This is a genomic window from Spirosoma flavus, from assembly GCF_054778555.1.
In genome coordinates, this window is sequence record NZ_BAAGZL010000002.1 from 1,845,487 (window position 1) to 1,900,546 (window position 55,060).

The 55,060-nt window shown below is 48.3% G+C and carries 49 protein-coding genes and 1 pseudogene; 25 read left to right on the forward strand and 25 right to left on the reverse strand.

The features are described 5' to 3' along the window. Positions 1-418: 418 nt before the first annotated feature. The gene (locus tag ACYVF1_RS16360; protein WP_461080612.1) at positions 419-3,985 is read left to right on the forward strand and encodes a carboxypeptidase-like regulatory domain-containing protein; all 3,567 of its coding nucleotides are present in this window, start codon (positions 419-421) and stop codon (positions 3,983-3,985) included. 171 nt (positions 3,986-4,156) lie between these two features. Here ACYVF1_RS16360 and ACYVF1_RS16365 read toward each other — a convergent pair. Then, positions 4,157-4,309: pseudogene (locus tag ACYVF1_RS16365) on the reverse strand (helix-turn-helix domain-containing protein); the annotation flags it as partial. On the opposite strand from ACYVF1_RS16365, the gene ACYVF1_RS16370 reads away from it, so the two are divergent. The 7 genes from ACYVF1_RS16370 to ACYVF1_RS16400 all read left to right on the forward strand — a co-directional run bounded on the left by ACYVF1_RS16370 (position 4,302) and on the right by ACYVF1_RS16400 (position 14,967). Then, on the forward strand, positions 4,302-5,207 hold the full coding sequence (locus tag ACYVF1_RS16370; RefSeq protein WP_461080614.1) for an SDR family NAD(P)-dependent oxidoreductase: 906 nt from the start codon (positions 4,302-4,304) through the stop codon (positions 5,205-5,207). The pseudogene ACYVF1_RS16365 and the gene ACYVF1_RS16370 overlap by 8 nt on opposite strands. 187 nt (positions 5,208-5,394) lie before the next feature. Then, on the forward strand, positions 5,395-6,492 hold the full coding sequence (locus tag ACYVF1_RS16375) for a catalase family protein (RefSeq protein WP_461080616.1): 1,098 nt from the start codon (positions 5,395-5,397) through the stop codon (positions 6,490-6,492). A 62-nt stretch (positions 6,493-6,554) separates the two neighbouring features. Further along, the gene (locus tag ACYVF1_RS16380; protein WP_461080618.1) at positions 6,555-6,749 is read left to right on the forward strand and encodes a glycosyltransferase; all 195 of its coding nucleotides are present in this window, start codon (positions 6,555-6,557) and stop codon (positions 6,747-6,749) included. Positions 6,750-6,906: 157 nt separating this feature from the next. Continuing rightward, positions 6,907-7,293, forward strand: coding sequence for a hypothetical protein (locus ACYVF1_RS16385; RefSeq protein WP_461080620.1), 387 nt, complete (start codon positions 6,907-6,909; stop codon positions 7,291-7,293). A 186-nt stretch (positions 7,294-7,479) separates the two neighbouring features. Next, positions 7,480-11,850, forward strand: coding sequence for a CusA/CzcA family heavy metal efflux RND transporter (locus tag ACYVF1_RS16390; protein WP_461080622.1), 4,371 nt, complete (start codon positions 7,480-7,482; stop codon positions 11,848-11,850). 69 nt (positions 11,851-11,919) lie between these two features. Next, positions 11,920-12,351, forward strand: a complete 432-nt coding sequence (locus ACYVF1_RS16395) for a hypothetical protein (protein ID WP_461080624.1) — start codon at positions 11,920-11,922, stop codon at positions 12,349-12,351. Between the two features lie 279 nt (positions 12,352-12,630). Continuing rightward, positions 12,631-14,967: a mechanosensitive ion channel domain-containing protein gene (locus ACYVF1_RS16400; protein WP_461080626.1), complete on the forward strand. Its 2,337-nt coding sequence runs from the start codon at positions 12,631-12,633 to the stop codon at positions 14,965-14,967. A 71-nt stretch (positions 14,968-15,038) separates the two neighbouring features. Here ACYVF1_RS16400 and ACYVF1_RS16405 read toward each other — a convergent pair whose 3' ends face one another. The 3 genes from ACYVF1_RS16405 to ACYVF1_RS16415 all read right to left on the reverse strand — a co-directional run bounded on the left by ACYVF1_RS16405 (position 15,039) and on the right by ACYVF1_RS16415 (position 20,469). Further along, the gene (locus ACYVF1_RS16405) at positions 15,039-16,937 is read right to left on the reverse strand and encodes a glycoside hydrolase family 127 protein (RefSeq protein ID WP_461080772.1); all 1,899 of its coding nucleotides are present in this window, start codon (positions 16,935-16,937) and stop codon (positions 15,039-15,041) included. 206 nt (positions 16,938-17,143) lie between these two features. Continuing rightward, positions 17,144-19,180: a beta-L-arabinofuranosidase domain-containing protein gene (locus ACYVF1_RS16410; protein WP_461080628.1), complete on the reverse strand. Its 2,037-nt coding sequence runs from the start codon at positions 19,178-19,180 to the stop codon at positions 17,144-17,146. 68 nt (positions 19,181-19,248) lie between these two features. Continuing rightward, complete coding sequence (locus ACYVF1_RS16415) at positions 19,249-20,469, reverse strand: enolase C-terminal domain-like protein (protein ID WP_461080630.1); 1,221 nt, start codon at positions 20,467-20,469, stop codon at positions 19,249-19,251. Positions 20,470-20,666: 197 nt separating this feature from the next. Here ACYVF1_RS16415 and ACYVF1_RS16420 point away from each other — a divergent pair, with 197 nt between their 5' ends. Next, complete coding sequence (locus ACYVF1_RS16420) at positions 20,667-20,936, forward strand: hypothetical protein (protein WP_461080632.1); 270 nt, start codon at positions 20,667-20,669, stop codon at positions 20,934-20,936. Positions 20,937-20,965: 29 nt separating this feature from the next. On the opposite strand, the gene ACYVF1_RS16425 is transcribed toward ACYVF1_RS16420, so the two are convergent. From ACYVF1_RS16425 to radA, 3 genes are all read right to left on the reverse strand, one after another. Then, positions 20,966-21,379 (reverse strand): putative toxin-antitoxin system toxin component, PIN family, encoded by a 414-nt coding sequence (locus ACYVF1_RS16425; protein WP_461080634.1) that lies wholly within the window; start codon positions 21,377-21,379, stop codon positions 20,966-20,968. Next, a complete protein-coding gene (locus ACYVF1_RS16430) occupies positions 21,376-21,618 on the reverse strand; it encodes a hypothetical protein (protein ID WP_461080636.1) in 243 nt (80 codons plus the stop codon). The genes ACYVF1_RS16425 and ACYVF1_RS16430 overlap by 4 nt, the downstream gene beginning before the upstream one ends. Before the next feature lie 141 nt (positions 21,619-21,759). Next, entirely contained in the window at positions 21,760-23,145 is a 1,386-nt protein-coding gene (gene radA, locus ACYVF1_RS16435; protein WP_461080638.1) for a DNA repair protein RadA, read from the reverse strand. Positions 23,146-23,374: 229 nt separating this feature from the next. Here radA and ACYVF1_RS16440 point away from each other — a divergent pair, with 229 nt between their 5' ends. Continuing rightward, positions 23,375-24,043, forward strand: coding sequence for an outer membrane beta-barrel protein (locus ACYVF1_RS16440; protein ID WP_461080640.1), 669 nt, complete (start codon positions 23,375-23,377; stop codon positions 24,041-24,043). Positions 24,044-24,302: 259 nt separating this feature from the next. Here the strand turns inward: ACYVF1_RS16440 and ACYVF1_RS16445 are convergent, their stop codons facing one another. Then, positions 24,303-24,722, reverse strand: a complete 420-nt coding sequence (locus tag ACYVF1_RS16445) for a LytR/AlgR family response regulator transcription factor (RefSeq protein WP_461080642.1) — start codon at positions 24,720-24,722, stop codon at positions 24,303-24,305. A gap of 251 nt (positions 24,723-24,973) precedes the next feature. Continuing rightward, the gene (locus ACYVF1_RS16450; protein WP_461080644.1) at positions 24,974-25,402 is read right to left on the reverse strand and encodes a LytR/AlgR family response regulator transcription factor; all 429 of its coding nucleotides are present in this window, start codon (positions 25,400-25,402) and stop codon (positions 24,974-24,976) included. A 395-nt stretch (positions 25,403-25,797) separates the two neighbouring features. On the opposite strand from ACYVF1_RS16450, the gene pheS reads away from it, so the two are divergent. From pheS to clpB, 7 genes are all read left to right on the forward strand, one after another. Next, positions 25,798-26,850 carry a phenylalanine--tRNA ligase subunit alpha gene (pheS, locus tag ACYVF1_RS16455; protein WP_461080646.1) on the forward strand — a complete coding sequence of 351 codons (1,053 nt, stop codon included), beginning with the start codon at positions 25,798-25,800 and terminating at the stop codon, positions 26,848-26,850. 93 nt (positions 26,851-26,943) lie between these two features. Then, positions 26,944-28,146 (forward strand): exodeoxyribonuclease VII large subunit, encoded by a 1,203-nt coding sequence (locus tag ACYVF1_RS16460; protein WP_461080648.1) that lies wholly within the window; start codon positions 26,944-26,946, stop codon positions 28,144-28,146. Between the two features lie 104 nt (positions 28,147-28,250). Further along, complete coding sequence (xseB, locus tag ACYVF1_RS16465; RefSeq protein WP_461080650.1) at positions 28,251-28,439, forward strand: exodeoxyribonuclease VII small subunit; 189 nt, start codon at positions 28,251-28,253, stop codon at positions 28,437-28,439. A 184-nt stretch (positions 28,440-28,623) separates the two neighbouring features. Continuing rightward, positions 28,624-29,997 carry a DUF937 domain-containing protein gene (locus ACYVF1_RS16470; RefSeq protein ID WP_461080652.1) on the forward strand — a complete coding sequence of 458 codons (1,374 nt, stop codon included), beginning with the start codon at positions 28,624-28,626 and terminating at the stop codon, positions 29,995-29,997. A gap of 151 nt (positions 29,998-30,148) precedes the next feature. After that, positions 30,149-31,243, forward strand: coding sequence for an SDR family NAD(P)-dependent oxidoreductase (locus tag ACYVF1_RS16475; protein ID WP_461080654.1), 1,095 nt, complete (start codon positions 30,149-30,151; stop codon positions 31,241-31,243). A gap of 57 nt (positions 31,244-31,300) precedes the next feature. Then, positions 31,301-32,245, forward strand: a complete 945-nt coding sequence (locus tag ACYVF1_RS16480) for a tryptophan-rich sensory protein (protein ID WP_461080656.1) — start codon at positions 31,301-31,303, stop codon at positions 32,243-32,245. Positions 32,246-32,485: 240 nt separating this feature from the next. After that, positions 32,486-35,110, forward strand: a complete 2,625-nt coding sequence (clpB, locus tag ACYVF1_RS16485) for an ATP-dependent chaperone ClpB (RefSeq protein ID WP_461080658.1) — start codon at positions 32,486-32,488, stop codon at positions 35,108-35,110. Positions 35,111-35,377: 267 nt separating this feature from the next. On the opposite strand, the gene tnpA is transcribed toward clpB, so the two are convergent. The 9 genes from tnpA to ypfJ all read right to left on the reverse strand — a co-directional run bounded on the left by tnpA (position 35,378) and on the right by ypfJ (position 44,873). Then, positions 35,378-35,842 carry an IS200/IS605 family transposase gene (gene tnpA / locus ACYVF1_RS16490; protein WP_461080660.1) on the reverse strand — a complete coding sequence of 155 codons (465 nt, stop codon included), beginning with the start codon at positions 35,840-35,842 and terminating at the stop codon, positions 35,378-35,380. 41 nt (positions 35,843-35,883) lie between these two features. Next, on the reverse strand, positions 35,884-37,848 hold the full coding sequence (locus tag ACYVF1_RS16495) for a glycoside hydrolase family 65 protein (protein ID WP_461080662.1): 1,965 nt from the start codon (positions 37,846-37,848) through the stop codon (positions 35,884-35,886). Positions 37,849-38,042: 194 nt separating this feature from the next. After that, positions 38,043-39,149, reverse strand: coding sequence for an ABC transporter ATP-binding protein (locus ACYVF1_RS16500; RefSeq protein ID WP_461080664.1), 1,107 nt, complete (start codon positions 39,147-39,149; stop codon positions 38,043-38,045). Positions 39,150-39,196: 47 nt separating this feature from the next. Continuing rightward, positions 39,197-40,024, reverse strand: a complete 828-nt coding sequence (locus ACYVF1_RS16505) for a carbohydrate ABC transporter permease (protein WP_461080666.1) — start codon at positions 40,022-40,024, stop codon at positions 39,197-39,199. Positions 40,025-40,048: 24 nt separating this feature from the next. Continuing rightward, a complete protein-coding gene (locus tag ACYVF1_RS16510; protein WP_461080668.1) occupies positions 40,049-40,918 on the reverse strand; it encodes a carbohydrate ABC transporter permease in 870 nt (289 codons plus the stop codon). 8 nt (positions 40,919-40,926) lie between these two features. Further along, positions 40,927-42,165, reverse strand: a complete 1,239-nt coding sequence (locus tag ACYVF1_RS16515; RefSeq protein ID WP_461080670.1) for an ABC transporter substrate-binding protein — start codon at positions 42,163-42,165, stop codon at positions 40,927-40,929. Positions 42,166-42,238: 73 nt separating this feature from the next. Beyond that, positions 42,239-43,006 carry a M48 family metallopeptidase gene (locus ACYVF1_RS16520; RefSeq protein WP_461080672.1) on the reverse strand — a complete coding sequence of 256 codons (768 nt, stop codon included), beginning with the start codon at positions 43,004-43,006 and terminating at the stop codon, positions 42,239-42,241. 147 nt (positions 43,007-43,153) lie between these two features. After that, positions 43,154-43,870: a Bax inhibitor-1/YccA family protein gene (locus ACYVF1_RS16525; RefSeq protein ID WP_461080674.1), complete on the reverse strand. Its 717-nt coding sequence runs from the start codon at positions 43,868-43,870 to the stop codon at positions 43,154-43,156. 148 nt (positions 43,871-44,018) lie between these two features. Next, a complete protein-coding gene (gene ypfJ / locus ACYVF1_RS16530) occupies positions 44,019-44,873 on the reverse strand; it encodes a KPN_02809 family neutral zinc metallopeptidase (protein ID WP_461080676.1) in 855 nt (284 codons plus the stop codon). A 364-nt stretch (positions 44,874-45,237) separates the two neighbouring features. Here ypfJ and ACYVF1_RS16535 point away from each other — a divergent pair, with 364 nt between their 5' ends. Both ACYVF1_RS16535 and ACYVF1_RS16540 read left to right on the forward strand, forming a co-directional pair. After that, positions 45,238-45,492 carry a DUF6582 domain-containing protein gene (locus ACYVF1_RS16535; protein WP_461080678.1) on the forward strand — a complete coding sequence of 85 codons (255 nt, stop codon included), beginning with the start codon at positions 45,238-45,240 and terminating at the stop codon, positions 45,490-45,492. A 330-nt stretch (positions 45,493-45,822) separates the two neighbouring features. Then, complete coding sequence (locus ACYVF1_RS16540; protein ID WP_461080680.1) at positions 45,823-46,386, forward strand: RNA polymerase sigma factor; 564 nt, start codon at positions 45,823-45,825, stop codon at positions 46,384-46,386. 133 nt (positions 46,387-46,519) lie between these two features. On the opposite strand, the gene ACYVF1_RS16545 is transcribed toward ACYVF1_RS16540, so the two are convergent. After that, positions 46,520-47,404, reverse strand: a complete 885-nt coding sequence (locus tag ACYVF1_RS16545; protein WP_461080682.1) for a porin family protein — start codon at positions 47,402-47,404, stop codon at positions 46,520-46,522. A 246-nt stretch (positions 47,405-47,650) separates the two neighbouring features. Between ACYVF1_RS16545 and ACYVF1_RS16550 the strand changes: the two genes are divergently transcribed. Together ACYVF1_RS16550 and ACYVF1_RS16555 are read left to right on the forward strand one after the other, a co-directional pair. Then, positions 47,651-48,229, forward strand: coding sequence for a hypothetical protein (locus ACYVF1_RS16550; protein WP_461080684.1), 579 nt, complete (start codon positions 47,651-47,653; stop codon positions 48,227-48,229). Between the two features lie 99 nt (positions 48,230-48,328). Further along, entirely contained in the window at positions 48,329-48,649 is a 321-nt protein-coding gene (locus tag ACYVF1_RS16555; RefSeq protein ID WP_461080686.1) for a hypothetical protein, read from the forward strand. Positions 48,650-48,654: 5 nt separating this feature from the next. Here the strand turns inward: ACYVF1_RS16555 and ACYVF1_RS16560 are convergent, their stop codons facing one another. Beyond that, positions 48,655-49,248, reverse strand: coding sequence for a Crp/Fnr family transcriptional regulator (locus tag ACYVF1_RS16560; protein ID WP_461080688.1), 594 nt, complete (start codon positions 49,246-49,248; stop codon positions 48,655-48,657). Between the two features lie 132 nt (positions 49,249-49,380). Here ACYVF1_RS16560 and ACYVF1_RS16565 point away from each other — a divergent pair, with 132 nt between their 5' ends. Further along, complete coding sequence (locus ACYVF1_RS16565; RefSeq protein WP_461080690.1) at positions 49,381-49,797, forward strand: OsmC family protein; 417 nt, start codon at positions 49,381-49,383, stop codon at positions 49,795-49,797. 58 nt (positions 49,798-49,855) lie between these two features. Here ACYVF1_RS16565 and ACYVF1_RS16570 read toward each other — a convergent pair whose 3' ends face one another. After that, positions 49,856-49,981, reverse strand: coding sequence for a hypothetical protein (locus tag ACYVF1_RS16570; protein ID WP_461080692.1), 126 nt, complete (start codon positions 49,979-49,981; stop codon positions 49,856-49,858). 230 nt (positions 49,982-50,211) lie between these two features. On the opposite strand from ACYVF1_RS16570, the gene ACYVF1_RS16575 reads away from it, so the two are divergent. After that, positions 50,212-50,982 (forward strand): MerR family transcriptional regulator, encoded by a 771-nt coding sequence (locus tag ACYVF1_RS16575; RefSeq protein WP_461080694.1) that lies wholly within the window; start codon positions 50,212-50,214, stop codon positions 50,980-50,982. Between the two features lie 9 nt (positions 50,983-50,991). Here ACYVF1_RS16575 and ACYVF1_RS16580 read toward each other — a convergent pair whose 3' ends face one another. Continuing rightward, entirely contained in the window at positions 50,992-51,777 is a 786-nt protein-coding gene (locus ACYVF1_RS16580) for a DUF2490 domain-containing protein (RefSeq protein WP_461080696.1), read from the reverse strand. Positions 51,778-51,987: 210 nt separating this feature from the next. On the opposite strand from ACYVF1_RS16580, the gene ACYVF1_RS16585 reads away from it, so the two are divergent. Next, complete coding sequence (locus tag ACYVF1_RS16585) at positions 51,988-52,917, forward strand: SMP-30/gluconolactonase/LRE family protein (RefSeq protein WP_461080698.1); 930 nt, start codon at positions 51,988-51,990, stop codon at positions 52,915-52,917. Positions 52,918-52,959: 42 nt separating this feature from the next. Here ACYVF1_RS16585 and ACYVF1_RS16590 read toward each other — a convergent pair whose 3' ends face one another. The 3 genes from ACYVF1_RS16590 to ACYVF1_RS16600 all read right to left on the reverse strand — a co-directional run bounded on the left by ACYVF1_RS16590 (position 52,960) and on the right by ACYVF1_RS16600 (position 54,482). Beyond that, entirely contained in the window at positions 52,960-53,325 is a 366-nt protein-coding gene (locus ACYVF1_RS16590; protein ID WP_461080700.1) for a DoxX family protein, read from the reverse strand. Between the two features lie 71 nt (positions 53,326-53,396). Next, positions 53,397-53,966, reverse strand: a complete 570-nt coding sequence (locus ACYVF1_RS16595; RefSeq protein ID WP_461080702.1) for a Crp/Fnr family transcriptional regulator — start codon at positions 53,964-53,966, stop codon at positions 53,397-53,399. Between the two features lie 60 nt (positions 53,967-54,026). Then, positions 54,027-54,482 (reverse strand): RidA family protein, encoded by a 456-nt coding sequence (locus tag ACYVF1_RS16600; RefSeq protein WP_461080704.1) that lies wholly within the window; start codon positions 54,480-54,482, stop codon positions 54,027-54,029. A gap of 119 nt (positions 54,483-54,601) precedes the next feature. On the opposite strand from ACYVF1_RS16600, the gene ACYVF1_RS16605 reads away from it, so the two are divergent. Beyond that, positions 54,602-54,979, forward strand: coding sequence for a response regulator (locus ACYVF1_RS16605; RefSeq protein ID WP_190888972.1), 378 nt, complete (start codon positions 54,602-54,604; stop codon positions 54,977-54,979). Positions 54,980-55,060: the final 81 nt, after the last annotated feature.

Sequence of the window (55,060 nt, forward strand, 5' to 3'; positions counted from 1 at the left end):
CAACAATGTTGCATTTATGTGAGATTGTTTTTTTCGTATAGTTAATCGGTAGTAATTAATCTCCCATTTATCAGGGACTCACCGGTTTTGCAAAGGGGAATACTCTGTAAAACTGTGAAGATCAGAAGTTGAATACTTTAGGCCAAAGCTTCATCGGGTTCCTTTCCCCTACCAGATCTCACTAAGGATTCTTTTATATTCCAGTAAAGAAGCTGATCGAGACAAGTATCTTTCTCCTTTTGAAAAGTATTGATGCGAGACTAAATGGTTTATCGATAATCAGGCCGTATTCCTGCATTGTCACTGTTATGAGGCCAAGCAATTGAGCAACTAGATCCCTTTAATGACGAGCCATTGCCTACTACAACCATAGGTATAACTACGTAACGGCTATCTTTTTTAAGAATATCTACTAGCTATGCGCTGTTCATTCTTTATTGGCTGGATAACGGTCGTTCTACTGTTGAGGTCGCCCCTGCTGCTTTTCGGACAATCAACAGCCGTACTGACCGGCGACGTAGTAGATGCCACGACGGGAAAACCCATGCCGTTTGCCAATGTATACGTCAATGGCAGTACACGAGGGGCTGTCACCGATGAAAAAGGGACGTTTACTCTTGCTGGGATTCCACTCGGCACGGTTGAGGTTGTTGCTTCATTTGTTGGTTATCAGCCTGATAAACACACATACAGATTTGATAATCCGTCTCCCCAAAAAGCCAATTTTCGACTGAAAGCAAGTGAGCAAACGCTGGACGCTGTAACCGTAAAGGGCAATCCGAAGAGTTGGGAACGCCATTTACGCCAGTTTAAAAAGCTTCTCCTGGGTGAACCGTTTGGCGGACAGTGTCAGCTTGTAAACAGTGAAGTACTCAATTTTAAAGAAGACAAAGATCATTTGTATGCGACGGCTAATGATCCATTAATTATTGACAATCAAGCTCTAGGCTATCGCCTGGTTTATGATTTGCAACACTTCGATGGTATTACGTCAGGCGAGGTATACTATGGAGGTACTGCCCGTTTCGAGGAATTGAAACCGGAGAACGAACGGCAAGCCAGCCGATTCCAACGTAACCGGTTAACCGCCTACAAAGGCTCTATCCGACATTTAATGGCCAGTCTGACTGATAATACGTTCAAGCAGGCCGGTTTTCTGGTGTATCAGGAAGATATGACCAAAATGATATCTCTGGAACAGCGGTCAGTTACCCTTGCGGCTGCGGTTAACGATTATAAGCGACTTGTTCCGATTCAAGTCGCTACGTTGATTCAACCGGGCCGTTTACCGACCGAACGACGCTTGGTTTCGCCCATGAAACTGATTGTATTCTATACGAATGCGAACTCTGCCTTCTCGCCCTATCCCGATGCCCGTTATGCCTATACGGAAATGAAATTACCTAAGGGTCAGCTACAAATGACCACCGATGGAGTGATTACCATGCCCGAAGGCATGGAAGTCAAAGGGTCAATGGGCAACGACCGGCTGTCGACCATGCTGCCCGCTGACTGGAAACCCGAGGGTAATGAAAAAGAGTTACCTACGAACGGCCAACTGTCAGCCCAGGAGAAATTCGCCCTACCGGATGCTCGCCTGGGCCGTATCACGACAGCCTTCAACGATCGGTTCAAAGTACTGGCTCCCAGCCTGTTTGTGCACATCGACAAACCCTTCTACGCCACCGGTGACCGGCTCTGGATGAGCACCTACCTCCTCGATACACCCTCTCACCAACGGGCCGGAGGAGAAACCGCTATCCATGTCGATCTGCTGAGCTCGGCGGGCAAACTCGTTCAGCATCAATGGGTGCGCATCCTCGACGGACGGGGCGAAGGCAATTTCCGCCTGTCGGATACGCTCTCGACGGGAACGTACCGCCTGCGGGCCTACTCCGATGAAGACGACGCCCAGCGACGACCGGCTTTCGAGCGGTCGGTGGCGGTCTATAACCTGTTTAAAAATGATATTTCGCTACGTAGTGATTCGGTTTCTGAGCCGGTAGACGTTCAGATTTTGCCCGAAGGTGGCCGCTGGATTGTGGGGCTACCAGCCCGATTGGGCGTGAAGCTGGTGCAACCCAATGGACGAGGTTTGGCCACGACAGGACGTATCGTTGACGACCTGGGGGCTGAAGTCGCTCGTTTCAGCACCAATCCGCAGGGGATGACCAGCGTAACGATGGAGCCCAAGCCGCAGCGGGCCTACTATGCCGAGGTCATCTATAACAACCAGCCGCAACGAACGCCTTTACCCAAACCCGAAACCGATGGGCTGCTGCTCTGGGCCGATGCCATCAGCGATACGACTCGGCTATCGTTGACTGTACTGAGTACGAATAAAGTGGTTACCGACTCAGTGTATATCCTGATTCAGCAGCGGGGCCGGGTGGTCGATCAGCGAAAGATTCTCCTGCAAAACGGGGTGGCGAAGGTAAGCCTGCCGATGCAGAACTGGTTGTCAGGTCTGGCGCAAATCACGCTCTATGATGCCATTGCCAAGCCCCAGGCCGAGCGGTTGGTTTTTGTGTCCGAATTCACCGCACCGATACGGGTGCTGATGGGTTTCAACAAAAAGCTGTATCAGCCCCGCGAGCAGGTCATTCTCAGTGTTAATCTGAACGACAATGGCTTACCCGCGCAGGCGGCTTTATCGGCGTCGATCACCGATGCTGGCCAGGTGCCCGATGATAGCGCCGAGGCTACCTTGCAAACCCACCTATTGTTAACGGGTGAGCTACGGGGCCGTATTGAAAATCCCAATCAATACGTAGTAAGCCACTCTACCGAAACCCGTAAAGCGCTGGACGACTTGTTGTTGACGCAAGGCTGGCGACGGGTGAGCGGTACCCCCGAAACGGATTCACTCGGTGGGGTGTCGCTCAGGGGCCGCATTTTGAATGCGAAAAATGAGCCAATTCCTGGTGCGCAGATTACCGTGGCGTCGACAGCCGCTGGTCGATCGTTCGTAAAATCGGCAGGTGCCGACGAACAGGGGCGCTTTCGATTGGCGGGGTTGTCCATTGCCGATACGATACAGCTAATGACAAAAATCACTGATCGTCAGTTAAAAAATATTTCTGCCAAAGATGCTTTTTGGGTTCAGGAAGGGCCTGGTAAAGGATGGGAATTAAGTAAACCAACTGTTGCACCGGACTGGTCGACATTGCGGGCTCAACTGGAAGCGGCTCGAAACCGGCAGGAAGCCAATGTCGATTTTTACCGCGACAAAACGGCGAAAGTGCTGAAAGAAGTGACGGTTCGAGCGCAAAAATATGAAGATAGACCCCAAGATATTCAATTGCGTAGTCTGCACAATGCGGCTGATGTTGTTGTTAAGTTCGATGAGAAATCACCCGTTTACTCGAATCTTTACGAGATGATTCAAGGCCGATTGACAGGTGTAATGGTTACACGAAAAATCGGCTCCAGCAGCGGAGGAAATAAAAGCGGTGATTATCAGGTATCTATGCGAGGAGGAAATAGTTTTATGGCTGGTACACAGCCCCTGTATTTGATGGACGGCGTACCTATTCAGGACCCTGATGGAAGCGTTTTGATGTCTTTTAATCCAAGAGATATTGAACGTATCGAACTGCTGAAAAGTGGTGGCGCGGCTGGTATATACGGGTCTCGTGGCGGAAACGGAGTCATTGCTTTTTATACCAAAGGCGCACGGTATATGCAGGGACTTGCGAAACCCGAGGAGGGAATGAAGCAGATTCAATTTATTGGCTACCCGTCAGTACAGCGCGAATTTTACGTACCACGGTACGACGCGGAGGCAACCACCAGCAACAATTCCGGCTCCGTCGATTCCCGGGACGTATTATACTGGAAACCACTGATGCAAACCGATAGTCAGGGGCGCAGCCAGCTACGTTTTCCGTTATCGGACGTAGTACGAACGGTACGTGTGATGATTCAAGGCGTCACAGCCAATGGTCGCCCGGTGCTGGGCGTTCAATTGGTTCGTGTCCAATAACGTAGTGATTTACCATCTCCAGATGCATCCAGGCTGACCTCTACCTATTTTAACAAACGGTAGAGGTCGGCCTAAAAATAACAACCAGCATAAAGCCCCCAAGAAGCAAGAGCCGTTTGCTGAACTGTGGCAAGCTGTTTTACAGAACGTAACGCCACAAACTTGTTACACCTATTGACTATCGGCTGAAACGGTTAATTCTTCGGTCAAACTCGTATCCACATAGGCCAAAATATCACCTGGCCGGCACTGTAATGTCTGGCAAATAGCCGCCAACGTATCGAAGCGGCCCCCCTTCGCTTTACCCGTTTTCAAGATGGACATTCATCTGAAGCCCATTTCCTCACAACAGAACGCAGCAGCGAACACGTACCATTACCTCGGGTTTAGTTATTTCTCAGACTACAATAACGTTATGACAACCAATCAGCATCCGTACGCGCTCATTACTGGCGCCACCAGTGGAATCGGCTATGAACTGGCCAAACTGTTCGCCAATGATAAGTACAATATTGTCGCGGTTGCCCGTAGTCAGGACGATCTCCAGAAAATAGCGTCAGAGTTCAGCCAGCAGTACGGCATCAACGTACTGACCATTTCAAAAGACCTGAGCCAGCGGCAAGCCGCTTTTGAGGTGTACGAAGAAGTGAAAGCTAAAGGAATTCAGATCGACGTACTGGTTAATGACGCTGGCCAAGGTCAATACGGGCTATTCGTCGATAATGATGTAGAACGGGAACTGGACTTGATTGATCTGAACATTTCCGCTCTGGTAGTGCTGACTAAATTCTTTTTGCAGGAGATGGTGGCACGTAATGATGGCAAAATCCTTAATCTAGCTTCAATAGCCAGTCAGTTGCCGGGCCCCTGGCAGGCGGTTTATCACGCCACCAAAGCATTTGTCCTATCCTTTACCGAAGCCATTCGAGACGAAGTGAAAGAAACGAATGTATCCATTACGGCGCTGCAACCAGGTCCAACCGATACCGACTTCTTCCATAAAGCGCAGATGGAAAACTCCAAAATTGTGCAGGAAGGCAGTCTTGCCGATCCGGCTAAAGTGGCCAAAGATGGCTACGACGCGCTAATGTCGGGCGATGATAAAGTCATATCTGGTTTGAAAAACAAATTACAGGTCGGTATGAGCAATATCATGCCGGAAAGTATGGTTGCCGCCAACCTCGGCAAACAGCAGGAACCCGTCGATAAAAGCGAATCCTGACCGTTCAGGCGAACGTAGCACCGGAATACGTATCACGAACGGGCAATCAGGCTTAAATTCTGTCTAATGAATGAGTCGGTTTCGTTCGTACAAAGCACGGATGATCTGGAGTTTGTTGGTCAGTTGACCCACTGTATCAACAAACTCCTTGTCGTCCATTTTCCCTCATCTATAATCCCCGAACAACGTGCCCGCTCAATACGTCCAGTATCGCCCCGAAGTCGAAATCATCTCAGAAAATGAAAATCAGGTCATTAACGACATAATAGCTTCGATGAAACGACTGGACGGTCGAACGCATGAAGCGTATGGTCATCACGTGCGGGTTTCTCACGCCAAGAGTCATGGTTTGGCAGTGGGTGAATTAGTCGTGCTGGATAACCTGCCCGAAGAGCTGGCTCAGGGTTTATTTGCCAAACTTGCTACGTATCCGGTCATTGTCCGGCTGGCGAACGTACCCGGCGAAATTATTTCTGATGCGGTTAATACCCAGCGCGGGTTTTCGTTTAAGGTGCTGGGTGTTGAAGGGCCAAAAATAGCGGGTCACGAAGGGCAGACGACTCAGGATTTTGTGCTGGATTCGACCACTACGTATTTCCCGAATCCGGATGTCAAATCCTTTCTGATGCTGCAACGGATAATCGAGCACATGCCTAAGGTACCTGATACGGTTAAAGAAGTGGCATCTGCAGTATCAAGAGTCACCAATGAAGCCCTGAACGTAGTGGGTGTAGAGAGCTCCAAACTGGACTTTATCGGCGACTCCCGCATTCATCCGCTGGCAGAAGCCTATTTTAGTCAGGCGCCACTACGTTACGGCAACTATATTGCGAAACTAGCTGTCGTGCCGGTTTCCACTGCTCAAAAAGCCCTGGCTGATGCGGATGTTGAAGTAAATAGCTATACTGATGAAAATGCCCTTCGGACAGCTACGGTGGGCTATTTGAAAGACAACGATGCAGAATTCGAGATACGTATTCAGCTCTGCACCAATCTGGATAGCATGCCTGTCGAAGACGCCAACAAGGAATGGAGTGAAGAAGAAAGCCCCTACGTACCGGTTGCCCAAATGCGCCTACCTAAACAGGATGCCTACAGCGAAGGCCGTCAGCAGTACGTAGAATCGCTTTCGTTCAGCCCCGCTCACTCCCTGGAAGCGCACCGACCGCTGGGGTCCATTATGCGCGCCCGTCTGCGCGCTTACCCAGAACTGTCCCGCGTACGCCGTTCGGGCAACAATCAACCTCTGGAAGAACCCACGTCGATAGAGCAGGTACCTAACTGATTATCCGCTATAACCCTGCCTAACAAGTTCATTGGCGAAAGTCGCAAACTGCTGCTCTGGCCGTGATTCAGAACTATATACACGGATTTGTGTCGGCTAACGTAAACGAGTTGATCGACAGCATGACGTATGTAGTAGCGAATCCAGATAAAGCGAAACGCTTAGGCGACAACGCCCGGCAACTGGCTTTGGATCGATTCGGACTTACCCGATTTGTGGATGATTGGAATGCCGTTTTTGCCGACGTAACAACGTAGCTATGGCGTTCGTGATTCCTTTTTTTAGGGTAAAACCGGGCTTTTGTATTTCATCAACTGTTACTATTGTCTGGTCTATTTCTAAATTGAACGAGTTTAAACCAGGCGGCAAACTTTCTGACAATCTTTGTGTTAGATGGGGTATAAGCAGGGTTTTATGAAATCGATACTGGCTTTATGGATGACGATGTTGATGCTGGGAAGCAGCCTGTTTCCTGGTTTTGGTGTTGATCAGTCTAATAAGGTTGTCGATTTGATCCAGCACTTTCAGGAACACAGGAAAACCGAGCCAGCGTTAAGTTTTCTCGACTTTATCGTGATGCATTACGGGGTTAACTCGGAGCATCATAAACATCCGAACCACAGCCACCACAATTTGCCGACAATAGGCCATGCTATTCCGGGCTTTACGCCCACACCTACCCAATTGTTTACCCTGGCGGCATTGACTATTCTTCTACTGAGCCGACGGGCGTTCTTTGGTTACGCCAATCTGTATTCTTTTGTCCGCGTTACGTCGTTGATTAACCCGCCCCGAGCTTAACAACCGTTTGCCCGATGGGCGAAGTGCGCCTAATCAGCAGGCAAACGGCTGCTAGTGCTACGTTAGGTTTCTTCCTCAATTCTGATTGTCCAGATGCTATTCAGGCTGCGCAACGTCGTCCCTCGAAAGGATTGATTTGGGCGCATGTAAGAATGGCGCAGGGGCAACATTTTCTACGACGCTTTCATGCTGAATGCAATTATTTATTTCTCCATCCGAAACAAGGTGGTGATCGGTCTGTTTACGCTGGCGTTGATTGGCTGGGGAATCTGGTCGGCCACCCAGCTTCCAATCGACGCTGTTCCTGACATTACCAACAATCAGGTCCAGGTCATTACCAGTAGCCCGTCGCTGGCGGCAGAAGATATCGAACGGCTGGTTACGTTCCCGATTGAAGTGAGTTTGTCCAACATTCCGGGCCTGACAGAAATACGGTCGTTTTCCCGGTTTGGCCTATCCATCGTAACGGTCGTTTTTACGGACGCTACCGATGTCTACTGGGCTCGGCAGCAGATCAGCGAACGGTTACAGAACGTAACAGGGCAAATTCCACCCGGCGTTGGCACGCCCACAATGGCCCCGGTAACCACCGGATTGGGCGAGATATTCCAGTACACGGTAGTTCCGAAAAAAGGGTTTGAAACGCGCTACTCCTTAACGGATCTCCGAACCATTCAGGACTGGACCATTCGGCGCGCCTTGCTCGGTACGCCCGGCGTGGCTGATGTGAGTGGTTTCGGAGGAAAACTGAAGCAATACGAAATCGCTGTCGACCCCGACCGGCTCCAGAGCGTTGGCGTTACTATGACCGAGATTTTTTCGGCGCTTCAGCAGAATAACCAGAACACCGGCGGAGCGTATATCGACAAACAGCCCAACGCATTTTTTATCCGATCCGACGGCCTGATTCATACGCCCGATGATATTGCCGATATCGTTATCCATCTGAATACAAACAATTTACCGATTCGGGTACGGGACGTAGCACAGGTACGTATTGGCGAAGCGGTACGTTACGGCGCGGTGACACGTAACGGGCAGGACGAAACCGTTGGGGCTGTTGTGATGATGGTTAAAGGCGAAAATTCGTCGGCGGTGATTAAACGGGTGAAAGAGAAAATAGCTCAGATTCAGCAAACCTTACCACCTGGCGTACAGATCATTCCCTTTCTGGACCGGACCAAAATGGTCAACAGCGCCATCGGCACCGTTGAGCGTAATCTCCTGGAAGGTGCCACCATTGTGATCGTTGTGCTGGTCCTGTTACTAGGCAATTTCCGGGCGGGTTTTGTGGTAGCGTCGGTCATTCCGCTGGCGTTGCTGTTCGCCATCGCCATGATGAACCTGTTTGGCGTATCGGGTAATCTGATGAGTCTGGGCGCTATTGATTTCGGACTGATTGTCGATGGGGCCGTTATCATTGTTGAAGCTACGCTGCACCACATCACGCTACGTAACCTGAACCGAACGCTGACGCAGGACGAGATGGACGAGGAGGTGTTTCAGTCGGCAGGACGTATCCGGTCGTCGGCTGCGTTTGGTGAGCTGATTATCCTGATTGTGTACCTGCCCATTTTGGCCTTGTCGGGCATCGAAGGCAAGATGTTCCGACCGATGGCGCTCACCGTAGCCTTTGCCATTCTGGGCGCGTTTATCCTTTCGATTACCTACGTTCCTATGGTTTCGGCGCTGTTGCTCGATAAAAAAATCGAACGTAAAAACACCTTTTCTGACCGGCTCATGAAACGAATTCAGCGCGTTTATGAGCCGATACTGCTACGTTCGCTGCGGCATCGTCTGCTGATCTTAGGTAGTGCCGTGGTTTTATTGGTTGTGGCGGGACTGCTGTTTAGCCGGATGGGCGGAGAGTTTATTCCGCAGTTGGACGAGGGCGATTTTGCCGTTGATACCCGAACCTTAACCGGAAGTTCACTTTCTGAAACGGTAGATGCTACGTTAAAAGCAGAGCGAATTCTACTGAAGCAATTTCCTGAAGTGGAGCAGGTGGTTGCCAAAATCGGCTCCGGCGAAATTCCTACCGACCCGATGGCTATCGAAGCGGCCGATCAGATGGTGATTCTTAAGCCAAAAGCCCAGTGGACGTCGGCCAGAACGCGCGACGAGCTGGCGGGCAAAATGGCTGAAGCCTTGTCGGTTATTCCCGGTGTTACGTTCGGCTTTCAGCAGCCCGTGCAGATGCGGTTCAACGAACTTATGACCGGTGCCCGTCAGGACGTAGCACTCAAAATATATGGTGACGATTTAGGGCAACTGGCCAAACTGGCGGACGAAGTGGGTAATCTGACCCGCACGATCAAAGGCGCTAAAGACCTTTATATTGAGCAAGTTGGTGGACTGTCGCAAATTCTGATCAAGCTCGACCGGGCACAGATTGCCAAATATGGCCTCAACGTAACGGATGTTAACCGGGTGATTAATACTGCCTTTGCCGGGCAATCGGCGGGACTGGTTTTTGAAGGCGAAAAACGCTTCGATCTGGTGGTACGTCTGGCTGCCGACAAACGGCAAAGCATCGATGATATCCGGAATGTGTACGTGACCGTACCGGCCCGTGCCAATGCGATGGAGCAACAGATTCCTCTGGCGCAGATTGCGCAGGTGTCGATGGAGCTGGCCCCAAATCAGATTCAGCGCGACAATACGCACCGACGTATCACGCTGGGTTTCAATGTACGTGGCCGCGATGTGGAAAGCATCGTAACGGAATTACAGCAAAAAGTGGGGCAGAAAATAAAGTTTCCGCCGGGCTATTCAATTACGTATGGCGGGCAATTTCAAAACCTGCTCGACGCCAAAAAGCGGCTGTCTATTGCCGTGCCGGTTGCGTTGGCGCTCATTTTTTCGCTACTCTTTTTCACCTTCGGCTCAATTCGCCAAAGCCTTCTGATTTTCATGGCCATTCCGATGGCGGCCATTGGGGGCGTCTTTGCACTATTGCTACGTGGCATGCCATTCAGTATTTCAGCGGGCGTAGGGTTTATCGCGCTGTTTGGCGTGGCGGTGCTCAATGGCATTGTCCTGATTGCCGAATTCAACCGACTCCGTCACGAAGAAGGACTGACCGACCTGACCGAAATTATCCGGCAGGGGGCCGAAGTGCGCCTTCGTCCGGTTATTATGACGGCATTGGTGGCGTCGTTTGGGTTTATTCCGATGGCCATTTCCAACTCGGCGGGGGCCGAAGTGCAGAAGCCACTGGCGACCGTGGTTATCGGCGGATTGTTTACCGCTACGTTGCTGACCCTGATTGTCTTACCTATCCTGTATTCGATTTCGGAGCGAAAAGCCGTAGCCAAAGAAGCTCAATCGGCAAGCCGATCAAAAACGAAATCAGCAAGTACCGCCAATATCTCCATATTAGTGCTTGTTGCCAGCCTCTTATCAGCTTGCCATTCTGACGAAAATGGGAGTAGCAATAAGGGTTCAGATGCAAAACCAGATTCTGCCCAAACGGCGGTTGACTCGGCCTCGAATGGCCCTGTTGAGGTGTCGCTGACGCAGGCTCAGTATAACGTAGCAGCCATTGAGTTGGGCGCACCTTTCGAGCGAACGATGAGCACTACGTTGAAAGTCAACGGAACGGTCGACGTACCGGCTCAAAACAGAGTGTCGGTTTCGGTTCCGTTTGGTGGGTATATCCGGGAGATAAATCTGGAACCGGGGATGAAGGTCCGAAAAGGGCAGTCGCTGGTGGTTCTCGAAAATCCCGATTACATCCAGTTGCAACAGGATTACCTCGACACTAAAGCCAAGCTGGAATATGCCGATCTGGAGTTTGCGCGTCAGCAGGAATTGAGCCGCGAGAACGTATCGGCGTTGAAAATTTTTCAGCAGACCCGCTCCTCACGCCAGAGTTTGCAGGCGCAGTTGGCAGGCCTCGCCCAGCGATTAGCCATTCTCTGCATCAATCCTGCTACGTTGAGTCCGGAGCGGCTTACGCGTACGGTTGTCATTCCGTCGCCCGTTTCGGGATTCATTACGAACGTACCGGTCAACAAAGGTCGATTTATAAACCCGGCCGACGTAGTAGCGGAGATTGTCAGTCTGGATCACCTGCACGTACAACTACGGGTTTTCGAAAAAGACATCAGCCGGATTCGGGTTGGGCAGCCACTACGTTTCGGCATGGGGGGTGATGCCTCACTGGCGCACCGGGCCACCATTTTTCTGATTGGAAAATCCATTTCAGACGATCGAACCATCAGCGTACTGGCGCATCCAGAAGCCTATTCGCCCGATTTGATTCCGGGTGGCTACGTAGCGGCTCAGATTCAGGTGAAAACGCAGCCTATGTCGACCCTGCCCGAATCGGCCATTGTGAGCTTTGGTGGGAAATCACTCATCTACGTACTGACTAAAAAGCAGACAAGTCCTGCTACGTATCAGTTTCGGCAAGTGGAGCTAAAAACCGGCATTCGTGAAAATGGCTACGTTGCTGTTACGTTGCCGCCCGACATAAATCCGGCCATGACACCAGTTGTGGTGAAAGGGGCCTACAGCTTATTGGCAAAACTAAACAATAGCGAAGAAGAGTGATATGGAAGCGACTATTAACTGGCTGCGTTTAGCATGACTCGATTTTTCAGTTAATTCAAACGTTACAAAATGAAACCCATTCGTTTTTTTCGGTATCAGGACACGGTCTGGTATAATTTGGGAGACTATATCAGGCTGCTTCAGGAAAGTCAGACGGTATGGCCTGTGCGCCGATCGTTACTGACGAAGCGACGCCGAAATCCCGTTCCCATTTTAGACGTAGTACAGACCAAGCTGAATCGGCTTAAACCAACGTATCAATTACAAATCGATGGGGATGTCTACGCAGATGGGGCCATTTTTGAGCATCTGTATTTACTGATCAAGCCGTTTTTACTACAACCTTCCGATTGGAAAAATCCGGACAGTCTGTTTCGCCAGTTACAGGTCGCGGTTAGTCCAACCAAACGAATTGCCCCATTTCTCGATCCCAACACCTTGAAAACGTACTTCGAAGAAATCCATCCGAAAGGCTTTGATACAGGCGCATTTCAACGCTAAAACGCGACAATTCTATAGCCCTTCATCACCACGCAGAGAGAACCGGAGCCGGGGCGATTCGCTAAAATTCCAAAACCGAAACGGGTGTTATCGTGTCTCTTTATAGAGACGTTGGGAATAGTGGGGCAGTTTTACCACTGACCAACTGAGTATGAGCGAGGATTCAGGTATAAGAAAAATCAGCAAAATGATAAAGCCTGGGGCCCGCCCAGGTGTACTCATGCCGAGGATAAATCGGCTATTCCAGACGTCTTATTCGGATTATAAACTGATAAGTACATGTTTGGTAAAGCCTATTTTCATGCAATACTGGCGAGTTTACTGTTGTTGATGGCTGCGGCTCCTGCTATGGCGCAGGATACCACCAAGACGACGGGCCCTCGCCAAAGCATTCCAGATACGTTATTATTTAAAATACAGAAAGCGCAGTCGGTCATCACGGAGATTAAGGCGGCTAACAAAAAAGGGTACGGCATGGCCCGCATTCGCGCCGGCCTTACGGGCGTGAAATCGACTATAGCACCGATTTCGACCGATCTAAAAACAAGTAGAACGATCAGCGACGCCAAAAGCCTGTCGAATTATAGTCTGATTTTGAGCGACGCACAGGCCAAGCTGACTACCTGGCGAACGACGCTCTCCAAATCAAACAACGACATACAAAACCTGCTCGATCAGGTGCTTGCGTTAAGTTCAGATTCACTCTTGATGGTGAGCAGCCAGGACACCACCGAGAAAAAGTTTTACGCCGATCAGTTAGCCAATCTCAAATTACAGTTGCAGGATGCTGGCGACCGGACCACAGCCCGCCTGGACACAGTGAGTCGTTTGCTGGCTGACGTGTCGGGCACTTCGCTCATTATCAGCAATTTACAAACACTTATAAACGAGCGATTACAAAAGTCGACGGAAAGTGCTTTTCAAAAAGAATCGCCTTATTTGTGGGAAGCACCGGCCTCCCTGGCGGTCCGTAATCTCCCGGCAATTCTCAAAGCAAATTACCAGGGGCAGGATCGGATTTTAAACTACTTTTTTGCGTCTTCGTGGGACAACCTGTTCCTACTATTTCTATTGGCGGGTCTATTCTTTTTCTGGGTATTCAGGAATTTCAAAAACGCCCGCAGGCCCACGTTGCGCCAGAAAGTTGATGAACTGGGATTGATTAATATCAAGCCGATTCCGGTGGTGGCCTCCCTGATTTTTCTGCTCAATCTGACTCCTCTTTTTGAGCCCCAGTCGCCTTCTGTTTATGTAGAGATTTCCCAGTTTCTCCTCTATGTAGTACTCACGATTCACCTCTGGAAGCGCTTTTCCAGACAAGATACCTGGCTGTGGCTGACAGCTGGTTTTTTCTACATTCTGCTGCTCATTTTGAATGCCTTAGTACGCGATTCCCTGTTTATGCGACTGGGGCTGATTGCGCTGAATGCTGGTTTTTTATACATCGGTTTCGCCTTCAGAAACCGATTGCCACGCCATCAGCGGCTTAACCGTATGGTTCGGCTAGTTACGAGACTGTATTTACTATTTAATGCCCTGGCTATTTTATTAAATATTTTGGGGCGAATCAGCCTGGCGAAAACGGTTAGTGTCACGGCTGTTATCGGGCTGGTTCAAATCATCGGGTTAGGCATTTTTATTGATATTGTTCTGGAAGCCTTAGCGCTGAAAATAACGATCAGTACGTTCTCGCAGGGGCTTTTTTCGCGGGTGAACGTAAATCATACCCAACGGTCTTTCAAAAAGGGACTTACATTCGTGGCCATTGCGCTATGGCTACTCGTCTTCTTTATTAACCTGGGCCTGGCCGACAGTCTGTTTAATCTGGCCTATACACTGCTGACCAAACCTCGCGCCTTCGGCAGTATCTCCTTCACACTCAGCAATGTACTTTCATTCTCGGTGATTATTTATCTGTCGAGCCTATTGCAGAAAAATATCGGTCTGCTCTTCGGCGAAAGTCAGTTGCCAACCGTCGAGGATCGGGTAGAACCGCTCAGTTCCATACTGGCTTTGGTACGTTTGGTAATTATCGTGGCTGGCGTATTGCTGGCCATTGCCGCATCGGGCATTTCGATCGACAAGTTTACAGTTGTTCTGGGCGCGCTCAGCGTGGGCATTGGTTTAGGGATGCAAAACATTGTCAGCAATTTTGTCTCAGGTATTATCCTGATTTTCGAAAAACCGTTTAAAATTGGCGATTACGTAGAACTGGTTGATAAAAAAGGCCGGATTCGTGAGATTGGTATCCGGTCGAGCAAGATGCTGACTGCGCAGGGTTCAGAAGTTATCATCCCGAACGGCGATTTTATCACGAACCGAATCGTGAACTGGACTTCCAATGAAACGTATCTGAAAACGGAACTTACGATAAAAGTAAGTGGCGCTACCGACCTGCAAACGGTGCGTGAACTGCTAAAGAATGAAGTAAGTACGATTGATGGCGTGTTGAAAAACAGGGCACCCGATCTTTTCATTACGTCGATCGGCCCCGATTCTATCGAGCTAAAAGTACAGGTCTGGATAGACAGTATTTATAGCGAAACCGCCCTAAAAAGTCAGCTTCTGGAACAGTTACTGAAAGCTTTCAAAGCAGCTGATATTCAACTGATATAAGGTTATAAACTTATACCAGTTGACTATGGGCGGTAGTAATTCGTTGCCATTATTTACGCTATTGCACTACGCTATTCCGTAATCTTCACCTCTTTAATCCGACTGGGCAACCAGACCTGCATGGAGCTTTTACCCCGATTTGCCCAGGTGTAATACGGAATAGCCGTTATTGTCTGAGGTTTGGTCTGCACACTCAGGCCGTCGGGGGCAGCTTCTACCACCGATACGTTCGCCTGAATGGCCGTAACGGGTTCGTCGAGTACCTGATGTGATTTGGTTGCGTACGTAGCATTGGCAGGTACGAGGATATTCCAGGCCCGACCCGCATTGTCTACCCCTTCCACGCAATAGACCAGTGGCCCCCGTTGCAGCGCAATCCGATCCTGGTCGGCTTTTACTTCCTTCCGTGCCGCCACCTGACGTACCTCCATCGGCAATTTCACGTCCACTACGTCCCCTTTTTGCCAGGTACGATCCAGCACCGCGTAGCCTTTCTCCACCCGATACGTAACAGGCTTTCCATTGAGTAACACTTCTATTTTGGCGTTTTTGCTATCGGTGAACTGATACAGCTTACCGGGTACCGGCATATTATCGGCCCAGCCCGGAATACGGACATGCAATGCGTAAGCCACTTTTTTAGCCGGATTAACCGTTATCGTTACGTTGCCATCCCAGGGATAATTGGTGTCGAGCTGGAGCGGTACGTCGGTTTTCCCAAACTTGAACGTCGTATTACTGGCTACGAACAGATTCACCCAGACTCCCTGTTCAGAGCGACCATAAATGTAATCGCCCAGCGAAGCTACCAATCGGGCAATGTTTGATGGGCAGCAGGCCGTTCCGAACCATTCACTACGTCCGTAATTGCCTGACGACGAGAGCGGATTACCGTAAAAGAAGCGGTCGCCACTCAGGCTCAGGCCATCCAGTGCGCCATTATACAGACTACGTTCCAATACGTCGACGTACTTACTTTCGCCGGTGAGCAGGTTCATGCGCTGATTCCAGAACACCATGCCCACCGAGGCACAGGTTTCGCAATAAGCCGATTCGTTGGGCAGGTCGAAATCATCCGTAAATCCCTCGTTATGTCCTGATGAGCCAATGCCGCCGGTCAGGTACATATTCCGGTGTACTACGTCCTCCCAAACGGTCGTCATGGCATTCATGTATCCGGGATCGTTGGTGGCGGCTGCTACGTCGGCGGCTCCCGTGTATTGGTACATGGCCCGCACGGCATGACCGGTAATTTCTTTCTGTTGCTTCACTGGTACGTCATCCTGACAGTATTTAGGATTTTTCCACTCATCCCAGATTTTGCCTTTGCCGTACCCATGTCCGCGCTGTGCCAGAAACCAGTCGGCCAGTTTAACGTAGCGTTCCTGATTGGTCAGGTGATACAGTTTCATGAGGGCCAGTTCAATTTCCTGATGTCCACTCACCCAGGGCTGGTTTTTGATGCGGAACGTAGAGTCGATGTGATCGGCAAAACGAATCGCTACGTCCAGTAGTTTGCGTTTGCCAGTCGTGTTGAAATACGCTACGGCAGCTTCGATCAGGTGACCCGCGCAATAATCTTCGTGCCGTTCCATGTCGGTCCAGCGTTTGTCGAGGCCGGTTAGCGTGTAGTACGTATTAAGGTAACCGTCAGGCAGTTGAGCGGCAGCAATTTTATCAATCCATTCATCAGCTTTACGTTCCAGAACGGCGTCGGGACGGTTCTTGAGCGAGTACGACATGGCTTCGAGCGCCTTATACACGTCGCTGTCATCGTAGTAAATACCTTCGTGTTTTTCTCCCTGTTTGCGGGCAACTTTTTCAAAATTGCGGATACGACCCGTTTTCTGCTCAGTTTGTACAATACAGGCCTGCAACGTAGCAGTCGCTACTTTATCCAGCTTCGGTTTCCAGAATTTGTCGGTAATTGACACCTGCGAAAAGCCAACCGGCTCGAACCGCTGCACCATCAACTGCGCCTGCGCAAACACCACCGACGTAGTACTAATGCCAATTAAACTGGCCGCTACGTTTCGGATTATGGTTTTATGAGAACTGGGCATTGTTTTAATCGTTTTACTACGTTTAGCATTTTTTGCTCTGCTGTTTTTTGTCATGCTTCGTTCCTCAGCATGACAAAAACGCTGATTTTCTTAATACCTAAAGTCTAAAACCCTCATTTTTTCCGCACAACCGGAAACTGTGAAATGCGCAAATTGGTGCATCCGTAAGGGATCAGCGTAATTTCCTCTTCCTCTTTCGCCGTTTCTAACTGATACGTTACGCTATACGGAATCGGACCAGTCATTTCGTTGTAGATACCCCAGGATGGAATACGTTTCGCTTTAGTTTTCAGCACTAACGGGGCCTTCTCGGGATTCCACGGAAAATCAGAAATCGGACCTTTCTTTTCCAGCGTAAAGCTGTCTTCCAGCTTATTATCCGGTACCTGAATCAGGCCATAATTCCAGGGCGTTGTCGGACGTATCTCCTCATACGTAGCGCCGTAGTCAATCGGGTCTTTATCGTTTTTCACCAACGTAGCAGACTCTCCGATTTTCAGTGCATACGTCAACGGACCGCGCTCCACCGACATTGAGTTTTCATACCAGTTATTTTTGAAGATGTGCATGGGTAATTCCAGTTCCACTACGTCGCCCGATCGCCAATCCCGTTGCATTTTTACCAGTTGATTACCAGTCGCTTCCTGCACTACCTTCCCATTGACTTTCACGGTACCTTTCTTACACCATTGCGGAATACGCAGGTGAAACGGGAACGTAGCCGTTTTCGCGCTGTTATCGACACTCAACGTAAACTTGATGGTTTCTTCAAATGGGTAACCCGTTTCTTCTTTAACCGAAATCGACGTACCATTTCCAACCGTTGTTTTTACCTCGCTAGGCGAATACACTAAAGCCGCCAACCCTTTGTCAGTCGTAGTGTACCAAAGATTTTGAACGAATTTCGGCCAGCCCTGGTGCATGTTCGAGGTGCAGCATGGATAGCCGGAAAGCAGTCCAAAACAGAGATCGGTGCCGTGATGATTGACGTCGAAATTGCGTGTGTGCCGGGTAGCCATCACCTGATTGGCCTGCTGGAAATACTGACGTGCCATAAAATCGTCCGAAACTTGTGCAGGCAAAGCGTTAAAGGCCACTTTCTCCAACTGATCGGCGTAGGCTACGTCGCCGGTGATTTCGAGAATGCTTTCGAGCGAAAACATCATTTCCACCGCCGAGCACAGTTCCGAGCCCTGCGTTGGGTTGTTGCCGTGAAGCGCTTCATCGCCACCATACAGGCCGTGCGCCATGCCGTTGTATTTTCGAATATCAGCAAAGCCTTTTTTTGTCGCGTCGAGGTATTTTTTGTCGGGGTGATGCTGGTAGTAAATAATCGGCGCTTTGATGCCCTGCGCCAGGTTAACGCAGTGAATACTACCTTCTTTGGTGAGCAAATCCGTATTCAGAAACGCATCCGTATAATCGAACGTCTGTTTGTGAATCAGGTCGCCGAGGTCGAGCAGGAATTTGTCGCCGGTGATATTGTAAAGCCAGTACACCACCATCAGATTGTCGCCCCCCCGGTAGCGCGCCCAGAACGTCCAGTGATCGAGTGGCTTTTTCGGTAGCTCTTTTAACTGATACTTGAAGTAGTTGGTCATCAGGTTGATAACCCGCTTATCACCCGTCGCTGAATAATACTGTTTCAGAATTTTCAGCATTACCATTTTGGGCCACCAGTCGCGGCTGTTATCGCGCTGAACACCCGGCTCCCGGCCATAATCTTTAGACGGCCCAAAATAGCCGTCGGGCTGCTGGCTGTTAAGCGCCCATTCGACCCATGGTTTAGTTTTGGCAATCAGTTCGGCATCATCCAGAATGTAGGCAAGTGGCAAGAGGCCATCAATCCAGTACGGCCCCCGCTCCCACTGGTCACCATCGCCACCGAGCCAGCCGTTACGTTCGTTCATCACCAGCGGATATAGTTTATCCAGATTACCCGTCGCGCCGTTTTTCTGACGTAGCAGCATTTCCCGAAGCCAGCCCTGCGGCTTGATAGCTCCCAGCGGCAGTTCTGTGTAAGCATTCGGACGTAGCGGGGGGCGGCTTACTACGTTCGTTTGTGGCGGAGTCGAGTTTGTTTTTACCTGTCCAAATAATGTGAAGGCAAAACTTACTAGAATAAGGGAAAACGTTACGTTACGATACATGCAGATGATTTTGAACTATTTAAACTCATGCTGACGAAAACAACTGCTACTGAAAGCTTAAACAGATTCTATGATTTCTTCAGCAATTTCATACCAAAACCCGGCGCTGACGGGGGCACAAATTGTCCCTTTTCGATTTTGTACGCACTGAAATCAACTTCTTCGCAGGTGGACGGCACCCCTTCAATCGTGACGGTATTACCCAAACCACCCGTCAAATGCGTGCAGTAGTACGACTTCAGTAGTTCGCCAAACGCATGCGGAGAGGCCTTGGTACCCAGCTTCTTGAGTTCAGGCATGAGCTTCCGCCAGGGTGTAAATCCGTATCCCATGATGTCGGAGATGTGCACGTCAATTAGTTTTTTCTCACACAGTTCACGCAGCAGCTCCTGATTGGGATTAGCTTCACCTTCGGCCAGCAGCATTTTTGGCTTGTTTACCTTCGTCCACGCACGTAGCTTCTGATAATCGGCCACGGTTTCGGCAAACGGCTCTTCCAGCCAGAATAGTGGTACGTCGCGAACACCTTCCAGATATTGAATAGCCATATCGATGGTGAAGCCATCGTTCGCATCGACCAGAATTTCAACGTCTGGGAAGGTTTTGGCTACCAGATTGGTCACTTCAATGTCTCGCTTTGTTCCCTCCTCTTTTGGCATCCAGATGTTTCCACGACCGATTTTGAGTTTTAACTGACGATAGCCGAGATCATAATCGTATTTACAGTTCTCTAGGAGCTTGTCCAGGCCGTTGGGCATGGTTTTTACTTGGCCCTCTTTGGGTTCCAGCTCATCGAAATAAATCATACCGCTGTAGCATTTGGTCAGAATCGGCTTCTTCTGACCGAGTAATTCGTATACGGGTTTATTCAGAATAACGCCCGCTAAATCGTGCAGTGGTACGTCGAACGCCAGCGCTTTAGCATCAGTAACGCCCGCCGTCGGTTGAAAAACATCCGACACCCGCTTGCCTTTCAGATACGCAATCGTTTCGTCGTCACGCTTGCCGTGCATCCCCCACCCTACGGCCCCCTGATCGGTGGTGAGTACGCAGACACTGATGTTCGGACCGTAGCCGTGAATATCCCGCCGACCGTTTTTCCCGACAAACCGAGGCCATTTCAACTGAACTTTGGTGTAGCTGATGTCCGCAATTTTATGAGCCGAAAGATCTTTGGCATCAACGTAATGAGAAGTCCAGTCGGTCGCCTGTGCAGCCAGCGGTGAATTTAGTGCCGCCACGGAGGCCGTACTTTGAGAAAGTTGTTTCAGGAATTTTCTGCGTTGCATGAGAGCAAAGATTAAGGATGGTCAGCGGCAATATGGAAAGCTTATTTAACAAAGCATTCTTTATCCTAAACTTAACGATTCCAGGCCTCAACAGCCGGAGCCTGTTGGGGCCTAATTTTCTAACAAAACAATCGAGCCGCGATTCCTATTTACTTTTAGTATTTGTTTTCATTCGCTAAACACCACGGGTCTTTTGTATGAGTACGTTCACGATTGATTTTCCGGGCACCGCCGACCAGTTTACCGCTAAAGCAGGAACGGCCATCAAAGAAAAAGGCGGTACGTTCGCCGGCGATGCGTCGAAAGGAAATTTTCACTTAAAAACGCCGGCCGGTGCTGTAGAAGGCACATACGAGGTGCAAGGGAACGTAGCAGGCAGTCCGACACCCATTTCGGTCACCATCAATAAGAAACCGTTTTTCGTATCAGCACACATGATTGAGGAAGCGATTAAGGGCTTTTTATAAGCTAGGTAGCCCATTTCCCCCTTTATGGGCTACCGGTTTAATAATTGACTGAAGTCGGCAAACGAACAGATCGGCACTGGTGGAAATCGGTCTTGCTCCCGGAGCAGATTCAAAATATGTCTATCGTCAGATACGAGCCAATCGGCTCCGGCAGCAATGGCACAGTCTACAAACTTATTATCGTCTGGATCGTCTTTGACCTGTTCAAAACGAAAATAAGGTTCCTGACGAAGGTGGTTGGATGCCGATAATAGCATTGAGGTAACTAGTTCGGCCGCGACAGAACTAAAATAGTACGCCGTCATCTCAGCGTACTCAAGCAGGATTTCGTTACTGACTACCCAAGTAAATTCTCCAGCGGCAAATGCCTCATAGAGCCAGCGATAGGAACCGTCACGAGGAATTGACCGAAGCAGGCCGTTAGTATCGATAACGACTCTCACTGATTGGTCCGAATTTGCCGTAGCTGCTCTGTGCGGTTATCGAATGTCATCTGGGCTTCGAGCTGAGCCGTGGTTAATCCTTTCTGATGCATCGCTTTCTCGGCTTCTTCTTCAAGCCGAATACGGAAGTGCTGCATCAACGTTTGACGCATAGCCAGCACCTCGGCTTCGCTCATCTCAAAGCTAAACATTTCTAGCAAGGCTAGTTGGGCGTTAGTTAATCGTTGCGAAGCCATCATAGCAAAAAAATTATCCGAACACAAACTTAATAAAAGCCACCGATTGGTGAGAGACATTACCCACCAATTGCAAAAGTGATCAACTAATACGTCTTCTCTCAGCTACCGTATCCATTGCAGGAAGACGTATTAGTTGATAGCTTACATCAAAACACCCTGAAAAACCTCGTCAAGGCGCGATACGGGTTTGATGTTGATTTTATAACCTCTGGTATCCAGCCCTTTCATATTGAATTTGGAAATGAAAATCTGCTTGAAACCTAGTTTCTCGGCTTCGGCAATGCGGGATTCAATTCGGCTCACGGCGCGTACTTCTCCACCCAGACCAACTTCGGCAGCAAACGCTACTGTCGACGGGATGGCAATGTCTTCGTAACTTGAAACCACAGCTGCGCAGACGGCCAAATCAATAGCCGGGTCTTCAACACGCAGCCCACCGGCAATATTCAGGAATACATCCTGCTGCCCAAGTCGGAAGCCGCCACGTTTTTCAAGAACAGCCAGCAGCATATTCAGTCGTTTGGCGTCGAAACCGGTACTGCTACGTTGGGGCGTACCATACGTAGCGACACTGACCAATGCCTGCGTTTCGATCATGAGCGGCCGGTTGCCTTCGAGCATGGAGCCGATGGTTACGCCACTCAGGGCTTCGTCACGCTGCGAAATCAGAATTTCGGACGGGTTTGTTACCTGACGTAATCCCGTGCCAAGCATCTCGTAAATACCCAGTTCGTCGGTACTGCCGAATCGGTTTTTGGTAGTACGTAGTATTCGGTATGTTGTATGACGGTCACCCTCAAACGTCAGCACCGTATCGACCATGTGTTCGAGCACTTTAGGACCTGCCAGCGAGCCTTCTTTGGTAATGTGGCCGATCATAAAAACAGGCACCGCGCTTTCTTTGGCGTACTTCATAAACTCAGCCGTACACTCGCGCACCTGCGATACGCTCCCCGCTCCCGACTCCACCAACGACGACTGCATGGTCTGGATGGAGTCGACAATCAGAATTTCCGGTTCGAAATGTTCGACTACGCGGAAAATATTCTGCGTTGACGTTTCGGTCATTACGTGGCAATCGCTGGTGGGTGCATCCAAACGTTCGGCCCGCATTTTAATCTGTTGTTCACTTTCTTCACCCGATACGTAGAGCACCCGCATTCCACTCAGACTCAAGGCGATCTGCAACAACAGCGTCGATTTACCGATACCCGGTTCGCCCCCAATGAGTACGAGCGATCCTGGTACAATACCACCGCCCAGTACGCGGTTCAGCTCGGCATCAGTGGTATGAACGCGCGGCTGTTCTTCGTAATTGATGGCGTGAAGTGCTTTCGGTTTCGGAGCCACCTTTATACTACCCGGCCCCGACGATGGACTACGCCAGCCCCCTTTTTCGGGTTCGTCTTTCTGAACGAGTTCTTCAACAAAGGTATTCCACTCACCACACGTGGGGCATCGGCCCATCCACTTGGCCGACTGCTGGCCGCAATTCTGACAGAAATAGGTGGTTTTTAGTTTAGCCATTCAATTGATAATGAATAATGTATAATGGTTAATGTAAAATGGATGCGTAGCCCTATTAAACCTTTAAATAACAGGCACATCAAAGCCCAGGAAAGTGATTTCAATTAAGCATTTTTCATTAATCATTACCCATTATTTAAACGCCATTCGCTCGAAATTAGTTGACTTTTTGTACCGGATCGGCGTAAATCTCGTTTATCATCAAACATCACATTTTACACAACCAGTTATGAAGAAAGTACTGTTTTTTGCATCGCTATTCCTACTGCCTGCCCTGTCGTTTGCGCAGTTTGAAATTGGCATAAAAGGAGGAGTGAATCTGTCGAAACTAAGCTTCGGCAATTTTGTCCAGACAGGTACGAACACCAATGGATCGCCTTCGGCTAACGTAGACGGGCAAACTTTCCGCAACAGCATCAGCGATAGTTATGCCACCCGAACCGGTACGTCGTTCGGCATTTATACACGTATCGGTGGCGCTCTGTTTGTTCAGCCCGAACTGCTGTATTCAACCAAAGCCGGTGCTTTCGACGTAGTACGAAACGGGCAAACGGAACAAGTGTCGGTTAAGGTAACCAGTTTCGACGTACCGATTTTGCTGGGTCTTAAAGGCGGTCCACTACGTATCATGGCTGGTCCGATCATCTCCTTTAAGATCGACGATAACCAGAAATTAGGCGAAGCCATCCGCCAGTATACCAATGGTAGTCTGAACGACGCCTGGACCAAAGCGTACTACGGTTATCAGGTAGGCGGTGGTCTGGATCTTGGTTCGCTTGGAATTGATGTTCGCTACGAAGGCAATCTTAGCGATATTGCTCAGATTCAGAATAGTGGAGGCCAGTTCAGCCAGCGCATGAAATCATGGCAGGTAACGTTGGCTTATCAGATCTTTTAAGTTGTAAAGTTCTTAATGTGTCAGCCAACTTCTGAACTTTTTAATTAATCCTAAAAAACAAACCGTTGCTATCTGCTCCAGATCGGAGGTGTAGCAACGGTTGTTTGTTTTTAACCCACTAGAATGCGAAATCTTTGAGCCAGAACGTACTGGTGCGGATAGAGCGGTGGCGGCTATAATTTGGTAGTATTTCTTGTCAGCAATTGGTAACGGTGACCAAATGGTGTGATGGAGAAGCGGCTAATTAATCTACTGACTCTTAGTTATAAAGCTGCTGCCAGTACTGCGATAGCTGACGCGAGATATCTTTCACCCGTCGGCGTGAAATATCGATTTCACGACCATTTGCCAGTTGCACCTGTCGCGATTTTGGGCAAATATGTTGCATCACGTAACCCAAATTTACGATGTACGATTTGTGTATACGCAGAAACAACGTAGCGTTCAGTAATTTTTCAAATTCTTTCAGTGTTTTCGACACTAAATAACGCTTCCGGTCACGGGTATATAGAAAGGTGTAATTTCCCTCTCCCTGAAGGTACAATATGTCATCTACCGAAATAAAAACGGTGCGATTAAGATAAGGTAAAGCGATACGTTGTGTACCGCGTGTATACGAGGATGGGAAATGAGGAACTACGGCGATTGGCTGCGTATTAGAAAAAAGAGTGGCGTCCATGTCAAAGGAATAGTTTTGGTTCGGGATAAATCCATGAGTGATGAAGCAAAACTACCTTTCTATGGTCGTACCTAAAAAAATCGCCTGACTATCAGTAGGTCGATTTACAAAATCAACACATTGACGGTCAGACGATTATGATACTTTTTAGTCTATTCTTTTCAGTGAATGTACCCTGCTTATTACGTAAAACTACGTAGTGTGGCTATGTACAAAAACCGCTTATTATTCTGAAAATTTCTACCTGTGGATTAATTGACAGCTGGTTGAAAGTCGCGGATACGGTCAATAAACATTTGTGCACGGCGACGTGAAATTTTTACCTGTTGCCCATCCAGTAATTCAAGTTCACCTTCTTTTTTTACAAAGAATTTCCGCACAAAACCCAGGTTTACGATGCAGGATTTATGAACGCGCACAAATGCCTGATTGTCGAGCAGAATTTCGTATTCTTTTAGTGTACGAGAAACCAGCATTTTTGTCCCATCTCTCAGGAAAAAATTGGTGTAATTCCCACAGCCTTCCAGTCTAACAATTTCTTCTACAGAAACAGTACGTTTACGGTCATAAAAAGGAATGAGCAGTTTCTGGAGGCAGGTCGAATCGGCAATTTTTTCCACACTATTGTGGAATCCCATGGACACTGGGTCGAAGATGGTGTTGTTAGTGAAGGCTTTCATACTGGCTTTTTAAGGTACTATGTGAAGAATAGTTTATGACTGACACTCAGAAGCTTACTGCACCATTCTGTAAATCAAAAACAGCAACCCAATCGGGTTTTGCACTAAAACTATACGCAAGAATTAGACCCACTTCCAAAAATTACCTAAGTATGATCGAAATTTAATGGGTTTAACAAACTGTTTATCAAAATATTTAGCCGCTTACTCAACAAATAGCGACAGTCATAGTGACATCAGCCTGAGTTATCAGTATTCCGGGTTAACTTAGCCAAATTAGCAACGGTATACTTTCAGTGAGGAAACGGCCCTCTTACCCGCATTTCTACCTCATTCGGCAACCATGCCCACTTTTGCGTACCTTTGCGGTATAATCAGCGCGTAAGCGATCGTATATGCTGGATAGAGTAAAAGATATACACCAGGAAATCAACCAGTTCAAAGTTGAATCTCCTGAACAGTTAGAGCAGTTCCGAATGCGGTTCATTAGCCGAAAAGGTGTTATTACTGAGTTGTTTGAGGGATTAAAGACGGTTCCGCAGGCAGATCGACGCGCGGTCGGGCAGGAGCTAAATGGCCTGAAAAATGTGGCTCAGGAACGATTCGACACGTTTAGTCAGCAAATTGATGAGCAACGTACTACGTCAGGTGGCACCCCTCCCGTCGATCTGACGCTGCCTACCATTCCAAACTTAACGGGTACCCAGCATCCGTTGAGTTTGGTTCGTCAACGTATCATTCAGATTTTTGAACGTATTGGTTTCAACGTAGCAGACGGCCCCGAAATCGAAATGGACTGGTATAACTTTGGCGCGCTCAATTTCCCCGAAAACCACCCGGCACGCGATATGCAGGATACGTTTTTCATCGCAAAAGCGGCTGGTAATGAGGGCGAAGACGCGCCAAATGATACGTTGCTACGTACCCATACGTCCAATGTTCAGATACGTCTGATGGAAAGGCAGGCGCCACCCATCCGTTCAATTATGCCGGGTCGGGTGTATCGTAACGAAACCATTTCGGCGCGGGCGCACTGCATGTTCCACCAGGTCGAAGGCATTTACATCGATCGGAATGTGGGCTTTAAAGATCTGAAAGACACGCTCTATCACTTTGTAAAAGAAATGTTTGAACCGGGTACGCAGATTCGGTTCCGCCCCTCCTATTTCCCGTTTACGGAGCCAAGTGCCGAAATTGATATTTCGTGTCAGATCTGTGGTGGGAAAGGCTGCAACATCTGCAAGCATTCGGGCTGGGTCGAAATTGCCGGTTCGGGCATGGTCGATCCACAAGTCATTGCCAACTGCGGTATCGACCCTGAAGAATTTACCGGCTTCGCGTTCGGTATGGGCATCGAACGGATCACCCAGTTGAAATATGTAGTCAACGACCTTCGGCTCTACACCGAAAACGACGTCCGTTTCCTCCGCCAGTTTGAAGGACTTTAAACAAAGAGCGAAAGAATGAATGAGTGAAAGAGCGAAAAAAGCTCGCGTCAGCCATTCGCTCTTTCGCTCATTCCCTCTTTCGCTCTTTAATCCATGACACCCGTTCGCCTTTCGGATTTAGCGTTTACGCTCGAAGCGGTTATCGACAATGCATTCGGGCAGAAGGCCGTGTGGGTTATTGCCGAAACGAGCGATATTAAAAATTACCCCGACCGCGGTTACTGTTTTTTAACACTGGTTGAACGCGAAGCGGGGGCCTCGACCGGTGGAACACTAGCCAAGCTGGAGGCCTGTATCTGGCGAAAAAACTACCATACCATCGGCGAGTTCGAACGGGCAACGGGCGTGGCTTTTGCCCGAAATATTCAACTACTGCTGTTGGTATCGGTCAGTTTCAATCCGGTGTATGGACTTCGGTTGGAGATTCTAAAAATTGACCCCTCCTACACGCTTGGTAACCTTGAGCGCGAGCGGCAGGCGGTGCTCGATACTCTTCTGCGCGATCATCCTGAACTGATCTGGCTCGAAGATGGGCAGTACATTACAGCGAATCAGCTTCTCCCCCGCCCCGTTGTTATCCAGCGGCTGGCCCTCATTGCAGCGCCTAACTCCGACGGCTGGCGCGATTTCCGACACGAACTGGCTCAGAATCAATTCGGCTATGAATTTGTGATTGATGAATATCTGACTCAGGTGCAGGGCCAGGGAGCCGAACGCGCCATTTGCAGCCAGTTGGAACGTATCGCTTTTAGCGGCATTCCTTACGATGCCGTGGTAATGGTACGTGGCGGTGGCTCGCAATTGGATTTTGGGTCGTTCGATACGTACCTGATGGGGCAAACCGTCGCTGGATTTCCGATACCGATTCTGGCAGGTATTGGCCACGAACGTAACGTTAGCATTACCGATTTACTCTGCCACGAAAGCGTGAAAACTCCCACCAAAGCGGCTGCTTTTCTGATTGAACAGAACCGACAGTTTGAAGCAAATTGCCTTCTTCTGGGCGACCGACTACGCGTAGTTGCCCGCGAAGCCATGCAGGCGGCCAGAGAACAGGTAGATCGCGAAACCGAACGACTCCGTTTTGTAACGCAGCTTTACTTCCGGGAATGCCATACCAGCCTGGCTGAAAAAGCGGTTACGTTACGTCACCTCGACCCGTCAAACGTACTACGTCGGGGTTACGCCATGGTGCTAAGTAACGGTCGTATACTAACGAAAACTACTGATATCCAACCCAACGAAACACTTCAACTACAAATGCATGACGGAGTCGTGGACGTGTTAAAGTTGTAGAGTTAAATGGTTGTAAAGTAATTAATCCCAAACTGTTCTTTGGCCGCTTTACAGCTCTATAACTCTATAACCGTACAATTCCATAGCTGTATAACTACCCAAAAATGACGTATCAGGAAGCTTATGATCAGTTAATTACACTGGTCGATGAAATTGAGAATGAGGAGGTGGCGCTTGATGAATTGCCCGGAAAAATTCGGCTGGCCACAGAGTTGATTGCGTTTTGTCAGGAACGATTACGGGCCGTTGAAACCGAATATCAGGATATCATTGAACGGCTCCCCCGACGATGAATACGGTAATTTTACGGATTACTTAGCTCACCTTTGCCAAACCTTACCTATTTTTATCCCGTAGTGGCCGTTTCCGACAGGAATGCCCCGGAATTATAGGTTGGTTGCTATGGCTGTTGTCAAGGAATGTGCGAATTGGTTTGAGTGCACAACGGCTTTTTTACTCCCTGATTGATACGTACTTATGAATTTGTTCAATACACTAACTTCCGTTTTAAGTCCAGACGTGCTGGCACGTATCGCGACGTATATCGACGAATCAAACGAACGAACAAGCAAGGCTGTCAATGGCCTGGTTTATACAATTATTGGTGGGCTGATGAAACGTACCACTTCTGAAATAGGCGTAAATCAACTTTATAACCATATTCAGAAAGGTCGTTACGATGGTTCATTGACGGATAATTTACTGACGATTCTGCGCGAACCCAATCAGACAAATACACTGATTACACAGGGTAACGATGTAATCAGCCATCTGCTACCGGCCATGAAAAGTTCGATCGGGAATATGATTTCCCGGTACGCTGGTATCCGCAATTCATCGTCTATTTCCTTACTGGGCCTCATTACCACAATTATTCTGCACGTACTGGGCAAGCAGGTAAGAGAGAAAAAACTTGACGCCGACGGTCTTGCAGCGCTGCTGTTCGCCGAACGCGACACCCTGATGAGTACGGTTCCGGAAGAATTTATGCCCCAGCTTATCGAACGGCTTGGGTTACATCAGATCATTTCGGGAGTGGCCAACCCCGCCCGACGTACCAGCGCCGAATCATCAGGACATTCCACTATGGCGAGTGGCAGCTCATCCACGACCACCGTCCGCCCGCCGGTCAACTATGCTGATTCCGACGAAGATCGCGAAAGCGACAACAGTTCGCTGGCAAAATGGGGTGTTGGTGCGTTACTGTTTCTGGCAGTTGCTGCTGGTGGATACTACGTTTACCAGAACACGCAGAAATATTCGAATGGTCAGGAAGAAGTTGCTGACGTAACAGTCAATACAGACACGGTGCAGGCCGATACAGTGACGCGTTCACTGGCTCTTCCTAAAGATTCATTGGCCGGCACAGCGCCAAAATCAACATCGATGGCGAGCCCAACAGCTGTGGCTGGCAGGCCAGCCGCTACGTCAGTCACGGCGCCAGCAGTGGCTGGGGGTGGCCTGACGCAGCAGATGGCCCCTTACCTTGGCAATGCCGCCCTTCCTAAAGGAAAGGTCTTTCCGCTAACAGGCATCAGTTTTCAGCCGGGTTCTTTATCGATGACAGCAGGTTCAGTAGCTACAATCGGCGAATTAGGAACTATTCTCAAAACCTATCCTCGTTTGCAGATACAGCTTGTGGGCTATGCAAACGATGCACAAGGCGACATGACTAACAAAAGTCTGTCTTTCAAGCGAGTAAACCAGATTAAGCAGCAGTTGATGGCTTCTGGAGTTGATTATCTACGTATCGACGCCATTGGACGAGGAACCGGAGTGATCAGAAATGATACGTCAGGCATTCCTAAACCAACGCTTCGCAAAATTGACGTAAAAGTAGTGGTAAAGTAATTTTTATATCATTGACTATCAAGCCTTTAAAAGCCTTTCTTTAGAAAGGCTTTTTTCGTTACGTATCTTTCAAAGTGTGATTATCAAAAACATCTTTGGCTTGTTGTAGTTGGATAGAAACGATGTTTTTATTCACTAACTAAGACACGTTATGAACGCAGGAACAGGCAAAACCGCCTTAATTACAGGGGCTTCCAGTGGCATCGGCCAGGAATTGGCCAAGCTTTTCGCCCAGGATGGCTACAATCTGGTATTGGTTGGCCGCAGTGATGATAAGCTGGACCGGTTGGGTGAGGTTTTCAAAAGTAATTATGGCACGCAGGAGATCACGGTAATCAGTAAAGATCTGTCGGAAGAGGATGCCGCACAGGATGTTTATAATCAGGTAAAGTCGAAAGATATTACAGTCGATGTACTGGTGAACGACGCCGGCGTTGGTCTATATGGTCTCTTCGCTACCGACACCGATTGGGAGCGGGAGAAAGCCATGATTCACCTGAACGTACTGGCACTCACCCAGATGACGAAGCTTTTCCTGTATGATATGTTGTCACGTAACGAAGGAAAAATTCTGAATCTGGCTTCCCTCCTATCGATCACGCCCACGCCGTTGATGGCCGTGTATGCGGGCACTAAAGCTTACGTGTACAATTTCACCCAGTCGCTGGTAAATGAGTTGAAAGACACCAACGTAACGGTTACGGCCCTGTTGCCTAATGCCACCGACACTGACTTTTTCCACAAGGCTGGTGCCGAAAATACCAAAGTGACCGACGAAGTGCAGGACCCGGTTATGGTCGCAAAAGACGGTTATAATGCGCTTATGGCCGGCAAACCGAAAGTGATACCCGGTGGTCTGAAAAACAAATCATACGAAGTCATGTCCTACGTAGCACCTCAGGAAGCGCTGTCGGCTCTAATGCGCGATAAGATGTCGCAGAAGCCCGATCCGGACGAAGAAAAAGCAAGCGGACTGGCCTGGGGGATTGGAATCGGCATTGCTGTGATAGCTGGTATTGCATTGGGTTACACGTATATGAACACCAATCAATTCACAAAAGCACGATACCGGTATAAGGCTAAGTCGCTGGGCGATACCATCTCCGATGCACTTTCGTCGGTAGTCGATAACGTAGTGGATTCGGTTGTGAGCGCGTACACGACTACAAAAGATAAAACGTCTGACCTGATTCATCAGGCCGACGTAGTGAAAAACAAAGTAATGGAAGAAGAAGTCGTTTCTTAATGTATTGACAAACCCGAACGTAACAGGCGCTACGTTCGGGCTTATTTTTTACCAACAATGAAAAATACTTCAATTTGGCGAATCGCTGCTGCTGTATTTGCCGTTGGCAGCATTATCTACACGACTACGTCGAGCAGTCGTTCCAGACGAGAAAGTCAGGAGCGGCACGAGGCAAATCAGGGCGGCTCAGAATATGAATATGACGTACCGGTTGAGTATGAACAGGTATTTGAGAAAAATCAGATTGTTCCGGCGGGCTGGACATTCGGCGCGGTTTGGTCGACCATCTACTCAGGGCTAACCGCCTTAATGGTCCATCAGGCACTACCCTCGCAGGAACACAACCCACGCTATCAGAAAGCGCTCCCCTGGTGGTTGGCCTCCTGGACGTTAAACGCCATTTTCGGTCGTTTTTTCTCGCAGAACGACCCGCAAAGTATTCTCATTTCAGACCTGACTACGAAATTTAATTTACCCGCAGCGCTGGGTTTGCACCAAAGTCTGGAAATTGGCAAAACGGACGTACCTGCCCCCGAAAAATATTTGCGTATTCCAGTGAGTCTGTATGCTGGCTGGCTCACAGCGGCCACGGTGGTTGGTACGCCAAACTCTCTGTTAACACTCAATTGGTGGGAATCGGATGAGGAACGAGATGAGCCCATATCGGCGGGTATTCTGGGCGCTACGGCGGGGGCTGGCTACTTCATTGCCCGTCAATTGAACGACCCCTGGTATATGGTTCCTTTCGTGGCTGGTTTCAGTGGCATTGCTACCCGGCAATGGGAAAAAGAACCCATTGTTGGCTGGACTGCCGCAGCACTGGCAGCCGCCTACGCTGGGCTTCTGGCTTACTGGCTTCCCAAAGAAAAATTTCATAATTATGATCACTACGTAGTGAAGGAAGCCGAAGTACTGGCAGGGCCTGTAGAAACCGAAGAACCGTACCAGGCCACAATCGCTCGCGAGCGCATGAAACCGATTGAGGCTGAAGGTTTAGATTAAGTCCATTCTGAATTATATGAAAGCTGTCCCGTTTGAACGGGACAGCTTTTTTACTTTATATACGTCATTATGTCTTAAAAATCTGTAAAAACTAAGATTTTCACGCCAAAATGTCCGTAAAACTACCTCGGCCCGTGATTTGTTAATAAACAATGGAAAATGTACAATGAATAGTGTAGTAAACCCTTACACCTCATTTTACATTTTTCATTATCCATTTGCACTCATTCCTAGACGGTCATGGACTTCAAAAATTACACCATCAAAGCACAGGAGGTCGTGCAGAAAGCGTCGGAAATGGCGCTGGGCAGCGGCCAACAGGCCATTGAAACGGGGCATTTACTTCAGGCAATTTTGTCGGAAGATGAAAACGTGGTTGGTTTCATTGCCAAAAAACTGAATATTAACCTAAAAAATACGAACGGTGCGCTACAGGCCATTCTCACTACGTACCCCAAAGTGTCGGGTGGCAATGGAAGCGTTTATCTGAGCAACGACACTGCCGCAGCGTTAGCGAAAGCCAGCAGTCTGGCGAAAGAGTTCGGCGACGAATTTGTGAGCGTTGAACTGATGCTACTGGGATTGATGGCTGGTAAAGATCAGATAGCCAGCTTATTAAAAGACGCCGGTTTCAATGAAAAACAAACGAAAGCGGCCATCAACGAACTTAGAAAAGGAAATTCGGTGAAAGACCAAAACGCAGAAGCTAAATATCAATCATTAGAACGGTACAGCATCAACCTGAACGAACGCGCCCGGCAGGGTAAAATTGACCCCGTAATCGGCCGCGACGATGAAATCAGGCGAGTGCTGCAAATCCTGAGCCGCCGAACCAAAAACAACCCGATTCTGCTCGGTGAACCGGGCGTTGGTAAAACCGCCATTGTGGAAGGATTAGCCCAACGTATCGTTTCGGGCGACGTACCGGAAAACCTGAAATCGAAAACCATCGTCTCGCTCGATATGGGCTTGCTTATTGCGGGCGCCAAATACAAAGGCGAGTTTGAGGAACGCTTGAAATCAGTTATTAAAGAAGTAACAGATTCAAATGGTGAGCTCATTCTATTCATCGACGAAATCCATACACTCATTGGAGCTGGTGCCGGTGGCGAAGGCGCTATGGATGCCGCTAACCTCCTGAAACCTGCCCTTTCACGCGGAGAACTCCACACGATTGGGGCCACTACGTTAAAGGAGTATCAGAAATACATCGAGAAAGATAAAGCGCTTGAACGTCGTTTCCAGGCCGTTATGGTCGATGAACCCGACGTAGCAGATGCGATTTCGATTCTCCGGGGTATCAAGGAAAAATACGAATTGCACCACGGGGTACGTATCAAAGACGACGCTGTAATTGCCGCTGTAGAATTGTCTACGCGCTACATTTCCGACCGTTTTTTACCAGATAAAGCCATTGACTTAATGGACGAAGCGGCTGCCAAATTACGTCTGGAAATGGACTCGGTTCCCGAAGAACTCGACGAACTGAATCGACGTATCATGCAGTTGGAAATCGAACGGGAAGCGATACGTCGGGAGAACGACAAGGAAAAAGAAACGTTACTCAGTAAACAGATTGCTGATTACAGCGAACAACGTAACGAACTGAAAGCCAAATGGGAAGGTGAAAAAGCGTCGGTAAACGAAAGTCGTACGCTGAAAGAACAGCTCGACAAACTGCGCTTAGAAGCCGAACAGGCCGAACGTAGTGGCGACTACGGCAAAGTAGCCGAAATTCGCTACGGACGTATTCCCGAAATTGAAACGAAACTCACTACGTTGCAGGGCGCTGGCGAACAGGAAAACGATACGTCGGACCGGATGCTGCAGGAAGAAGTAACCGCTGAAGATATTGCCGAAGTGGTTGCCAAATGGACGGGCATTCCTGTCTCGAAAATGCTGCAAAGCGACCGCGAGAAACTGCTCAATCTGGAAAAAGAACTTGGTAAACGCGTAGCGGGTCAGCAGGAAGCCATTGAAGTGGTTTCGGATGCGGTACGTCGGAGCCGGGCCGGTATGCAGGACCCCAAACGGCCAATTGGTTCGTTTATCTTCCTCGGCACAACGGGCGTTGGTAAAACGGAAGTTGCGCGCACGCTGGCTGAATACCTGTTCAACGATGAGAACGCGATGGTACGTATCGACATGTCGGAATACCAGGAACGTCACGCCGTGAGCCGCTTAATTGGTGCCCCTCCGGGATACGTTGGTTACGACGAAGGCGGTCAATTGACCGAAGCGGTACGTCGGAAACCCTACTCGGTTGTGCTGCTCGATGAGATTGAAAAAGCGCATCCGGATGTCTGGAACATTCTGCTTCAGGTGCTCGACGAAGGACGATTGACCGATAACAAAGGTCGTGTGGCGAACTTCAAGAACACGATTATCATCATGACGTCGAACATCGGTAGCCACCTGATTCAGGAAAAATTCGCCGAAGACGAAGGCTGGAACCACTCACTAGTTATTGAAGAGGCCAAAACGGCGGTGATGGAGTTGCTGAAACAAACCATCCGGCCCGAGTTCCTGAACCGGATTGATGAGATTGTGATGTTTGAACCGCTGACGCAGGCCAACATTCGCAAAATTGTCGACATTCAGTTTGGCGAAATCAAACGTCGCCTTGCCGAAAACGGCATCCAGCTCGACGCTACCGATGAAGCGCTGACCAAAATTGGCGAAGAAGGCTTCGACCCCATCTTCGGCGCACGTCCGCTGAAACGGGTGTTGCAACGCCGGGTGCTGAACGAGTTGTCGAAAAGCATCCTATCGGGCAAAGTAAAAAATGATTCGGTCGTCCTGATGGAATTGAGCCCCGAAGGTGAAATCGCCTTCACCAACCTCGACGCTGAAATTGAATTATAAAGAATAATTAGCAGACAAAGTACCAGCCCGGCCGCTGAAATGTGGCCGGGCTTTTTTGTTGCCTCATCCGGCCTTTTCCGTCGCGTTAGCGACCAAATGTTTGTAGAAACTAAGTCAAACTCGCGAACCTCCCCGTCGCGTAGCGACCAAACAACTCCGCTAATTGGTTTGGTCGCTACGCGACGGGAGAGTTTTGTTTGTTCATTTGATCTATAAACATTGGGTCGCTATGCGACGGGTGAGCTAATGGTAACCGCTCACTCAAATTTATTCCTCAACTGGTTTAAAAACGTACCGCTCATCGTAGGGTACGTCAAACTTCTGCAGAAAAGTCATGTATTCTTCCAAAAAGGTTTGCTTACGATGATGTTGCTCTTGATTTTGTATGTATTTGACCACACTATCAATTTGCGAATGGCTATAAGAGAATGCGCCGTAGCCACTTTGCCATTCAAATTTACCGGGCGTTAATCGCTTTTCATTAATCCATTTCGCCGAATCCATTTTGACATATTGCACCAATTCAGAAACAGAGAATTTGGGATTGAGGCCAATGAAAGCATGTATGTGATCGGGCATGCCATTGATTGCTATCAACTTGTGTCCCTGATTCTGTACAATACCCGTTATGTATCGATAAAGGTCTTCCTTCCACGCTGTACGAATCAGTCCATAACGGTACTTAACTGCAAAAACGGTTTGGATATAGAGTTGAGTGTACGTATTAGGCATGTTACGTCCGGTTGGTTAGGCTAATAGTAAGTCGGCGTTCTTTATACACCAAACCCCTTCAACCTCAATCCTTTCCACGATTGTGGTAACGCAACATCCCGACGTACTAATCCTTCATCAGTAATATCCAATCCGCCAAAGCCAGCTAAAACGGCTTGGAGCAGGCCTCCCGCCCCAGTAGCGAAATACGGATTTGTACCGCCCGCGCATTCGGCCAGTACGCCAAAAGGAGGTACTTCATTAGCCCGATAACTTTTCAATAGCCATTCGTAAGCTTTTTCAGTTTCGCCTATTCGCGCATAGAGCACCGCTAGAACGGATGGCCCCATCGCTGGCCCTTCGGGCGACAACCGTGGAGTATAGTAGTCCAGGTCGCGCCGGATGGCAGCTTCATCAATCACTACGTTGAGTGGATACGCCAGCAGATTTACGTCAGCTTGTTTGATATCGACGCCAATATACGTAGCGTTTTCTCGAGTGGTGCCGTCGGGAAATGTAAGTATTGGAATTCGGTCAGCTACGTACTGCCAGTCTGGATCAGGTGTGAAGCCAAGTTCGTGAGCGGCCTGAACCGCGTAATGAAGCACGGTTTTAGCCATGCCGTTGGTGAACGCGTTGTTATCAATATTCTCTTCCCATTCGTTAGCGCCTATTACGTTATTAATGTCGTATTGGTCAGGCTGATTACGTTCCACCCGACTGCACCAGAATTCGGCAACCTCACGTAACAATGGGAAACCGCGTTCAGCCAGCCATTTTTTGTCTTTCGTAACCTGATAATATTTCCAGAAAGCCCAACCTATACAACCTGTTATGTGATGTTGAAAAGGCCCGGTCAACGCCCAGACCGGCGTTTGCTCAGAACCATCACCTGCCGATTCCCACGGAAACATAACCCCTCTAAATCCATGCGATCTGGCATTCTGACGAGCGGCTTCCATACGTTCAAAACGGTAGTCGAGTAAGGATTTCGCGAGTTCAGGACGTAGCATCAGTAGGGCCGGATACATCCAGAGTTCGGTGTCCCAAAAAACGTGCCCATTGTATCCAAGACCCGATAAACCCATCGGCGACAAGCTATACCCAAAATCTGCGCGAACGAACGAATAGAGATGGTAAATTGCCGAACGTACCGCTCGTTGCACATGTTCATCGCCGTCAATTTCAATGTCGCTCTGCCAAAGCCGGATCCACTCCTGATGATGGCGTTTTAGCAAACGATCACGGCCTTCAAGTTTGGCGAAGACCGTTAATCGCTCCGCTTCGTTATGCGCATCCGCTACGTGTGCCGACGAGATAACTGACCCAACAACGGCAAATGAATACTTACCACCTTTCTGAAGCGTCTTCGAGAATTTTGCCAGATGCAAATTATGATCCCAGTCTTCATGAATCAGCATAGGTTCCTGTCCGTGAGGCTCTTCGAAGATGAAACTATTGGAAGCGGCTACTACGTATTTCCCCGACGGACTTTTCGCCACCGAAGTCAGCAACGGCAACGTAACATGCGGCCGGTCAATCTGGCTGTAAAAACTGCGAATATCCTGTAGATGAGCAGGTGCTTCAATCACCGAAGCGGGTGTTACTACTACGTCAGCTAAAGCCTCAAATTCAATCTCAATCATAGCCGTAAATGGCAGATGACGTAGTGACAATATGCTGTGCCGAACCCGTAGTTTATTGGCTACTTCAAACGTAGTAACGAGCGTAGCGGTCTTCATATCGAGCGTCTGAACGTAGTGACTCACAGATTGAGCCGACACTCGCTTTCCGTCAACATCAAGCCAGCAATTGAGATGATTGAAAACTTTCAGGATGTTTTCGACGCGCCCCCGCTGGTAGTTATCATAAACGCCGTTAAGAATAACATCCTGCACCTGCATCGGCTGCACTGACGAAACCAGACCAACCATGCCATTGGCAACGGTGACGCCAAAATAGTTATTGGGATCAATGCTGTCAGCAGTAAGCCGCCAGTTGGAATCAGAAATGGATTGATGAGTCATGGAAAGAAAACAAACGCAGACTTGGCCGCTAAAGTAAATGCTACGTCGGGACGTAGCGAACCAAATTCGGTAACTAAAATTCGAAGTTTATTTGACAAGTCCCGACAGGCTCCGGCTGTCGGAGTCGCGTTAGCGACTAATTAGGTAGCTACAGACCATCCGGCAACTCCGACAGCCGGAGCCTGTCGTAGCCTTTATCCAGTACGTTGTTCCGTTTGGGCATCGAAGAAATATAGGCGTTCGGCATCAAAACCGACGTCAATCGTTTGATTGGGTTGATATTGGCTGTCCGATAGCGTTCGCATACAGCAGGTTTGCTCATTTAGTGCGAAATATAAAAACGTCTCACTGCCAATGGGTTCCGTTACGTCGATAGTGATACGTTGCGGTTCGGTCAGTGTTTTGCCGCTGGAAGTGCGAATGTCGTGAATACTCTCCGGCCGAAATCCGAAAATTACTTCTTTGTCAACTTGCTCTTTTAACGTATTCGTCAGCGAAGCTGGTAGCTGAAAATTAAGTGCTGAGTTGATGAAACGTAGCGTTTTGTCCTGCGCTACCAGCTTCCCCCGACTAAAATTCATCGACGGACTGCCAATGAAACCGGCCACGAACAGATTAGCCGGATTATTATACAAATTCATCGGCGAATCGGCCTGCTGAATCACGCCCGCTTTCATCACTACAATCTTATCGCCCATCGTCATAGCTTCTACCTGATCGTGCGTTACGTACACCATTGTGGCCTTGAGTCGTTGGTGCAATCGCTTGATTTCCACCCGCATCTGCACCCGGAGTTTAGCATCCAGATTCGACAAAGGTTCATCGAACAGAAACACTTTTGGTTCGCGCACAATTGCCCGACCAATGGCCACGCGCTGGCGCTGCCCTCCCGACATAGCTTTGGGCTTGCGATCCAGCAGTTCATTCATGTCCAGAATATCGGCCGCAGCCCGCACACGCTGGTCAATTTCGGCTTTCGAAAACTTACGCAGTTTAAGACCAAACGCCATGTTTTCGTACACGCTCATGTGCGGGTAAAGCGCGTAGTTCTGAAACACCATCGCAATGTCGCGATCTTTGGGCGACAGGTCGTTCATGCGCTGACCATCAATGAGCAACTCGCCCCCGGAAATTTCTTCGAGACCGGCAATCATACGTAGCAAGGTCGATTTTCCGCAGCCTGATGGACCTACCAAAACGACAAACGATTGGTCGTCAATAGTCAAATTTGCGTTGGGTATCGTCGCTTTTACAGCGCCGGGATATTGTTTAACGAGGTTGCGGATTTCTACAGTTGCCATAGGTTAATTTACGTATTGCTCACTATTTCAAAGCCTTCTTGTTGAGTTTATTCTTTTCCGCCGGAAGCAGCAACGCCCTGTACGAAGTATCGCTGAAAAACCAGAAAAATACAAAGCGTGGGTATCGTAATGAGCAACGTACCAGCCATCAACAGCGGCCAGTCGCTCTGAAACTGACTTTTTAGAAAGCCGACACCAACGGGCAAGGTAAACTTGTCGCTGGTGATGGCTAACGTAACGGGCCAGAGAAACTCGTTCCAGCTTCCCTGAAAGGTGTAAATCGCGACGGCAGCCAAGGCGGGTGTACTGACAGGCAGGAAAATCTGCCAGAAAATACGAAAGTACGAACAGCCATCAATGAGGGCCGCTTCTTCCAGATCCTTGGGAATCGTCTCGAAAAATTGCTTCATCAGAAAGATGTTCGTTATGGTAATCAGGTTGGGCAGAATCAGACCCGCATACGTATTGACCAGCCGCAGGTTATTCATAAAAATAAATTTCGGGACCAGTAGAATAATGACCGGAACAGTGAGCGATGAAATGAGCAACCCAAACAGAAATTTCCGACCGGGAAAGGTCAGCCGCGCAAAAACGAAACCGGCCAGAGCCGAAAAGAAAACGTTCATAATTGTCTGCACCAACGTAATGAACAGGCTATTAAACAACCATTGTTTAAAGGGCAGATCGACCCAAACGTTCGCATAATTTTGAAACGTCCAGTTGGGTGGCTGAAGCAATTTAACCGGATCGCCAAATACGTCTTTTGACTGCGAAATCGAGATAAAAAACTGATAGATAAACGGCCCAATGTAGACCGCTGTCATCAGCAGCAGGATGGCGTAGAATACGAATTTCTGGTATTGTAATCGCTTCATAAATGTTTCCGACAACCTCCGGCTTTAATCAACTTCGGGTTTGAAATACTTATTCTGAACCTGATTGGCCGAGAAAATCAGTACCGCCAACACAATGGCCGCTGCCGCTGCGTAACCAAGTTTAAAGTATTTGAAACCGTTTACGTATACGTAGTAACTCATGGTTGTCGTACTGTTGACCGGGCCGCCCGCACTCATAATGAAAATCTGGTCGAACACCTGAAAACAGCCAATCAGGCCCAGCACCAGCACGAAATACGTAACGGGACGTACCATCGGCACCGTAATTTTCCAGAACTGCTGCCAGGTCGACGCACCATCAATCCGGGCGGCTTCGTAAAGCGAATTCGGAATGGACTGTAAACCCGCCAGAAACGACACCATAAAATAGCCTGACGTCGTCCAGATGTTATTCGCCATAATCGTCAGCATGGCGGTATTTGGATTGGTAAGCCAGTCATTCTCTAAGCCAAATAGCTGATTGATAAGGCCTTGTTTTGAAAACAAAGCAATAAATAGGGCCGACGTAACGACCGACGACGTAATGGCTGGTATGTAGAACGCAGCCCGAAAAAACGAACGTCCGCGAATTTTCTGGTTCATGACAAAGGCCAGAAACAGAGCCAGAAATGTCTGAATCGGCACAACGCCAACTGTGTAAAGTATGGTATTACCCGTTGATTTCCAGAAGAGTGAGTCAGCAAAGAGTCGCGCGTAATTGGCAAGTCCAATAAAAGTGCGCTGGTTCGTAACCAGATTCCAGTCGAAAAAGCTGATAAAGAGAGAATACGCAATCGGGAAAAAGACAAAAAGGCCGATCAGCAACAGCGGGAAGCCCAGAAATAGCCAGGCTACCATAATCATATCACGCTGACGGGTAGAGGGTTGCGGCATACGTTACGTTATTGAAGAATCCCACTCTCGATTTGCCGGTTCAATGCTTCCATCGCTTCCCGGGGTGTTTTATTGTCGAAGTAAATCATTTGCAACGCTACGCTGGCTTCTTCATACCAGCGTTCGGGAAGGGTCGTCTGAAACGTGCGGGCGAATTCAGCGCTTTGCAGAAAAACCCGTTTTACCGGGTCGTTATACAGGCCCAATTGTTGAGCCACGCTACGTCGCGGTGGTAAAGCCAAACCTTGTTTCACCACACTTTTCAAACCGTCCAGACTAGTCAGATAGTCAATCATTTGCCAGCCGTCTTTTTTATGAATCGATTCTTTTGGCATGGCGTAGGCATTGGTAAATACAATCGTCGCTTTCTGACGGCCAACAGGCAATTCCGCCACACCCCAGTCGACATCGCTGTAATTCGCCCGCATTTCCGGAATGAGCCAGCCCGACGAAATCACCATCGCGCATTTTTTAGTACCAAAACATTCGCCGTTCCATTTGGCGCTCAAATCGCTCGGAATCGTAGCGGCTCCGGTTCTGTAAAGGCGAACGTAGTACTCCAACGCATCCAGAAAGTTTTTATCCAGAATGCCCAACGTACCATCTTCTTTCTGAAAATCACCACCGTTCTGATACACAAAAGCCATTATCATTTCGATAGTCGGCTCCAGCACCAGCCCGTATTGATCAGGTTTGCCATCGCCGTTTTTGTCTTTGGTCATCCGGCGCGAAAAGGCTTCCAGTTCCTGCCAGTTTTGCGGTGGGCGCGTCAGGCCGGCTTCCTGAAACATGGCTTTGTTGTAGAACAATACATACGGGTTAAAATCCTTCGGAACGCCGTACAACGTATCACCTTTTTGAAACGATTTGAGCAGCGCAGGATAAAAATCATTAAGCCGGAACGTAGTATCGGCCGCGTACTGATTGAGCGGTTCCAGTACGTTGAAACGCATGTATGAGGGTGCCGTTTCGCCACGCAGGTAGAAAACATCGGGCGCCGTATGGGTGCCGAGCATCAGTTGAATTTTCTCGGTATAATTGCCCGGAATCGGCTCGTATTTAAAATTAATGGCTGGCTTCTCCCGATGAAAATCGGCAAGAACACCAGCCACTAATTTTTCTTCAACAGGATTAGACGACCAGCCCGAAAGGCGAGTCTGTTTACTATCGGTCGACTGACAGCCTGAAAAGGTGAATACAATTGATAATACAAATATGTATTGCCAACAATTGGTAAACTTACTCATGGGAGAGTAAATAAGGTAACGCCAAGTGAAGACAATAATACAGAATAAAATCCTAAAAAATCAGGCATTTTTTCTATCGTGTCAGGCCATCCTGCCGAGCGCGATTCCGCACACGTTGAGCGCGGGCTTTACTGTCGGGGTGCGTCGACATGATGGTAGCTACTTTACCGCCCTGGCCTCCCCCGTTTAGCTTGGCCAATTTCTCGAAGGACGTAGCAAGCGCCAGTACGTTATACCCGTTACGTTTCAGAAATCCGTAGCTATAATCGTCGGCTTCGGTTTCCTGCTTACGGCTAAACGAAGCACCCATCAGATAATCCGCCACACTTCCCAACTGCGATCGCGACAATTTTCCAATGGCTCCAGACGTAGAAGCGGCTGCGTTACGTACCGCCGAACGACGTAGTGAACTTTTCAGGGCATCGCGCGTGTCGTGGTTAATTACGTGACCGATTTCGTGGCCCATAATGGCCAGCAATTCATTGTCATTCATAATGTCCATCAGCCCTTTAAACACGCGCACGCTACCGTCGGCTGTTGCAAAAGCATTGGCATCCGCCACTTTATACACTTTATAGTTGATGGGCAAACCACTGATCGTGCGGTGACGACTGACAATACGATTTAAACGTACTGTATATGGATCACTGGGACCCGCAACCGGATTTTTGGCGTCCATTTCCACCACCGCCTGCCGCGATAATTCGGCAACCTGAGCATCCGAAATTAAAGCCGAATTCAGCGCGTCCATGGCGGCCTGTGCGAGACTGGGGCTATTCTGAGCCTGAGCCATCATCGGTAACCCGAGCAGCCAGACGAACTTAATGATTGAGCGTTTCATGAGTTGAGTTGTCTAGTGAATATAACCTGTAAACCAGGCGTGTACTGGATATATTGACTATTTTCGGCTTAAAAAGTTTAGCCAATCAATAAAAAAGCGGAGGCTCTTCTGTGAAAGAGCCTCCGCTAAATAATGGCTTCGCTACGCTTATTTCCGACGCCCCAGCAGACGTAGCAGATACAGAAACATATTGATAAAATCGAGATAAAGACGAAGCGCGCCCATAATGGCTTCTTTCCGATCTTCGTCGGTACCGGCATTGCCGATTACGTTCATTTCTTTGATTTTCTGCGTATCGTAAGCCGTCAATCCTACGAAAATCAGGACGCCTGCATACGTAGCAACCCAGTATAATGTCTCGTTTTGCCAGAATAGATTTACGACCGACGCGATAATCAGGCCAATCAACGCCATCAGGAGGAAACTTCCCCAAGACGTCAGATCACGCTTGGTGTAATAACCATAAGCGCTCATTGCACCGAACGTACCGGCAGTAACAAAGAACGTCGAAGCGATGGAGCCGCCGGTGTACAGAATGAAAATGGAGGCCAGCGTCAGGCCATTCATAACGGCATAGCCCAGAAACATGAACGTAGCAGTCTGGGCCGACACGCGCTGCACAACCGCCGAAAGCGACATAACCAGCAGTACTTCGCCAATGAGCAAGGCGTAGAAAACCAGTCGATTACCAAAGATTAGGTTCAAAACCGCCGGAGTACTGGCCACCCAGATTGATACAACAGCCGTTACGAGCAGGGCAACGGTCATCCAGCCGTAAACCTGCGTCATAAAAGCAGCCTGTTCGCGTTTAACGTCTTCGGCGGATAGGTAAGGATGTGGGTTGGAATAGGATTGTGGTTCCATAGAACGTGTAGTAGGTTTTAGTGCAGAAAGAACGGGAAACGTTGGCTTATATCCAACAGGTTAACGTAGCACTATAGTATACGGTAGCATTTCCATAAAAAAAGCCCGACGACAAAAATCATCGGGCTCGTTTAAGTTATCAGTTGTCTTATTGCAGATTCGAGTCTTCGTTGCTGTTGAACGTATCACCCTGTTTGATGTCGCCGGTTTTAAGTCCTTTTTTGAACCAGTAGACCCGTTGCGCCGAAGTTCCGTGCGTAAACGCGTCGGGAACAACCCGTCCCTGAGTTTCTTCCTGAATACGGTCGTCGCCAATGGCGTTTGCCGCCGTTAATGCTTCTTCAATATCACCAGGTTCAAATTCGAAGCTTTTTCCCTGCGCCTGATTCGCCCATACGCCCGCAAAAAAATCGGCCTGAAGTTCGAGACGTACCGACACCTTGTTGTACTGACGTTCGTTCATTCGCGCCCGTAGCTGATCAGTTTGGTTCATGATACCAAGCTGATTCTGAACGTGGTGCCCAACCTCGTGCGCAATTACATAGGCCATCGCAAAATCGCCGGGCGCACCAAAACGCTTACTCAGTTCATCGTAAAACGACAAATCGATGTATAATTTCTGATCACCGGGGCAATAAAAAGGGCCCGATGCTTCCGTAGCTGTACCACAGCCCGATTGGGTTACGCCCCGAAACATAACCAGCGTCGGCTGACGATAACGCGCTCCTTGTTCCGCAAAAATCTTAGTCCAGATGTCTTCCGTACTGGCCAACACTTTTCGGGTAAACTTGGCAGCTTCATCGTCTGCCTGCTGATCGGCAGGAGCTTGTGTTGCCTGTGACTGAGGGCTTTGATTCAGCACATCACCTGGGTTGCCACCCAGCAGCATCACAATTATGGCGATTACAACAGAACCAATTCCGCCCCCTACCAGCAGTCCTCCTCCGCCCATACCCCGGCGGTCTTCGACATTATCGCTTTCGCGACCTCCTAACCAACGCATAGTTTTATTCGGTTAATAGCTAGTTATACAATTCGTACTGGCAAGATTACCGTTTCTAAGGATAAAATGTTTAGCAACTGCCAATTAATTCGTTAAAGCTTACTCTTAAATGCTCGCCACGTAACGTAATGGCAGTATTAGCTGATTCAACGTTTTGCTGTTACCAGAGACTTCGACAGGCTCAGACCGATAGGCAAACAGCTTTAAGAGCCTGTCAGACTGAACCTCAGGTTCTTCAGGACGAAAGAGTTGTACACATTGCGCTTACTACGTACCATACTCTCACTACCTTCCACAAACGTATTAGTACGAAAACTAAGTCGTGATTTTACAGTTCTAACAGTAACCAACTAATGTAGTAATCATGGCAAACGACCCCAAAATTGACCAGCGCGACGACGTTAATCCGTCCGAAGGAGAACATAAATACGGCGACGTTACTTTTGCCGATCAAACCAACAAAAAATATCCGATTGACACGCCCGAGCATGTCCGTGCCGCCTGGAGTTATATCAATCATAAAGACAATGCATCTAAATATGATCGTGATGAAGTAGCAACAATTAAAGAGCGAATTAAAAAAGCAGCCAAAAAATTTAGTATCGAAATTGCGGATTAATAACAGACAAATTTAATTAATTTATTAAAAATAAATTACGGTAACTATTAGTGCGCAAAAAGAGAAATTTATAATCTTTTTGTCTACATTTTCACATTAATAAAAATATGATTTTATCAACAATGTACTTTTAGTGTAATTCTTTAAGTATTTATAAACCAGATATTTATTGTTCTAATTAATCATACAATAGAAATATACGTCTTTTTTAAGAACCGTTATCTAATTGTTTGCATTTCACTACATTAAATCTTCGATACGGTTATTTTAAAATACATATTTTTATGTTTACTTTACCGATAGCCCATAAATTAAATTATAAGTCAGCCCATGAATGTTCGTTTAACAGACGAAGAGATGATTCGTCGCTATCTTCCCAGCCAACCCTCTCATTGTTTTGAAACCCTCTACAACCGCTACGCAAACAAAGTCTATCGTCGTTGCTTATCGATGACCAAAAACTCAGAGCAGGCCCAGGATTTCACACACGACATTTTTCTGAAAGTTTTTAACAAATTAGATGATTTTCAGGAACGCTCGAGTTTCTCGACCTGGCTGTATTCAATTTCTTTCAACTACTGCTCCGATCAGATTCGACTGGCTAAACGGCTCTCTGTGACGGCCTTGGATGATACGTTAAATCAGGATTTTCCAGAATCGCGGGAATCGGCTATTCACGAAGAAACTATGCTTCTGGTGAAACGGGCAATGGAAACCATTTCTCCCAAAGAGCGGACATTACTTCAGCTCAAATACGAAGAAGGCATGAGCATCGACGCTATCGCGGAGAAATATAACCTGAAATCCAGCACAGTTAAAATGCGTTTAAAACGTACCCGCGATAAACTGCAACGACTATATAGTTACCGCTACGCGTCTGATTTACTTGATTAACGCTTTATTACCAAAGCAGCTTCTTAAGTTAAGTAGACGATTTACCATCAAGATACTGGTAACAAAAAAATCCCCGGCGCCACAAGCACCGGGGATTTCGCTTTCCTAACCTATGACATTCTTCTATGAGATCTTAGCGGCTTCCCAGCGGAATTAAATATCCGAACGAAAGCATCGCAGCTTGTGGCGTTGTTTTGTCTTCATTACCAACCAGGTAATTATATCGTCCTTCGAGTAGCACCGTACCAGGGCCAGCTTTAAGCGCTACACCAGCACCACCCGCAATACCGTAGTTGAATCGTCCCTCCTTACCCATTTCAATATCACCCGAATCAGACTGACCACCTTCCCGAATCGAAACTGTACCACTTAGTGCGTATGTTCCTATCGGGCCTGCATTCACAAAAAAGCGCAGATTGGGCTGACCAAAAGAAGCTTTGAGCAACACAGGAACCTCTACCAGATTGTATTTAAACTGCAGATAATCAGAACCAATGGCCAGGCGCGTACCATACTGGCTATAAAGAATTTCGGGCTGTACTGAAAACCCCGGTCCGCCAATATTCATTATAACTCCGCCGTGAAAACCCATTACGCGCTCCTGCTGAAGCCCTGAACCCATTGCCGCAACATCAACGCCACCAATTGTCGAGAAATTACCACCCAGCCGTACACCAATCCGGAAATTACCTTCGCTGGACGGTACAGTACGGGGCTGTGTGCGAGTCTGTGTGCGTACCTGTGGCTTCTCAGCTACCGGCAGCTCAGCCGGTTGGCTCACAGACTCAGCTACTTTAGGCTCGGCGGCTGGCTGCGTTTGAGGAGCGGCTTGTTCGGTCGTGAATCGGGGTGATACAGTTGCTGGTTTTGCGGCCGTCGACGTAGCACGGCTCGCCTGTGGCCGGGTTGTGGTTTTGTGCGTAGCAGAAGCTACGGGTTTACGGGCTGTGGTACGTGTCTGTGCCGAAACTCCAAGGGGTAAAACTAGTAAAGCAATTATCCAGAAATTGTATTTCATTATCTTGTCGTTTTTTGTTGTTTACGATTCAAAATTGGCGGCTTGAGAAAGCGAATGCACCAGCGAGGTGTCTGAACTGGAATTAAAGACGGGTGAATTGGCGAAAAGCCGCTTTAGGATGTGACAATACGTTCGTTCGACAAACGACAGAATCAGCCCCGCAAAACGTAGTGTCTTATTTCTGGAACTGCTTCTAATCCAGAAAATTGATACATTTGGCTGAGCTAAAATCTATTCCATTTACTCATGAACGTAGCACCAAAACTCCTCAAAGCCCTGGATTGGACTGTACAAACCATCCGATTTTGCCAGCAGCATTTTCTATTCATTTTCAGTCTGGGTCTCATTGCCGCTTTTGGCCGAGCGATTCAGCTAAAAGCATTCGGTCCCGTCGGTCCAACGGCGCATTTTCTTCTGGAAGTTGTCATTGAATCGGCCCGAATTCTGATTTTCCTGTATGCGCTCGGATTCACGAATATTCGGAAGGGCGTTGCTCGATTAACACAACTCGTAACCAACAAATCGGGTCGTCGGCAGCATTGGCGGCTGGCGGTTCAGACGTTACGTATCAATTGGCCGGCGTTGCTGGCTAATTTTGTCGTTTTTTTAGTGATTGCCGCTCTGTTCAACGTACTGATCAATCACATTGCCTACGAAACTTGTCTGTATATTACCCTGAAGGCACGACAGCTCATTTCCGATCAGTCATCTGAATGGGCTATCATCTTATTTTTCAAAAATATATCGGTTATCCCTTTTACGCTGATTTTCAACGCGCTGTTTCTCCTATGGCTGGTGAACCGTCTGCCCAAAACAGCTTTGTAACTGATAATGAATAATGTAGAATGAACAATGAATAATGCGGACCGTTATCTTGTAACTAAGCATTATTAATGATTCATTCTGCATTTTCTATTCATTCTGATGACTATCGAATTATATAGCGTTCCCGTAACCGATACGTCGAACGTAGCAAACTCGCCTATTTCGAATACAGTTGGTGAACTTCCTGAACAGGAACCAGAGTTTAGTCCCGACAATTTGCTGGGCAGTTTTGATACGCAGGAAGAAGCCCTGTCGTTTGTAAAAAATGATACGTCGGGAAATAACCAGACTATTACCGACACCCAGATAAGGCCGTTCGATCCTTACACACACGTCGAATTGCTGACCGTAACGATACGTAACGAAGATCAGTCTACCATCACAAAACAGTTCTATCTGGTTAACGACGAAGGGTATTAGCGAACTCACTTGCGGGCCACCTGCGCCCGAATTCGACTGAGTGAAGGCCCTTTAATACCCAGATACGACGAAATGTGCCCCAGCGACACCCGATTCAGAATGTCAGGATGATTGTTGAGCAAATCAACGTAGCGTTCTTCGGCTGTCTGCGTCAGTAAACTTTCCGAACGCATCTGATTAATCATGAAGTATTGCTCGGCCAAAAGTCGCCCAAACCGCTCCCAGCCGTGCGATTGTGTGTATAGTTGCTGAAGACGGTCGTAGTCGATCACCAGCAATTCGGCATCTTCCAGGGCTTCGATCAGATAAGGGCAGGCCGATTGCATCAGTAAGCCCTTCAAAGACGTCAGAAAAACGTGTTCGGGGATAAAATAAAGATTGTGTTCCTGTTCCGTCTTAGGGTCAACGTAATAAACCCGAAATAGTCCTTTCAACAAAAAGCCCACCTGCCGACAAACCGAATTCTGAAACGTAAAATAATCATGTCGGGCCATATGCCGAACGTACCAGTATTCGTCGGCTAGTTGAATATCCTCGTCGGAGAGCTGGGCAAATTGCCGTAAGTGGTTCTGTAACGTAGTACGTTCTGGTGAAAGCATTTTATAAACTGTCTGTATACAAGTGGAGGTTGATACGTCGCGCTTTTTAACATAGGTGAAAAAAGTGCAGAAAACGACCTCCTACTTTTGTTGCAACAAAATCAAATCGCAAACAAAACTAAACATACAAACATGAAAATCTCACGGAATGCATCAGCACATTGGGCCGGAACAGGTAAAGACGGAAAAGGTACGCTGACAACGGCCAGCACCGTTCTGAATCAGACGCAATATTCATTTAATACCCGTTTTGCCGATGGCGTTGGCACCAATCCGGAAGAGTTGGTTGCGGCTGCTCACGCGGGTTGTTTCGCCATGCAGCTGGCGTTTAATATTCAGCAGGCAGGTTTTGCCGCCGATTCGCTGGATGTGAAATGTACGATTACGCTGGAAGACAGTGGGATTACCAGTTCTAGTCTGGTTCTTACCGCGACGGTACCCGGACTCGACAAGGCTAAATTCGACGAACTTGTCGACCATGCCGAACACAACTGCCCGATCTCGAAACTATTCAATACCAGCATTAGCGTAGACGCTACGTTGGCGTAAGCTAATCAGAATTGAGAACCGAACGGAGCGGATGAGTCATGTACTTATCCGCTCTTTTTTAAGGCTGAATGTGATGAGCCGTTGTTTGCGCCTGATGATAAGCCTGTATACTACGCGAAACCATGGCACTCACAAGGAGCAGCGACAGAAAAAGACTGGCCAAAAGGAAATTCTTAACTTTCATAGCAGCGTTGTTTACTGGTTGCAGGGTGATACAAAGTTGCTACTGAGTTTTCCTCTCTCCTATTACAAATTGATAAGACGTCAGTTTTAGCGGATAAACCGTCAAAAATCACCGATAAGTTGTATTGGCATTTTGGCGAAAAAACGGGCTTTGAAAAAAAGTGAAAATTTTTCTTGACTCTCCCCTTACGTCATAGTCTACATTTGGTTCGTCAATCGGAACCGTGATTTATGCGACAATATTCGGTCAATAAGCTGGCGAAACTGGCGGGTGTCAGTGTGCGCACACTGCATCACTATGATCGCCTTGGGCTTCTGAAACCATCAGTACGTACTGAGGCTAGGTATCGGCTGTACGGTGAAAACGAGTTGTTACGTCTGCAACAGATTCTGTTTTTCAAGGAACTGGATTTTTCGCTGACCGACATTCTCGCCATTATGAACGACCCGGATTTTAACCTGCTCACGGCGCTTGAAAGCCATAAGCACGCGCTAAAATTCCGACGTGACCGGCTTACTACGTTACTCACGACGATCGACAAAACAATTTCAACGATAAAAGGAGAACGAGATATGTTAACCAACGAAGAGTTATACGAAGGCTTCGCCAAAGGTCAGGAGTACCGTCAGGAAGCCGTGGAGAAATACGGCACGAAAACCATTGAGGCCAGCGAAGCCAAACTGCGGCAACTTGGCAAAGCGGGGTTTGAGCAGTTGAAAGCCGATCAGCTCGACATTGCTCAAAAACTGGCAAGTCTTGTAGATCAGGACCCAACCAGCCCGGATGTTCAGCAGCAGATTGCCCGCCATTACGTTAATATCCAGGGTTTCTGGGGCGAAGAAGCCTGCCAGTCGAAAGACATGCAGAAAGCGTACAAAGGGCTGGCGCAGTTGTACCTCGACGATCCGCGTTTTACAGCTCAAAACGGCCAGGGAAATCCTGAATACGCGGCTTTTGTAAACAAAGCCATGGTTTATTTTGCGGATACACAGCTAACGTAGCAAACTAAATCAATCAGGCTGGGTTGGCAATTTTTCGGCGTCGTTACGTCGCTTGAGCCGGTAAATCAGACCGATTACTACGTTATTTTTCCCGCTGGCCGACTGAGGTGAGAAAACACCACTGTCGAACGTAGCGGGGTTGTAATTGGTCTGATTCACCATTCCCAGTTGCAGAATGAGGTGCTGGTCGAACTGGTAGCCAACACCAGCGTAAAACCGGTTTCGCTCAAAAACAGGGCCGACCGGATTCAGAAAAATTTCATCGTAAATCGACAGAAAGAACGTATTGTCGGTAACCGTCAGGTGGTTAAGCGGAATGAACGTATTGAGCCGATACCGTATCCGGTTTCGAAACGGCGTTGTTCCATCACGAAACGTAAACCACCGTTGTTCAACGCGGTAGCGGTGTTCGAACTTGAGTCGGGCGAGGTATTGATTGATTGTCAGTTGCTGCCAGAGTCGCATTTCGAGGTTAAGCGGCCCCGTCGATAAATCATGATAATCATACGTAGCGTAGCGACCACCGGCAATCATCAGTGAAAAATTTTTGTCGAGGTCGTAACTAACACCGCCTTTCAACTCATTGTAGAAAAACTGCTGGAATAGTCCGTTGCTTCTCGCCTGAACTTCCGCGAATCCACCCCATTTTTTTTCGCCAGCCGGAATCACCAACGTACCAATAAACCAGGTTCCGGTGGGGGTGGTGGGCAATACCGCAGTTTGTGCGAAGGAAAGGTAGCTGGTTCGGATAAATACGGTGACTGTCAGGAAGCAAACTAGACGAAAGCGGCTCACAGATACGGTTCTCTTTGACAAAAATATAGGCAAAAGTAGCGATTGTTCATCAGATATGAAGTCCGTTACCCCATAATCCGCAATTTGCGGGAGATACGCAGCCGTATCTAATTCATAGTGGTCAAACAACTGGGTTGAGTAGAATTTGACTTCCCGATAATTTAAAACGATACGTATCGAACAGGGAACGTCCCTTGAAAAAGACTACCTATGAAATTTAATTCCAAAGCCGGACTCGTTTTGTCGGCACTGTTATTGAGCCTATCCAACGGATTTAGCCAGAATCAGCAACCCACTCCAGTCATGATGGATTCGGCAAATATTGTTGTGCCGGGAGCTACCCCGCAAAAGATTTCCAGCCAGTTCACCTTCACCGAAGGCCCGGCGGTTGATAAAAAAGGAGCTGTGTTTTTCACCGATCAACCCAACGATAAAATCTGGAAATTCGACACCGACGGAAGCATTTCGCTCTTCATGGATAAAACCGGGCGTTCCAATGGCCTTTACTTCGACAAGAAAGGAAACATCATTTCCTGCGCCGACGAGAAAGACGAGCTCTGGTCTATCAGCCCGGACAAAAAAGTAACGGTATTAATGACTGATTATCAAGGTCAGCGCTACAACGGACCCAACGATTTATGGATCGATACTAAAGGCGGTATCTACTTCACCGACCCTTACTACCAGCGCGATTATTGGGAACGGAAAAAACCGGACATAGAAGGTCAGAAAGTCTATTACCTTCCAGCCGGAAAGAAAGAAGCGATCATTATGGATGCCGATCTGATGCAGCCCAACGGCATCGTCGGTACGCCCGACGGAAAGAATCTCTACGTAGCGGATATCCGCGCGAACAAAACCTACAAATACGAAATTGCTTCCGACGGTAAATTGACCAATCGACAATTATACGTATCACAGGGTTCCGATGGCATGACGCTTGATAGTCAGGGCAATGTGTACCTGAGTGGCCGAGGCATTACGGTTTATAATCCGGCGGGAAAGAAAGTGGCTTACATTCCGGTACCGTCGCGCTGGGCGGCCAACCTCTGTTTCGGCGGCAAAGACCGCAAAACGTTATTCATTACGGCTACCGAATCCGTGTATACATTGCCGATGCAGGTAAAGGGAGTAGAGTAAATCAAAAGCCCCGACAGGCAGAACCTGTTGGGGCTTTTGTGACTACATTGCCAATCGCCCGTACCCCACAAACAGACATAGCAGAAAAACAACTACGTTCAGCCCAACGCTACGTATCTCGTTACGTTGGTAGTGAATAATACCCGCCGGTATCATAATGATCCCCAAGCAAATAGCTGAAACAGGGGTTAGTACCGGCAGAATTTGCGTAGCCCAGGGCAGTATCAATCCTAACGTACCGAGCAATTCAGCAATACCAATAAACCGGATGAGGGGCGTTGATAGATGTTCAACGCCGGTTTGCCCAATCGAAACTAGTTCTGGAGCCAGCCGGGTCGATTTCATCCAGCCGGAGTAACCAAACACAATCGCCAGAAAGCCCTGAACGAGCCAGAGAATGATGTTCATAATCCTGTTCATTACGTTCTGAAGCAAAGTTGAACGTAGTGAATCGGCTTTCCTTTGACAATTGTCAAAAACTAAATCTGAGCCCGCATCCGGCTCAGCGTTTCGGCGGTCATACCCAGATACGAAGCGACCATGCCCAACGGAACCCGCTGAATAAACGTCGGATTGAGCGCCATCAGGTTGCGATAGCGGTCGAGGGCGGTGGCAAAATGAAGTTCATCAAATCGTTGCTGAAGCAGCAGCATACCATGATTAGCCAGCAGTCGCCCCAGCCGTTCAATGTCATGGTACTGTTGATAGAGCATTTCCAGACTATCGTGCGAAATACCCCACAGAATCGATGGTTCCAGTAGTTCAACGATACGTCGGTCGGGCTGCTGGGTCAGAAAACTGCTGAGCGAAATCGCAAATTGCCCCTCGGCGCTAAGCCAGTCTGTTACGTCTTTTCCGTTTTTGTAGTAATACGTTCGGGTCAGGCCAGATTCGATGAAATATACCCACCGGCAGATCGTGTTTTGCGGCACCAATTCATGCCCCTTTGGCAGTTCCAGGCGTTTCAGTACGTTCCCCAACGCTACCCGACTATCGGGCGATAAGGGCGTAAAACGGGCAATGGCTTCCAGAAACGGATTAATATTCACTAGAATTTATGAAATTAACGTAGCACAGACGGTCAGGCTTCTGATTTTAATACGTCGCTCCTATTTCCGGCGTGGAGGCACGGCTGCTGTCATGGTTATTTCGACACTGGCGCCAAGCACGAGTTTGGCTACTCCAACGGTGGTACGGGCCGGATAGGTATCTTCCTTGAAGAATTGCTTGTAGACAGCATTCATTTTGGGGAAGTCGTCGATATTGGTCAGATACACCGTAACACTTACTACGTTGTCGAGCGACGTACCGGCGTCTTTCAGAATCGTTTCGATGTTCTGGATCGTTTGTTTGGTTTCGGCCTCAATGCCGCCCGATACGAGTTTGGCTGAGGCATCGGTGCCGACCTGCCCCGACACAAACAGCAATCCATTACTAATCACCCCCGGACTAAATGGATAAGGCAGCGAAGGTGCATTACGGGGTTTGACGATCTGTTTAATCTGACCAAACACAAAGCTACTGGTACTCAGTAGTAATATCAATGAGTAAACTAGATGTTTCATACGGGTTGTTGGTGATACGTAAAAACGGGTAAATATAACTTTTGGGGTTATTTTTAGGGTATTCAACTTTAACTCTATAATTTCACCACCTTAAAACGTAACACGACCTTACAAGCCTTATGTCAGCTTCCAAACGTGTCCTGATTGCCGAAGATAGCTCCGTTATCCAGAATCTGGCCCGCAAAATTCTTGAGTTTCAGAATTACGACATCACTGCCGTCAAAAATGGCGAGCAGGTGCTGCAAATTCTGGACAAGGAAGATTTCAGCATTCTCCTGCTGGACATTAACATGCCTCTGATGGATGGAATGGAGTGCGTGCGTCGGGTTCGGGCTTTGCCGGATTCGAAAAAAGCGAGCCTCCCCATTGTGGCCATTACGGGCAACGCGAAAAACTATACCGAAGAAGAATTTAAAACGGCAGGTTTCAACGACGTACTGGTGAAACCCCTCAACTTCGACCGCCTGGTAGAAGTTGTGAATCAGTTGACGGACTAAATCAATGAGCGAAAGACCGGGCCGCCGGAGCGGTGAAAGAGCGAATGGCTGACGCCAGCAAATCTTTCGCTCTTTCACCGC

Bases quoted from the DNA above. Each gene is read 5' to 3' on its own strand.
- ACYVF1_RS16360 (WP_461080612.1), top strand. From the start codon at position 419: ATGCGCTGTTCATTCTTTATTGGCTGGATAACGGTCGTTCTACTGTTG.
- ACYVF1_RS16370 (WP_461080614.1), top strand. From the start codon at position 4,302: ATGGACATTCATCTGAAGCCCATTTCCTCACAACAGAACGCAGCAGCG.
- ACYVF1_RS16385 (WP_461080620.1), top strand. From the start codon at position 6,907: ATGAAATCGATACTGGCTTTATGGATGACGATGTTGATGCTGGGAAGC.
- ACYVF1_RS16390 (WP_461080622.1), top strand. From the start codon at position 7,480: ATGCTGAATGCAATTATTTATTTCTCCATCCGAAACAAGGTGGTGATC.
- ACYVF1_RS16395 (WP_461080624.1), top strand. From the start codon at position 11,920: ATGAAACCCATTCGTTTTTTTCGGTATCAGGACACGGTCTGGTATAAT.
- ACYVF1_RS16400 (WP_461080626.1), top strand. From the start codon at position 12,631: ATGTTTGGTAAAGCCTATTTTCATGCAATACTGGCGAGTTTACTGTTG.
- ACYVF1_RS16405 (WP_461080772.1), bottom strand. From the start codon at position 16,937: ATGGTGCAGCGGTTCGAGCCGGTTGGCTTTTCGCAGGTGTCAATTACC.
- ACYVF1_RS16410 (WP_461080628.1), bottom strand. From the start codon at position 19,180: ATGTATCGTAACGTAACGTTTTCCCTTATTCTAGTAAGTTTTGCCTTC.
- ACYVF1_RS16415 (WP_461080630.1), bottom strand. From the start codon at position 20,469: ATGCAACGCAGAAAATTCCTGAAACAACTTTCTCAAAGTACGGCCTCC.
- ACYVF1_RS16420 (WP_461080632.1), top strand. From the start codon at position 20,667: ATGAGTACGTTCACGATTGATTTTCCGGGCACCGCCGACCAGTTTACC.
- ACYVF1_RS16430 (WP_461080636.1), bottom strand. From the start codon at position 21,618: ATGATGGCTTCGCAACGATTAACTAACGCCCAACTAGCCTTGCTAGAA.
- radA (WP_461080638.1), bottom strand. From the start codon at position 23,145: ATGGCTAAACTAAAAACCACCTATTTCTGTCAGAATTGCGGCCAGCAG.
- ACYVF1_RS16440 (WP_461080640.1), top strand. From the start codon at position 23,375: ATGAAGAAAGTACTGTTTTTTGCATCGCTATTCCTACTGCCTGCCCTG.
- ACYVF1_RS16445 (WP_461080642.1), bottom strand. From the start codon at position 24,722: ATGGACGCCACTCTTTTTTCTAATACGCAGCCAATCGCCGTAGTTCCT.
- ACYVF1_RS16450 (WP_461080644.1), bottom strand. From the start codon at position 25,402: ATGAAAGCCTTCACTAACAACACCATCTTCGACCCAGTGTCCATGGGA.
- pheS (WP_461080646.1), top strand. From the start codon at position 25,798: ATGCTGGATAGAGTAAAAGATATACACCAGGAAATCAACCAGTTCAAA.
- ACYVF1_RS16460 (WP_461080648.1), top strand. From the start codon at position 26,944: ATGACACCCGTTCGCCTTTCGGATTTAGCGTTTACGCTCGAAGCGGTT.
- xseB (WP_461080650.1), top strand. From the start codon at position 28,251: ATGACGTATCAGGAAGCTTATGATCAGTTAATTACACTGGTCGATGAA.
- ACYVF1_RS16470 (WP_461080652.1), top strand. From the start codon at position 28,624: ATGAATTTGTTCAATACACTAACTTCCGTTTTAAGTCCAGACGTGCTG.
- ACYVF1_RS16475 (WP_461080654.1), top strand. From the start codon at position 30,149: ATGAACGCAGGAACAGGCAAAACCGCCTTAATTACAGGGGCTTCCAGT.
- ACYVF1_RS16480 (WP_461080656.1), top strand. From the start codon at position 31,301: ATGAAAAATACTTCAATTTGGCGAATCGCTGCTGCTGTATTTGCCGTT.
- clpB (WP_461080658.1), top strand. From the start codon at position 32,486: ATGGACTTCAAAAATTACACCATCAAAGCACAGGAGGTCGTGCAGAAA.
- tnpA (WP_461080660.1), bottom strand. From the start codon at position 35,842: ATGCCTAATACGTACACTCAACTCTATATCCAAACCGTTTTTGCAGTT.
- ACYVF1_RS16495 (WP_461080662.1), bottom strand. From the start codon at position 37,848: ATGACTCATCAATCCATTTCTGATTCCAACTGGCGGCTTACTGCTGAC.
- ACYVF1_RS16500 (WP_461080664.1), bottom strand. From the start codon at position 39,149: ATGGCAACTGTAGAAATCCGCAACCTCGTTAAACAATATCCCGGCGCT.
- ACYVF1_RS16505 (WP_461080666.1), bottom strand. From the start codon at position 40,024: ATGAAGCGATTACAATACCAGAAATTCGTATTCTACGCCATCCTGCTG.
- ACYVF1_RS16510 (WP_461080668.1), bottom strand. From the start codon at position 40,918: ATGCCGCAACCCTCTACCCGTCAGCGTGATATGATTATGGTAGCCTGG.
- ACYVF1_RS16515 (WP_461080670.1), bottom strand. From the start codon at position 42,165: ATGAGTAAGTTTACCAATTGTTGGCAATACATATTTGTATTATCAATT.
- ACYVF1_RS16520 (WP_461080672.1), bottom strand. From the start codon at position 43,006: ATGAAACGCTCAATCATTAAGTTCGTCTGGCTGCTCGGGTTACCGATG.
- ACYVF1_RS16525 (WP_461080674.1), bottom strand. From the start codon at position 43,870: ATGGAACCACAATCCTATTCCAACCCACATCCTTACCTATCCGCCGAA.
- ypfJ (WP_461080676.1), bottom strand. From the start codon at position 44,873: ATGCGTTGGTTAGGAGGTCGCGAAAGCGATAATGTCGAAGACCGCCGG.
- ACYVF1_RS16535 (WP_461080678.1), top strand. From the start codon at position 45,238: ATGGCAAACGACCCCAAAATTGACCAGCGCGACGACGTTAATCCGTCC.
- ACYVF1_RS16540 (WP_461080680.1), top strand. From the start codon at position 45,823: ATGAATGTTCGTTTAACAGACGAAGAGATGATTCGTCGCTATCTTCCC.
- ACYVF1_RS16545 (WP_461080682.1), bottom strand. From the start codon at position 47,404: ATGAAATACAATTTCTGGATAATTGCTTTACTAGTTTTACCCCTTGGA.
- ACYVF1_RS16550 (WP_461080684.1), top strand. From the start codon at position 47,651: ATGAACGTAGCACCAAAACTCCTCAAAGCCCTGGATTGGACTGTACAA.
- ACYVF1_RS16555 (WP_461080686.1), top strand. From the start codon at position 48,329: ATGACTATCGAATTATATAGCGTTCCCGTAACCGATACGTCGAACGTA.
- ACYVF1_RS16560 (WP_461080688.1), bottom strand. From the start codon at position 49,248: ATGCTTTCACCAGAACGTACTACGTTACAGAACCACTTACGGCAATTT.
- ACYVF1_RS16565 (WP_461080690.1), top strand. From the start codon at position 49,381: ATGAAAATCTCACGGAATGCATCAGCACATTGGGCCGGAACAGGTAAA.
- ACYVF1_RS16570 (WP_461080692.1), bottom strand. From the start codon at position 49,981: ATGAAAGTTAAGAATTTCCTTTTGGCCAGTCTTTTTCTGTCGCTGCTC.
- ACYVF1_RS16575 (WP_461080694.1), top strand. From the start codon at position 50,212: ATGCGACAATATTCGGTCAATAAGCTGGCGAAACTGGCGGGTGTCAGT.
- ACYVF1_RS16585 (WP_461080698.1), top strand. From the start codon at position 51,988: ATGAAATTTAATTCCAAAGCCGGACTCGTTTTGTCGGCACTGTTATTG.
- ACYVF1_RS16590 (WP_461080700.1), bottom strand. From the start codon at position 53,325: ATGAACATCATTCTCTGGCTCGTTCAGGGCTTTCTGGCGATTGTGTTT.
- ACYVF1_RS16600 (WP_461080704.1), bottom strand. From the start codon at position 54,482: ATGAAACATCTAGTTTACTCATTGATATTACTACTGAGTACCAGTAGC.
- ACYVF1_RS16605 (WP_190888972.1), top strand. From the start codon at position 54,602: ATGTCAGCTTCCAAACGTGTCCTGATTGCCGAAGATAGCTCCGTTATC.